Origin of the sequence: Cytophaga aurantiaca DSM 3654 (assembly GCF_000379725.1) — a bacterium.
In the GTDB taxonomy this organism is placed as follows: Bacteria; Bacteroidota; Bacteroidia; order Cytophagales; family Cytophagaceae; genus Cytophaga; species Cytophaga aurantiaca.
In genome coordinates this window covers 57672-111222 of sequence record NZ_KB903626.1, presented here as the reverse complement: position 1 = coordinate 111222, position 53551 = coordinate 57672, and the positions used below count along the sequence as shown (strand labels likewise).

Annotated in this window: 48 protein-coding genes (1 of these 48 running past the window's edge); 19 read left to right on the top strand and 29 right to left on the bottom strand. The window is 37.2% G+C overall.

All coding sequences use genetic code 11. The annotated features are described in order from the left end of the window. The first annotated feature begins 66 nt into the window (after window positions 1-66). The gene (locus A3EE_RS0105875) at window positions 67-828 is read left to right on the top strand and encodes a T9SS type B sorting domain-containing protein (protein WP_026209618.1); all 762 of its coding nucleotides are present in this window, start codon (window positions 67-69) and stop codon (window positions 826-828) included. A 270-nt stretch (window positions 829-1098) separates the two neighbouring features. Here A3EE_RS0105875 and A3EE_RS0105870 read toward each other — a convergent pair whose 3' ends face one another. From A3EE_RS0105870 to A3EE_RS0105855, 4 genes are all read right to left on the bottom strand, one after another. Next, window positions 1099-1941 (bottom strand): substrate-binding domain-containing protein, encoded by an 843-nt coding sequence (locus A3EE_RS0105870; RefSeq protein ID WP_018342509.1) that lies wholly within the window; start codon window positions 1939-1941, stop codon window positions 1099-1101. 12 nt (window positions 1942-1953) lie between these two features. Next, the gene (locus A3EE_RS0105865) at window positions 1954-4605 is read right to left on the bottom strand and encodes an MGH1-like glycoside hydrolase domain-containing protein (RefSeq protein ID WP_157446900.1); all 2652 of its coding nucleotides are present in this window, start codon (window positions 4603-4605) and stop codon (window positions 1954-1956) included. 78 nt (window positions 4606-4683) lie between these two features. Continuing rightward, window positions 4684-5553, bottom strand: a complete 870-nt coding sequence (locus A3EE_RS0105860) for an outer membrane beta-barrel protein (RefSeq protein WP_018342507.1) — start codon at window positions 5551-5553, stop codon at window positions 4684-4686. 75 nt (window positions 5554-5628) lie between these two features. Next, window positions 5629-6141: an FKBP-type peptidyl-prolyl cis-trans isomerase gene (locus A3EE_RS0105855; RefSeq protein WP_018342506.1), complete on the bottom strand. Its 513-nt coding sequence runs from the start codon at window positions 6139-6141 to the stop codon at window positions 5629-5631. Between the two features lie 467 nt (window positions 6142-6608). On the opposite strand from A3EE_RS0105855, the gene A3EE_RS0105850 reads away from it, so the two are divergent. Both A3EE_RS0105850 and A3EE_RS0105845 read left to right on the top strand, forming a co-directional pair. Continuing rightward, entirely contained in the window at window positions 6609-9536 is a 2928-nt protein-coding gene (locus A3EE_RS0105850) for an FAD-binding and (Fe-S)-binding domain-containing protein (protein ID WP_018342505.1), read from the top strand. Window positions 9537-9586: 50 nt separating this feature from the next. Then, the gene (locus A3EE_RS0105845; RefSeq protein ID WP_018342504.1) at window positions 9587-9856 is read left to right on the top strand and encodes a hypothetical protein; all 270 of its coding nucleotides are present in this window, start codon (window positions 9587-9589) and stop codon (window positions 9854-9856) included. 52 nt (window positions 9857-9908) lie between these two features. Here the strand turns inward: A3EE_RS0105845 and A3EE_RS0105840 are convergent, their stop codons facing one another. The 3 genes from A3EE_RS0105840 to A3EE_RS0105830 are packed head-to-tail and all read right to left on the bottom strand — an operon-like array spanning window position 9909 to window position 13462. Further along, window positions 9909-11243 (bottom strand): tetratricopeptide repeat protein, encoded by a 1335-nt coding sequence (locus A3EE_RS0105840; RefSeq protein WP_018342503.1) that lies wholly within the window; start codon window positions 11241-11243, stop codon window positions 9909-9911. A 57-nt stretch (window positions 11244-11300) separates the two neighbouring features. Further along, window positions 11301-11510 carry a hypothetical protein gene (locus tag A3EE_RS0105835; protein WP_018342502.1) on the bottom strand — a complete coding sequence of 70 codons (210 nt, stop codon included), beginning with the start codon at window positions 11508-11510 and terminating at the stop codon, window positions 11301-11303. Continuing rightward, complete coding sequence (locus tag A3EE_RS0105830) at window positions 11510-13462, bottom strand: KUP/HAK/KT family potassium transporter (RefSeq protein ID WP_018342501.1); 1953 nt, start codon at window positions 13460-13462, stop codon at window positions 11510-11512. The genes A3EE_RS0105835 and A3EE_RS0105830 overlap by 1 nt, the downstream gene beginning before the upstream one ends. A 175-nt stretch (window positions 13463-13637) precedes the next feature. Here A3EE_RS0105830 and A3EE_RS0105825 point away from each other — a divergent pair, with 175 nt between their 5' ends. Then, the gene (locus A3EE_RS0105825) at window positions 13638-14993 is read left to right on the top strand and encodes an MBL fold metallo-hydrolase RNA specificity domain-containing protein (protein ID WP_018342500.1); all 1356 of its coding nucleotides are present in this window, start codon (window positions 13638-13640) and stop codon (window positions 14991-14993) included. Between the two features lies 1 nt (window position 14994). On the opposite strand, the gene A3EE_RS0105820 is transcribed toward A3EE_RS0105825, so the two are convergent. Beyond that, window positions 14995-15240: a hypothetical protein gene (locus A3EE_RS0105820; RefSeq protein WP_018342499.1), complete on the bottom strand. Its 246-nt coding sequence runs from the start codon at window positions 15238-15240 to the stop codon at window positions 14995-14997. 137 nt (window positions 15241-15377) lie between these two features. Here A3EE_RS0105820 and A3EE_RS0105815 point away from each other — a divergent pair, with 137 nt between their 5' ends. The 5 genes from A3EE_RS0105815 to A3EE_RS0105795 are packed head-to-tail and all read left to right on the top strand — an operon-like array spanning window position 15378 to window position 23268. Next, window positions 15378-16580, top strand: coding sequence for a chromate transporter (locus A3EE_RS0105815; protein WP_018342498.1), 1203 nt, complete (start codon window positions 15378-15380; stop codon window positions 16578-16580). Between the two features lie 56 nt (window positions 16581-16636). Further along, a complete protein-coding gene (locus A3EE_RS0105810) occupies window positions 16637-19426 on the top strand; it encodes a class I adenylate-forming enzyme family protein (RefSeq protein WP_018342497.1) in 2790 nt (929 codons plus the stop codon). Continuing rightward, entirely contained in the window at window positions 19416-21263 is a 1848-nt protein-coding gene (locus A3EE_RS0105805) for an AMP-binding protein (protein WP_018342496.1), read from the top strand. Before A3EE_RS0105810 ends, A3EE_RS0105805 begins: the two co-directional genes overlap by 11 nt. Then, complete coding sequence (locus A3EE_RS0105800; protein WP_018342495.1) at window positions 21253-22137, top strand: hypothetical protein; 885 nt, start codon at window positions 21253-21255, stop codon at window positions 22135-22137. Before A3EE_RS0105805 ends, A3EE_RS0105800 begins: the two co-directional genes overlap by 11 nt. Then, window positions 22138-23268, top strand: coding sequence for an MBOAT family O-acyltransferase (locus A3EE_RS0105795; RefSeq protein ID WP_018342494.1), 1131 nt, complete (start codon window positions 22138-22140; stop codon window positions 23266-23268). It begins immediately after the preceding gene. Window positions 23269-23846: 578 nt separating this feature from the next. Here A3EE_RS0105795 and A3EE_RS0105780 read toward each other — a convergent pair. The 4 genes from A3EE_RS0105780 to A3EE_RS0105765 all read right to left on the bottom strand — a co-directional run bounded on the left by A3EE_RS0105780 (window position 23847) and on the right by A3EE_RS0105765 (window position 29316). Next, window positions 23847-24215 carry a hypothetical protein gene (locus A3EE_RS0105780; protein ID WP_157446899.1) on the bottom strand — a complete coding sequence of 123 codons (369 nt, stop codon included), beginning with the start codon at window positions 24213-24215 and terminating at the stop codon, window positions 23847-23849. A 271-nt stretch (window positions 24216-24486) separates the two neighbouring features. Further along, window positions 24487-27528, bottom strand: coding sequence for a translation initiation factor IF-2 (infB, locus tag A3EE_RS0105775; RefSeq protein ID WP_018342491.1), 3042 nt, complete (start codon window positions 27526-27528; stop codon window positions 24487-24489). A gap of 29 nt (window positions 27529-27557) precedes the next feature. Further along, window positions 27558-28814: a transcription termination factor NusA gene (gene nusA / locus A3EE_RS0105770; RefSeq protein ID WP_018342490.1), complete on the bottom strand. Its 1257-nt coding sequence runs from the start codon at window positions 28812-28814 to the stop codon at window positions 27558-27560. Window position 28815: 1 nt separating this feature from the next. Beyond that, entirely contained in the window at window positions 28816-29316 is a 501-nt protein-coding gene (locus tag A3EE_RS0105765) for a ribosome maturation factor RimP (protein WP_018342489.1), read from the bottom strand. Between the two features lie 199 nt (window positions 29317-29515). On the opposite strand from A3EE_RS0105765, the gene A3EE_RS0105760 reads away from it, so the two are divergent. From A3EE_RS0105760 to A3EE_RS0105750, 3 genes are read left to right on the top strand one after another with little or no spacing between them, the layout of a single operon-like run. After that, complete coding sequence (locus tag A3EE_RS0105760; RefSeq protein ID WP_018342488.1) at window positions 29516-30580, top strand: endonuclease/exonuclease/phosphatase family protein; 1065 nt, start codon at window positions 29516-29518, stop codon at window positions 30578-30580. Window positions 30581-30592: 12 nt separating this feature from the next. Continuing rightward, on the top strand, window positions 30593-32086 hold the full coding sequence (cysS, locus tag A3EE_RS0105755; RefSeq protein ID WP_018342487.1) for a cysteine--tRNA ligase: 1494 nt from the start codon (window positions 30593-30595) through the stop codon (window positions 32084-32086). Further along, window positions 32076-33086 (top strand): M28 family peptidase, encoded by a 1011-nt coding sequence (locus A3EE_RS0105750; RefSeq protein WP_018342486.1) that lies wholly within the window; start codon window positions 32076-32078, stop codon window positions 33084-33086. Before cysS ends, A3EE_RS0105750 begins: the two co-directional genes overlap by 11 nt. On the opposite strand, the gene A3EE_RS0105745 is transcribed toward A3EE_RS0105750, so the two are convergent. The 12 genes from A3EE_RS0105745 to A3EE_RS0105690 all read right to left on the bottom strand — a co-directional run bounded on the left by A3EE_RS0105745 (window position 33081) and on the right by A3EE_RS0105690 (window position 43807). Then, a complete protein-coding gene (locus A3EE_RS0105745; RefSeq protein WP_018342485.1) occupies window positions 33081-33962 on the bottom strand; it encodes a S66 peptidase family protein in 882 nt (293 codons plus the stop codon). The genes A3EE_RS0105750 and A3EE_RS0105745 overlap by 6 nt on opposite strands. A 43-nt stretch (window positions 33963-34005) precedes the next feature. Then, window positions 34006-34656: an OmpH/Skp family outer membrane protein gene (locus A3EE_RS0105740; protein WP_018342484.1), complete on the bottom strand. Its 651-nt coding sequence runs from the start codon at window positions 34654-34656 to the stop codon at window positions 34006-34008. 45 nt (window positions 34657-34701) lie between these two features. Next, window positions 34702-35241, bottom strand: a complete 540-nt coding sequence (locus A3EE_RS0105735) for an OmpH/Skp family outer membrane protein (RefSeq protein ID WP_018342483.1) — start codon at window positions 35239-35241, stop codon at window positions 34702-34704. Between the two features lie 4 nt (window positions 35242-35245). Then, a complete protein-coding gene (gene bamA, locus A3EE_RS0105730) occupies window positions 35246-37804 on the bottom strand; it encodes an outer membrane protein assembly factor BamA (protein WP_018342482.1) in 2559 nt (852 codons plus the stop codon). Beyond that, a complete protein-coding gene (locus tag A3EE_RS0105725; protein WP_018342481.1) occupies window positions 37805-38560 on the bottom strand; it encodes an undecaprenyl pyrophosphate synthase in 756 nt (251 codons plus the stop codon). A gap of 53 nt (window positions 38561-38613) precedes the next feature. Continuing rightward, window positions 38614-39309 (bottom strand): type IX secretion system protein PorG, encoded by a 696-nt coding sequence (gene porG, locus A3EE_RS0105720; protein ID WP_018342480.1) that lies wholly within the window; start codon window positions 39307-39309, stop codon window positions 38614-38616. Between the two features lies 1 nt (window position 39310). Further along, window positions 39311-40303 carry a DUF6089 family protein gene (locus A3EE_RS0105715; RefSeq protein WP_026209616.1) on the bottom strand — a complete coding sequence of 331 codons (993 nt, stop codon included), beginning with the start codon at window positions 40301-40303 and terminating at the stop codon, window positions 39311-39313. Window positions 40304-40390: 87 nt separating this feature from the next. Beyond that, on the bottom strand, window positions 40391-41269 hold the full coding sequence (locus A3EE_RS0105710; protein WP_018342478.1) for an NAD kinase: 879 nt from the start codon (window positions 41267-41269) through the stop codon (window positions 40391-40393). A 12-nt stretch (window positions 41270-41281) separates the two neighbouring features. Next, window positions 41282-41947 carry a CBS domain-containing protein gene (locus A3EE_RS0105705; RefSeq protein ID WP_018342477.1) on the bottom strand — a complete coding sequence of 222 codons (666 nt, stop codon included), beginning with the start codon at window positions 41945-41947 and terminating at the stop codon, window positions 41282-41284. After that, window positions 41937-42710, bottom strand: a complete 774-nt coding sequence (locus tag A3EE_RS0105700) for an alpha/beta fold hydrolase (protein WP_018342476.1) — start codon at window positions 42708-42710, stop codon at window positions 41937-41939. Before A3EE_RS0105700 ends, A3EE_RS0105705 begins: the two co-directional genes overlap by 11 nt. Window positions 42711-42817: 107 nt before the next feature. Then, the gene (locus A3EE_RS0105695; RefSeq protein ID WP_018342475.1) at window positions 42818-43336 is read right to left on the bottom strand and encodes a CvpA family protein; all 519 of its coding nucleotides are present in this window, start codon (window positions 43334-43336) and stop codon (window positions 42818-42820) included. Between the two features lie 12 nt (window positions 43337-43348). Beyond that, window positions 43349-43807: a GatB/YqeY domain-containing protein gene (locus A3EE_RS0105690; protein ID WP_018342474.1), complete on the bottom strand. Its 459-nt coding sequence runs from the start codon at window positions 43805-43807 to the stop codon at window positions 43349-43351. 65 nt (window positions 43808-43872) lie between these two features. On the opposite strand from A3EE_RS0105690, the gene A3EE_RS0105685 reads away from it, so the two are divergent. From A3EE_RS0105685 to metK, 4 genes are all read left to right on the top strand, one after another. Then, complete coding sequence (locus A3EE_RS0105685; RefSeq protein WP_018342473.1) at window positions 43873-44586, top strand: pyridoxine 5'-phosphate synthase; 714 nt, start codon at window positions 43873-43875, stop codon at window positions 44584-44586. A 9-nt stretch (window positions 44587-44595) separates the two neighbouring features. After that, complete coding sequence (locus A3EE_RS0105680) at window positions 44596-45360, top strand: alpha/beta fold hydrolase (protein WP_018342472.1); 765 nt, start codon at window positions 44596-44598, stop codon at window positions 45358-45360. Between the two features lie 39 nt (window positions 45361-45399). Beyond that, window positions 45400-46128 carry an SAM-dependent methyltransferase gene (locus tag A3EE_RS0105675; RefSeq protein WP_018342471.1) on the top strand — a complete coding sequence of 243 codons (729 nt, stop codon included), beginning with the start codon at window positions 45400-45402 and terminating at the stop codon, window positions 46126-46128. Between the two features lie 81 nt (window positions 46129-46209). Beyond that, complete coding sequence (gene metK / locus A3EE_RS0105670; RefSeq protein ID WP_018342470.1) at window positions 46210-47469, top strand: methionine adenosyltransferase; 1260 nt, start codon at window positions 46210-46212, stop codon at window positions 47467-47469. A 70-nt stretch (window positions 47470-47539) separates the two neighbouring features. On the opposite strand, the gene hpf is transcribed toward metK, so the two are convergent. From hpf to A3EE_RS0105645, 5 genes are all read right to left on the bottom strand, one after another. Beyond that, entirely contained in the window at window positions 47540-47839 is a 300-nt protein-coding gene (gene hpf, locus A3EE_RS0105665; protein WP_018342469.1) for a ribosome hibernation-promoting factor, HPF/YfiA family, read from the bottom strand. A gap of 26 nt (window positions 47840-47865) precedes the next feature. Next, a complete protein-coding gene (locus A3EE_RS0105660; RefSeq protein WP_018342468.1) occupies window positions 47866-48771 on the bottom strand; it encodes a tyrosine-type recombinase/integrase in 906 nt (301 codons plus the stop codon). 64 nt (window positions 48772-48835) lie between these two features. Beyond that, window positions 48836-49033 carry a 30S ribosomal protein S21 gene (gene rpsU, locus A3EE_RS0105655; RefSeq protein WP_011586740.1) on the bottom strand — a complete coding sequence of 66 codons (198 nt, stop codon included), beginning with the start codon at window positions 49031-49033 and terminating at the stop codon, window positions 48836-48838. Between the two features lie 76 nt (window positions 49034-49109). Further along, window positions 49110-50249: an acyl-CoA dehydrogenase family protein gene (locus A3EE_RS0105650; RefSeq protein WP_018342467.1), complete on the bottom strand. Its 1140-nt coding sequence runs from the start codon at window positions 50247-50249 to the stop codon at window positions 49110-49112. A 36-nt stretch (window positions 50250-50285) separates the two neighbouring features. Next, window positions 50286-50504, bottom strand: coding sequence for a response regulator (locus A3EE_RS0105645; RefSeq protein WP_018342466.1), 219 nt, complete (start codon window positions 50502-50504; stop codon window positions 50286-50288). A gap of 128 nt (window positions 50505-50632) precedes the next feature. Between A3EE_RS0105645 and A3EE_RS0105640 the strand changes: the two genes are divergently transcribed. The 3 genes from A3EE_RS0105640 to A3EE_RS0105625 form a co-directional block, all read left to right on the top strand. Further along, on the top strand, window positions 50633-51955 hold the full coding sequence (locus A3EE_RS0105640; RefSeq protein ID WP_026209615.1) for a UDP-glucose dehydrogenase family protein: 1323 nt from the start codon (window positions 50633-50635) through the stop codon (window positions 51953-51955). A 151-nt stretch (window positions 51956-52106) separates the two neighbouring features. Further along, window positions 52107-53087, top strand: coding sequence for a UDP-glucuronic acid decarboxylase family protein (locus tag A3EE_RS0105630; protein ID WP_018342463.1), 981 nt, complete (start codon window positions 52107-52109; stop codon window positions 53085-53087). 8 nt (window positions 53088-53095) lie between these two features. After that, a protein-coding gene (locus A3EE_RS0105625) for a nucleotide sugar dehydrogenase (protein ID WP_018342462.1) crosses the window boundary here: on the top strand, window positions 53096-53551 show its 5' end (the start). 843 nt of this gene lie beyond the right edge of the window; the window shows 456 of its 1299 coding nt (coding positions 1-456); its start codon is at window positions 53096-53098; its stop codon lies off the right edge, out of view.

Below are 53551 nucleotides of genomic sequence, written 5' to 3'. Positions count from 1 at the left end.
GTAGAGTTAACATCTACTTCAGGATGTCTATCGGGCCCGAATCCATTCAAATCGACAGAGATCGTAATGGATATCAAACCGATCCCAGCTCCTGTGATTCAGGAAACAGATCAGACGGTATGTTCNCCTGCAAGTGTAACNTTCCATGGAACAGTTGGAACAGGAACAAACCTTCAGTGGAAACGCGACGGAGTTGATATAGCAGGAGCAACAAATGCGAACTATACAGCAACAGAGGCAGGAAACTATACGCTTTATGAAGACAACTTAACCTGTAACTCCACTTCAGCGGCAGTGAATCTGACAATCGTTCAGACCCCGATCGCACATGCAGGAGCAGATATCTTCATCAAAGAGGGTGAGACAAGCAACCTGAACGGAAGCGGCGGATCAACGTATAGCTGGTCACCGGCAACGTATTTGAGCGATGCAACGGTAAGCAATCCGAACTTCACGGCAACGCAGACGATCACATATATCTTAACGGTAAGCAATACAAGCGGGGCAACAACATGTTCAACAACAGACGATGTTACGGTGTATGTAGTTAAACCGATCGAAGTACCGAATGTGATCACCGTAAACGGCGATGGCAACAACGATGACTGGGAGATCAAGAACATTGAAGGTTATCCGAATGTGACCGTAGAGATTTACAACCGTTGGGGTAATTTGGTATGGAAATCATCAGGCTATGTTAAGAACTGGGATGGAACGAATTATAGAAATGGTGAAGTACTGGCAGACGGTACATACTTCTACATCATTGATCTGAAAAGTGAAGTGTATCCTGAGCCGCTTACAGGCTGGATACAGATCATAAAATAAAATGAATGAGTTATAAATAAAAAGACTCCAACGAGCTATCGTTGGAGTCTTTTTATTTTAATCCCGTAGGGATGAAATGTCTGTAGAAAATTATATACAAAAATCTAACACGCACGGAGCTCCGTAAAGGAGCGACGGATTATATAGAATTAAAATATGCCATCCCTACGGGATTTGGGCGAATATATTTCTAATTAATTTCTATCTACAGATATTATGTCCCTAACGGGACTAAACATCTATAGATATTTTTTTACAGGAATTTAAATACTATTTGCAAACAGATTCATACGATGGTTTCGTATCTAAGATGCCGGCTTCAACCAAGGCAGTTGCTGTATAATCAAAATCGTTTTTAGAAAGCGACTCCTTGTTTCCCCATTGGATACGGGCATACCAATCACGTGCATCTTCAATTTTAATATCGTACACTGCAGCAATCGTCTGTGCAGGGTCCGGCAGTTGCTGAATAAATGCTACGGCTTTTTGTAAAGCACGATACATGCCTTCAACATTTTTAATGCGATTCAATGCAGCAGTACTTATAGTAATCACAACAGAAGGCCAGGGCGTAGGGCATTCACCTATTCTCCTTAACTCTCCGTTATACACGTAAGGTGCTGTCATATTTTTTTCCCATAAAAAATAATCAGATTCATTTTTTTGCAGAGAAACTCTTGCACCATCCAGATTCTGGATCAGTTCCCATGAAGCATCTGTTAGATCTAAACTACGTTGCATGCGATCAACAAGTGCCATAAGATGTGAACCTGAACCCATTCTGCTGACAGCATATTTTATAGGGCCTGGTTTATCGGGGTTCGTATGATGAGATGCAGCACCTGTATGAATGCCCCAGATAAGCGGAGATGCAACATACACACGATCTATAATTGCAGGATTACCTTTTGCAATATCTGCAATGGCTCCTTCGGTAAGAAGCGTTGCAATATCAATGATGTCTGCACGTAAGTCCTGACACATAGCACCAGTGCCGCCTTTATAATCCAACCATTCCAACTCAATTCCTTCTGCAGCAAAATATCCTTGCTCGATTGCAACGTGCCATGGGTAATTAAAATGTTCCGGTACGCCGCCGCATCTTATTTTCATTCTATTGTATAATTAATTTTCCTGATCGTAATAACCGAACTTAAATATCATATCGGCTATTAAGCCCGTCCAGCCTGTTTGGTGAGATGCACCTAATCCTGAACCATTGTCTCCATGAAAATATTCGAAGAACAATATTTCTTCATTGAAGGCAGGATCATTCTGCATTCTCGGATAATCATTATAAATAGGCCTTTTGCCTCCTTCATTTTTTCTAAACAGTTTCATCAATCGAATACCAAGCTGTGCAGCAACATCACGAATGGTTAAAAACTTACCGCTATGTGAAGGGTATTCAATTTTAAAATCATCACCGTAATACAAATGATATTTCAATAAGGATTCAATGATCAGATAATTTACCGGAAACCAGATGGGGCCGCGCCAGTTGGAGTTCCCTCCAAACAAAGACGTAGTCGAGGTTCCAGGCTCATACTCGATTTGATATATCTGATGATCCAGCTGATATTTATACGGATGATCTTTATGAATTTTTGATAAAGCACGAATGCCGTATTCAGAAAGAAATTCTGTTTCATCCAGCATACGCACCAACAATTGTTTCATCCGGAAACCTCTTAACAAAGAAAGCAATCTTCTTTTACCAACACCCGGTTCGTCTAAACGGGAAACGTTGCTTGTTAAGTCTACACGATCTTTAATAAAATAATCAACCTGTTTTTTAAATATTGGCAAATCTTCATAACTCTCTGCAATGATTGTTTCTACTGCAAACAGCGGAATCAAACCAACCATAGAATTGATTTTCAAACGCTGTACTTTTCCGTTAGGTAAGTGCAGCAGATCGTAAAAGAATTTCTCATTGTCGTCCCACAATGAATTATCATTCTCGCCAATATTGTTCAGTGCAGCAGCAATGTAATAGAAGTGTTCAAAGAACTTGCATGCCATACTTTGATAGTTTGGATTATGCAATGAAAGTTCCAGTGATATTTTCAGCATGTTCAAAGAGAACATAGCCATCCAGGCAGTTCCATCTGCCTGTTCCATGAATCCACCTGTTGGCAAGGGTTTGCTGCGATCAAAAATTCCGATGTTATCCAAACCAAGGAAACCGCCTTCGAAGATATTGCTTCCGTTTTTATCTTTTTGATTTACCCACCAGGTAAAATTTAGTAAGAGTTTATGATACGATTGTTCGAGAAAATCAAAGTCACCTTTGTCACATCGGATCTTTCTGTCAATTTGAAATATACGTAACGTTGCCCAGGCATGCACAGGTGGATTCACATCGCTGAAACTCCATTCATATGCAGGGATCTGTCCGCTTGGATGAAGATGTTTTTCATCGAGCAGTAAAAGCAATTGTTCTTTTGCAAACGAAGGGTCGATACGAGCAATTGGTATGCAATGAAAAGCAAGATCCCAGGCTGCAAACCATGGATACTCCCATTTGTCGGGCATCGAGATAATTTCCGAACAGTGCATGTGCCTCCACGTCGCGTTTCTGCCATGCTTGCGATGCACATCGAAATCAATGAAAGGAGGATTTACTTCATCTCCATCCAGCCATTTCGAAACATCAAAATTATAATATTGTTTTGCCCACATCATGCCTGCGTAGGCTTGACGTTGAATATTCTTCAGATCATCTTCACGAATATGTGATTGCAAGTCTTCGTAAAAAATATCTGCTTCGGATTTTCGCTGCGCAAAGATGTTGTCAAAATTTTCAAAAGGATTGTCTACTTTTTCTTTACTTAATCGAAGACGAAGAATGTAATTATTGTTTGCTGCAACTTGTATTCTATATGCACCTGCGGCTTTAGTACCGGTCTTCGCGTCGTTGACAGCAGTTTTTTCGTTATTTACGATGTAATCATTTATTCCATCCTTAAAAAAAGTTTTGCCATTATTCACACCAAATACACGTTTGGTATTTGTTTCATTTTCACAAAACAATAATTCGGGATGTTGATCTAAATAAAAATGGTAGGTTCCGAAATCGGAATGCGCGAGTCTGATTTCGTTGTCTGTAATGGAGTACAGAGAAGGCTTCTTGGCATCGTGTTCCCAATCCCAGGTATTACGGAACCACACGGTAGGTAAAACAACAAGCTCTTTCTCTTCATGGTATTTATTTACCACTTCAATTTTTATAAGAATATCTTCTTCGTTGTTTTTTGCATATTCGATATAAATATCAAAAAATTTATTGTTGTCGAATACGCCACTATGAATTAAATCAAATTCGTCTTCTGAACGTGAACGGTTTTTATTTTCGGTTACAAGCTCATTGTAAGGAAACTCATCGTGCGGATAACGATACAGCATTCTCATGTAGGAGTGTGTAGGCGTACTATCCTGATAATAATAGTATTCTTTTACATCTTCTCCGTGATTGCCTTCATTACCTGTTAATCCAAAAAAACGTTCTTTTATGATCGGGTCATTGTAATTCCAGAAGGCCAGTGCAAAACAAATGTGTTGCTGATCGTCGCTGATACCGCCGATGCCATCTTCACTCCAGCGATAGGCTCTGCTGCGGGCCATATCGTGTGGAAAGTATTCCCAGGCCGAACCGTCTTTACTATAATCTTCTCTTACAGTGCCCCACTGGCGGTCACTCACATAGGGTCCCCATTTTTTCCATGAGCATATTTCTTTGGAATGTATAATGCGTTCTTTTTCAATATTCATCATGGGCAATAGTCAACAGATATGAATAAATGAGTACGGTTATAATCTATGGATAAACTCTGAAGATATTCAGAAGAAAAATTATTTGTTGATGGAATAGAGCAGATAGCGCACGGTTAGTGAGATCTGATGCATTCTGAAATGATCTAAATTTTTTCCGGAGGCATTTTCAAAACCGGCTTTACCATCTTTGGTATATACGCTATTGGTTAATGCATTCGCAGTATAGGTTGCATCTGTTGTATAGTACGGAGAAGAAGTAAGAGGAATCGCATACGTTAATTCAATGTCCAGATTGTGACGGTAACCTGTTAAAATGGAAGTGCCGATTCCAAGTAAAAAATGCATTTGGAAAGGCTTGTATCCGTCAATTTTTACGCCTTTGTATTCACGGTCCTGCTTGTTGCTTGCAGCCATTCCATTCTGATTGTAATAGGTAGTGATGGAGTCTTCTTCAGAATACATGCGCATATTGGTGTTGTATGCAAAACGTAAACCTGCAGTTGCAAAATAATTTTTATCGGGAATAATGTAGTATTTAGCAACGATGGGCAGAATCAGCTGCGTGCTTTTAAATTTTGCAGTGGATAATACTTTGTGCGTGATATAGTCTGTAGATGTTTGTTGTTGGTTCGAAATATAAATATTGTTATACGTTGAACGGAACAGGTTGAAACCTGGTGTAGCAACCAAGCACAGCTGATGGGTTAAACGGTATTGAGCAACTGCCTGAAATCCGATCTGAGCTGCAGCCTGTACTTTGAAATCTAAATTTGTAATGGAACTGTTTAGATCATCGATTGCTTGTCCACCTTGTTTAAGCTGAGAAGAACGCAAATAACCAATGCTCATAGTTGACGCCAAACCAAAGCTTATCTGAGCGTTACTGATAAGAATGCTGCTGATTAAAACAGCAAGCACCAGAAAATATTTTTTAAAGATTGTTGCCATAGACGTAAAGTATATATACGGGAGAACCCCTTAAAAAGTTAGAGCCTGTATTTAATACAGGCTCTAAATTAAATCTTAATGGTGGTGGTGACCGCCTTCACCGTGAACGTGGCCGTGGCTGATTTCTTCTGCCGTTGCTTCACGAACTTCAACAATGGTTCCTTTGAAATAAAGGTCTTTGCCAGCTAGAGGATGATTGAAATCCATGATGACAACATCGTCTCTCAACTCCAGGATTCGACCTTGAAGAAAATTATCTTCGTTGTCTCTCATTGGCAAAATATTACCAACTTTCAACATATCGTCCTGTAATTTTCCGTCAATTGTAAATGCTTCTTTTGGAATGTCTACCAATGCATTCGGGTCATTTGGACCGTAAGCATTTTCAGATGCAATAGAAAATTTGAATGAATCACCTTCTTTTAAGCCAAAAAGATTTTGCTCAAATTCAGGTAATAATCCACCTACACCAAATAAAAAGGTAGCAGGCTGATCTTTATCAACTTTTTCAATAATTTCTTCTTTGTTGCTGTCTTCGCTAAGTTCGTATGTAAGACGAACTACTTTGTTTTCAGAGATTGTTAACATAAACCGTGATTCTATTAATTATGAATTATTAAGACGTTTACTGTATCTCTACGTGCGCCTATATGTACGAGACAAAGATACGTCCTTTTTTTGAGAATGGAGCCTCCTGAATTGAAATACTTTTGACTAAAAAATTGATAATGAAGCCATCCGAAAAGCTTATTATTTAGAGTGTTTCTAAAAAATTATGTTAGACGCAGATTTTAGCGATTTTGATATAGGTTTGTCTCACGGATAGGAAAGTATTAACCGTTTATTTATCAGTATTTTAATTTCATTTTATGGAATCCTGTTCCATGAATTTTTAAATGAATTGAATGTAAATTTTAGGTTAGTTTATAGTCTACTTCATGCCTTTCATAAATGAGTTTCACTATGCCTGAATGAAATACAACATTTGCCTAACATAACACTTAAAAAAAAGCGATATTTACATTCTCATTATAGAATATATTCTATCGATTCCCATGCTTGCACATTTAGAAGAATTAAAGAAAAACATTGAAGGTGATTTATATTTCGACCTTACAATGAGAACACTTTATGCAACCGATGCGTCTGTCTACCGCGAGTTACCACTTGCTGTAGCACGACCAAAGCACAAACAAGATGTTCAGAAAATTATCGCTTTTGCAAACAAATATAAGATCGGAATTATTCCGCGTACTGCCGGAACCTCGCTGGCAGGGCAGGTAGTAGGTAAGGGTATTATTGTAGACGTATCGAAATACTTCACAGAAATATACGAGATCAATACCAAAGAAAAATGGGTGCGCTTGCAGCCTGGTATTGTATTGGATGAATTGAATAAAAAATTAGAACCGTTGAATTTATTCTTCGGTCCGGAAACATCTACATCCAACCGCTGTATGGTGGGTGGTATGGTGGGTAACAATTCATGCGGTTCGCATTCTGTTATTTATGGCACTACACGTGATCACGTATTGGAGATCAATGGTTTCTTAAGTGATGGAAGCGAAGTTACATTTAAATCATTGACTCTTGATGAGTATCAATCAAAGTTGAAACTGGATACGCTTGAAGGTAAAGTTTACCGTTACATCAACGAAACACTTACCAATGAAGATAACCAAAAAGAGATCCGTTCAGAATTTCCAAAACCTACGATAAACAGACGTAACACAGGTTACGCGATAGATGTATTGCTGGAAAGCGCACCGTTTACAGAAGGAAAAGAATCCTTCAACATGTGTAAACTGATCTCAGGTTCTGAAGGAACGTTGGTTTTCATCAACGATATTAAATTAAACTTAATTGATCTGCCGCCGAAAACAAAAGGAGTATTGGCTGTTCATTTAAATACGGTTGCAGAAGCTACGCGCGCCAATTTAATTGCATTGGCAAATAAACCCGGTGCAGTTGAATTGCTGGATGATATTGTATTACAGTGTACAAAAAGCAGTATTGAACAATCCAAGAACAGAGCCTTTATACAAGGGGATCCGGGAGCATTGTTGATTGTTGAATGGGCACGTGAAACAAAAGAAGAAATTGAAGCACTTGCTGCCAAAACTGAAAAAGAACTTCGTGCAGCAGGCTACGGATACCACTTCCCATTATTGTGGGATAACGATATCAATAAAATATGGTCGCTTCGTAAAGCGGGTTTAGGTTTATTAGGTAATATTCCCGGTGATATGAAAGGCGCTGCATGTATTGAAGATACTGCCGTTGACGTAAACGATCAACCGGAATTTATTGATGAGTTTCAAAAGATATTAGACAAGCACAATACCAAGTGTGTATTCTATGCACACATTGGCGATGGAGAATTGCACTTACGTCCAGTGATGAACCTGAAAGACGAGAAGGATCGTCAATTGATGTTTACCATTACCGATGAAGTTGCAGACCTTGTTAAAAAATACAGAGGTTCATTGAGTGGTGAACACGGCGATGGTCGTGTGCGCGCACCATTTGTGAAGAAGATGATCGGTGAAAAGAATTATGAAATGATCTGCGAACTGAAAAAAGTTTGGGATCCGAATGATATTCTTAATCCGAATAAAATTGTAAATGCTCCGCCGATGCTGGAGTCTCTGCGTTACGAATCAGGTCAGAATACGCCTGAAATTAAAACAACATTCAACTTTGAAAAATCGTTGGGTATTGTTCGTATGGCCGAGCAGTGTAATGGCGCCGGTGATTGCAGAAAGTCTTCCATCATTGGAGGCACGATGTGCCCGAGCTTCCAGGCAACACGTAACGAAAAAGATACAACACGTGCGCGTGCAAACATCTTACGCGAATTCTTAACCGTTTCAAAAAAAGAAAATAAATTCGATCATAAAGAAATTTATGAAGTAATGGATCTTTGTTTGTCTTGTAAAGGATGTAAGAGCGAATGTCCGTCTAACGTTGACGTTACAAAATTAAAAGCAGAATTCCTACAGCAGTATTACGATGCAAACGGTGTTCCGCTGCGTGCACGTATGATCGCAAATTATGCTAAAGCCAATGCACTGAATAAAAACTGGCCGTGGTTGGCAAATTTTGTGATGGGCAATATTGTAACAGGAAGTATTATAAAAGGTGTTTTGGGAATGACGCAAAAACGTCCGCTGCCTAAAATGTCTATGCAGACCTTACGTACGTGGGCGCGTAAACATCCCGATGAATTAAAACCTGCAAAAGGACATTACATCGGTAAGGTCTATTTGTTCTGCGATGAATATACAGATTACAACGAATCACACATTGGTGTTAAAGCAATTCATTTGCTCACACGTTTGGGATATGAAGTAGTAGTGCCTGCCCATTTGGAAAGTGCGCGTACCTATTTATCTAAAGGGATGGTTAGAGATGCGCAGAAGATCGTTCGTAAGAACATTGCGATGTTGAAAGACATTGTAACTTCTGAATCTCCGTTGATCGGTATTGAGCCTTCTGCTATTTTAAGTTTCAGAGATGAATATCCAAACTTAGTTCCTGCTGAAGAATTAGAAGCTGCTAATCACTTAGCAAAAAATTCATTTATGATCGATGAGTTTATTGCCAATCAATTTGATGCGGGCAAGATCAGCAAAGATCTGTTTACACGTGCAAACCGTAAAGTTAAACTGCATGGCCACTGTCACCAGAAAGCGTTGTCTTCTGTAAACTTCTCTCAAAAGATTTTAACGATACCGGAGAATTATAAAGTTGAGGTGATTCCTTCAGGCTGTTGCGGTATGGCAGGTTCATTTGGTTATGAGAAAGAACACTATGATCTGTCGATACAGGTAGGTGAGTTGGTATTGTTCCCTGCGGTACGTAAGGCCGATGAACAGACGATCATCGCTGCACCGGGTACGAGCTGTCGTCACCAGATCAAAGATGGTACAGGCAGAGAAGCGAAGCATACAGTTGAAGTTTTATTCGAAGCATTGGCATAGTATAAACTGCAGTATTTAATCAACTCTAAACCAATTTAATTTTTACAAACATGAAGAAAATCGTATTTGCATTGCTATTATTATTTCCTTTATTGAATGCGTGTCAGAAGGAAGAAAAGCTTGAAGAGAAGTTGGAAGGTCACTCCGGTGAGATGGAAGATGGATATGGCTTAAGTGAAAAAGAACTGGTGCAAATTTCTGACCTTAAAAAAGACATTATATTGGAAATTAAAAGAGGTGATTCACTAACGGTTGCAAGCTTAAGAAAAGAAATCGATTCATTGAAAGCAGAGATTCATATGTTGAAAGGTAAAAAATAATTTTACTTACACTAATATAAATGAGGGCTGCAGGAAAATCCTGTAGCCCTTTTTATTTCAGTGTTTCAAGATAATTGATATAGTTATTTAACGAACTGCAGAAACCATTTCTATCCGAACCCAAGGTTTTAAATTCAAGTTTGATCAGTTCTATTAATGTAGGTTTGATATCTTTTTTTTCAGTTACGGCACAATTTGTTTTTATCCAATAGATTTCCGCTGAGTTCGGAAAATCAATTAATGCCTGGGCAAGTTCAGGATCATTCAATTTATTTTTTTCAGCTTTACCTATAAAATAACTCATTGCAAACCGTTCGTCTTTATATTGTGTCCAGCCTAGCTTATCAATGCTTTCATCTACTTTTCCGGTAACTGCAGCTTGTAAATGTGCATAGATGTTTAAAAATTCTACATCGTTATTTTTAGCCGCAATTTTTAGTAATTCCTCTCCTCGCGTTGTGTAGAATTCATTTTCATTGAGAATTTGTGTAGTAAAACAAATTCGTAACAAGTCAGAGGTCATCCCTCCATGAGCAGGCAATGGAGCTGAAGAAAGAATCAGTTTATTATTTTTTAAGATTGATTCAATTGCTGATTTGGAATCAGTGGATTGTGGAAGTTTTTTTAGTTCAATATAGGCATGGATCGTTTTATAGATCGTGCTTGATTTGCTTACAGTATTCTGAAGAAGGAGTAAGTCTTCAGCTAAAAAGAATTCGTGCTTACGCGTATTCCACCAATCGAACTTCCAGTTTACATCGTTGTAGATTAAATCGTAAAAAAGCATGTGGTTGCCATTCTTAATTTCTTTTCTAAGATTATCTCTGCCTCTTATAAGGGTCGTGTCTACATGAACACTATATATCGCAAAGTCAATAGAAGTATGGTGTCTGGTGAAATTGCATTTTTTCCAGTTCGAAATACATGTATCATTCGCTCCAATGTTTATATAACATTCCGCTAGCCATAGATTTATTCTATAGTAATTTTCAGGTATGCTTACAGATGCAAGAGCATTCTCATACAAAGCAATTGCTTCGTTGTAGTTGCCTTTTCTATGTAACTCTATCGCATATTCCATTGCAAATTCTAAATTGGCTGGATTGGTATTGTAGGCTTCTTGGTGTAATGGAAAAGATTTTGAAGGATCAATGCTGAATAATGCACCGGCAATTAAATATTTTTCGTATTCATTACCTGCACTTTTTATTAGTACAGAAATACAATCATCTAAATTTGCTGTAGCTAAACAGTTGTTAAATGTTTCTAATGAAGGGGTAAGCCTTTTCGCTGCGGCTTCTATCTTGTCTTTATTGGAAGTAAGTGTTTGTGCGTTACAATGGATTGTAATAAAAAATATGCTGCAGAAAAAAACAATATATTTCATAAAGTACAAGAAGTGTTCTGATGGGGATATGGATAAAAGAGAAGGAAAATAACAATTTTATTTTCCTTCTCTCGCTTTCTTCAGCGAATCAATATTTTTCAATCCCAGTTTTTCGTTGTATTGAATCTTATATTTATTGACAAAGGTTGTATCTTTTTTACGCTGCCAAGGCGGTGTTGTACGCGACATAAAATCTACTGTGAACCAGATCATGATCCCAATAAAAACAAAAAATACAATGCCTAAAGCTCTCTTTTTTGTGATCATTAATATACACGTTTCAATTGGAAAGCTTCCATTGGGCTTATTACCATTGGCACTTTTTCAACTGTAATGGAACTAGTATCTAAGCCAAATGCACTGGATTCAGAAATAGAAATGTGCTTTAATAAGAAGTACCAGTCCATTGTGAACTGTTCTATCACATTTAGATCATTGTCATTGCTCAAATGTTTTTCTAAAACAACAAAACGGAAATCACCAATCACATTTCTTTTGTTTAGCGATATATATCGGGATGTAAAATCTACTTCTTTATTATTCACCATGTCTTCTACTACCTTACGGAAGAAAAGATTGATGCGATGTTCCACTCTGAAACCCAATTTAAAATCTACACGGATCACATCATCCTGTAACATGGTGCGCACTTTGTATTCAAGTGTGTACGGTTCATCCACTACATCTATGTGTAAGAACCAATAGATATCGGCACGCTTTGGTTGCTTCTGAAAAATAGAATACATGATTTTTGATTCTATTTTATTAGGGCTGTCTGCACCTGTTAAATATACAAGGTGTGTAGAGTATTTTTGTATGGAAGAGTCCTCGCTTAATTCTTTTAATAACGGAAGATAGTCATCAATATTTACATACTCTGTAAGTCTGCGTTTAATACGGTGCGACGTATACCAGATTGCCATGATGAACATAAGAATCCCACCGACAATCAATGTAAAATATCCTCCATTGAAGAATTTTTCCAGGTTGGCAATTAAGAAGGACGTTTCAATCACAAAGTAGATTGCAAAGAAAATACCTACCCAAACAAATGAAATGCGCTTTATGATGAGTAAATAATAACACAACAGCAAAGAGGTCATCATCATGGTTATGCTGATTGCTAAGCCATAAGCGGCTTCCATATTGGCTGAGTCTTTAAATACCAAAACAACAAAAATGCAGCCAAGCATCATCATGATATTGGTGCTTGGAATAAATAACTGTCCCTTTTTTATTGTTGGATATTTTATTCGAACCTTTGGCCATAAGTTTAAGCGTAAGGCTTCACTGATCAGTGTATACGATCCGCTAATCAATGCCTGGGATGCAATGATAGCAGCCATTGTGGCAATGACAATTCCGTACGGTACAAATTTTTCAGGCATGATTCCAAAAAACGGGTTAACACTAAGTCGGTAACCACTTTGTTTTAATAACCATGCACCTTGACCAAAATAATTTAATAACAATGCAATTTTTACAAAAATCCAGCTGATACGAATATTTGGTCTACCACAATGACCTAGGTCTGAATACAAGGCTTCAGCACCCGTTGTACAAAGAAATACTGCACCTAACAACCAAAAACCATGAGGATATTCAGTTAGCAAATGGTATGCCCATGCAGGGTTAATAGCTTGAAGTACATTTGTGTTATCTACTAATTCATTTAAGCCCAATGCGGCTAACATGAAAAACCAGATAAACATGATGGGGCCAAATAATTTACCTACAATGTTTGTTCCAAAGCGTTGTACTAAAAACAATCCCATAATTATTACAATTACAATGGGAATGGTATTTAATTTTTCGTCGTATATTTTTAATCCTTCAATTGCAGACGATACTGAAATGGGTGGCGTAATGATACCATCTGCTAAGAGCGCCGCTCCGCCTATCATAGCGGGCCAAACTAAATTTGGATTTCGTCTTCGTATTAAAGCAAACAATGAAAAAATACCGCCTTCACCTTTGTTATCTGCACGTAAAGTAATAACTACATATTTTATTGTAGTCTGTAACGTTAAGGTCCAGAATACACACGACAAACCTCCTAAAATCAATGCTTCAGAAATTGATTCTTTTCCAACAATTGCTTTCATCACATATAAAGGCGATGTTCCTATATCACCGTAGATAATACCTAATGAAATTAATAGACCTGCAGCGGTTAATTTTGCATGGCCGTGATTTTTAGAATCTGTAATGTTTGACATTGAGATAGATGATTCGAAATAATGACTCAAATTACTAATTCATTTGATACCGACAAACCTTTCTTCTGAGTTATCTCAGTTTGTTTTATAAATTAAGAACAAATCTAAGTACCTTAGTAGTGATTTTTGTTTGCAGTAAGCGAATTTGAAAGACTTAATAATTTAAAATAACTAAATGAAACTAACATTTTGGGGTGCAGCAAGGAAAGTGACAGGTAGTATGTATTTGTTGGAATCGCTTGGTTATAAAATATTAATTGATTGCGGATCTGATTTTTCAGACAGACATAAAGTGCTTACAGGAGGCCTGTTCCCGTTTGAAACTTCTGAAATTGATCTGGTTATTTTAACACATGCGCATGTAGATCATTCGGGCAACATCCCCGCATTAATAAGAAGCGGCTATCGGGGGCAAATTCTTTCAACGGCACCTACAGCAGAATTATCGGAATTACTTTTTGCCGATTCGGCACATATTCAACGGGCTGAAAAAAAAATAGCTAATTCTGCCCCAAGTGATTATTCCTATAAACCCGTTGATCGCTTTATATCCATTGCATTTAATAAAGACTTTGAGATCAATGAGAGCATCACCGTTCGTTTAATTCCTGTTGGTCACATATTGGGAGCAGCGAGCATTTTTCTTTCTGTTAAAGAAGAAGGAAAAGTCAAAACGATTTTATTTTCCGGAGATATAGGAAGAGATAATTATCCGCTCTTACCCGATCCGATTCCGTCACCGCAAGCGGATTATGTATTATGCGAAACTACCTATGGCAACCGCGAACACAAGGAAACCGAAAGTCCGGAAGACCTTATAAAACGTATTGTTACAGAAGCGTGTGTTACAAAGCCCGGTCGCTTGATCATACCTGCATTCAGTCTGGGAAGAACACAATCGTTGCTATATACATTGAATAAATTGGCGCTTAAAAAAGAGCTGCCGCCCATAAAAGTATTTACCGATTCGGCTCTGGCTGCAGAAGGCACACGTATTTATTCAAAATACCATTCTCTGATGAATGAAGAGGCTCAAGGTATTAAAGCACAAGACGAATCACTTTTTGATTTTGAAAATCTGGATCATGTGAAAACGTTTAAAGAAAGTAAAAACATCTCTAACTATTTGCAGCCATGCATCATTCTGTCTTCATCGGGTATGATTACAGGCGGAAGAATTCAGCATCATATACGCCAGAATCTGCAGAATCCCTTCTGTACTATTTTACTGGTAGGATATGCCGTTGAAGGTACAATCGGTTATGATTTGCTGGCAGGTAAAAAGACCATACAATTTAAGAAACGTTCTATCCCTGTTTCAGCCAATGTGATTTATACCGATATTTTCAGTGGCCATACAGATAAACATGGCTTACTAAAATTTATGAGCCATCAGGATAAAAAGAAACTCAAAAAAATATTTTTAATACATGGAGAGTATCAGAGCATGCAGGATTTTGCCGAAACATTGAATGAGGCAGGATATCAGAATGTTGAATTGCCCGATTATGGGCAATCTTATGAATTATAAATTAAACGATGCGATTCAGGGCATCGTTTAAGGATAGATTCATATTCTTAAAACGCGTCTTTACCTCTTCAACAAATGTTGGATCTTCAACAATTTTCTTTACCTCGTCATCGCCGGTAACATCCATTTCACTGATCTTATAGGTCTGTTCAAACATTCCTTTTTCAATTTTTAAAAGATATTTACCGTTCCAGGAAAAAACTGTAATTTTAAAATCTACGTTTGGGTATTCGGCTACTATGCGCATTATTCTTAAAGTTTCGACACCTAAATTACATAAATTTGCGTACTTATAAATCTGAAATGAATTAAGTTCTGATAATTCATGGAAAAAGCGTATTTTAGATATCAGATTTAAGTGAACCGTACCCACAAATTGAATAAATGAAGAACATTCGACATCTTATTTTTCTAAAAGATGTATTAGTCTTGTCGCTTACTTCATTTGGAGGGCCTCAGGCTCATTTAGCTATTTTCTTTAAAATACTGGTTCAAAAAAGAGCTTATTTAACCGAAGCGGAGTTGATGGAATTGTATTCCTTCTGTCAGATTTTACCGGGACCGGCATCAACGCAAACCATTACTGCAGTAGGGTTTAAAATTGGTGGTCCGCGTTTGGCTTTTCTTACCGTACTGGTGTGGCTTCTACCTGCAGCGATTGTAATGACAGCCGCTGCGATCATGGTTTCCTATTTTCACGCACAGAATTTAAATCTGGGTTTTGTAAAATATTTAGAACCAATAGCGATCGGCTTTGTATTCTATGCAGTTGTTAAAACAATTTCCATTATTCAGAAAACAAAAACGGCTATCATCATTCTGGTGCTTACAGCCGGCATCTGCTTTTACATCAGCTTTTTTGATAAGGCATCTCCCTGGATGTTTCCGATTATACTATTGATCTCCGGTTTTCTTACATCGTTTCGCTTTGGAAAACATGAGAAAGAAGAAAAGACACCATTCAATATTCGTTGGGCAAATCTGATCTTGCTGGGCGGAATCTTTGTTGGCGCAGCAGTAATCGGAACCATTACACAAGCCTTGCCGATACGTCTGTTTGAAAACTTCTTTCGTAACGGAAGCCTTATCTTTGGAGGCGGACAGGCATTGATCGGTTATTTCTATACGGAATTTGTTGAATTTAAAAATTATTTAACACACAGCGAATTTTTATTGGGTTATGCATTTTTGCAATCGTTACCTGGCCCTGTGTTTACCTTTGCATCCTATATAGGTGCCCTATCCATGCGTCAGTACGGGATTTGGGGCGAAATAGCAGGTGGCTTCATCGGTTCATTCGGAGTATTTCTTCCGGGCACGATCTTAATATTTTTTATTGCACCGATCTGGAAAAATATCAAACAATACAGAGTGGTTAAAGCTTCGTTTGAAGGCATTAATGCAGGCAACGCAGGTATTATCATTTCAACAGCATTGATGTTGGCATTGCCCATGCAGCAAGGTGAATTGCATACAGTTGCTCTCAACGATGGTATCGCTGTTGCTACTATGTGCGTATTGTTGTTTACACGGATACCACATCCATTCATTATCATTGCTGGGTTGTTGGCGGGTTGGCTGATTTGATGGTATTCATAAATACAATTTTGATATTAAGTAAGCTATAGTATTATTTGTACATAATGATTAAAATAAACCACTCTTATTTATCAAAACATTTTATCGATGATGTTCCTTCTTTTGAAAACATTGTTTTTTTTGATAAAAGAAAAAAAGTACTCACCGATACCCATGAAAATTTTTATGAGGAGATCCGTGAAAAAACAAAAACATATAAATCATATATCGAACAAAAATGCCGCAGGCCTTTTGTAGATATCTACGCAAGCTTTCAGCCATTCAATGAAGCTACCAAAGCTTTATTGCCTTTTTTAGAACTCGTAAAAACTAAAATTTCCTCGGAAGAAAAAATACTAATCCTGTGGGATCGCAGTGGCTGGATCACGTCACTCGTTTCCGGAATATTTCCTGAAAATGAAATTATAACCACCTGGGAAGGAAATAAAGATGTGCTTGGTCATGCAGGTTTTACCTACTGGTTTAAGAACAGAACAAAAAATACAATTGTTTTTTGTGATCATACATCTCCTTTTCCGATCGAAGATGCAAGTGTATCACTCATTATAGGTTTAGATCTTCTGCACCGTTTTGATCAGACACTTTTATTAAAAGAAGTGTTGCGTATGAGTAAAAAGGATGGAGCAATTATTTTTCCTCATGTGCATCTTAGTAATTCAGAACCGGTTCCTTACTTTGATCGCGGCGGACATCAATTGCATGGCGAAGTATATCAAAAAACATTTGATCAGATTGCAAAGCATGGAACGCATAACGGATATATTTTTTCTGAACCCGATCTGTTTCAGTTTAATGATCTGCTAAGAAAAGAACATTCTAGGCCTTTGGTATCGGATTACAATACCAAAGATTACAATGCACTAGCCGCGTTACTTCCAAAATCGTGGAGTACAGAAGTACTAAAGCCTTATAAAAATCGGGATGAAATTATTGCTTCCTGCCGGATACTTATCAATCCATTGCTGCGTGTTGAACAGGACAACGTGATCTTAGATTACAATGCACTTGATAAACAGGTAGGCTATTTATTAGAAAGGCATATTCCATATTTGCCGAAGATTGAGAAAGCAGATAAGTATGTGCTGAATGATGTTCAAATGAAATTGCTTTACTGGTCCAGTAAATCGTTGACCTTAAAGCAAATTTCAGAACGCATTTCTATAAGCATCAACGATCTTATTTCTGAAGCAGATGCACTTAAAGAGATTGGTCTCATAGAAATATTTCCCATTTCTGAAAAGGCGCATCAACAGCAGAATTTTATTGGCTCACAGAAATTGTTTGTTCCTTATTCTGACCAGACATTTGCAAGTCAATGGCAGCAAGCTGTTGACCGGTACAAAACATTTCCTGCTCTTTTAAATGAAGACGACGGAAGCGTAATAACATTTGCAGAATCGGATGAAATCGTTCAATCCATCATTCAAAAACTATCTGCATGCGGCTTAAATAAAGGCAATAGCATTGTGCTTGTTAGTCCGATTCATACGGAAGCGATTTTACTTGCATGGGCATGTTTATCAATCGGCGTAATCCTTGTTCCGGTTAATTATAAAGCAAGTAAAAAAGATATTGAATACATACTGTCCATTGCTAAACCTACTTTAATTTTTAAATCGACTCACGTTCCGCATGAAAATATAGACTCGAATCATTCAATACCTCTTATTACGTTTGATGAAACGGATGAAGCAGAAGGTAATGATCTGTTTTTTTCTGACTGGTTGGAAACAGAAGAACAGAATTACAATTCATCTTCTGTAACACATACATCAGATGCGGTATTGCTTTTTTCATCCGGATCAACCGGAGTGCCCAAAGGAATTGCATTGAGCCAGGGACATCTTATACGCAGTGCATGGTTAATGGCGCAAACATACGATTGGAATCAGGAAGATATTTTTCTTGCTATCGGAGGATTGGAGTCTATGAGCGGTTTTAGAAATGCATGCATTGTACCTGTAATAAGCGGTACTGCAATTTGTGTTCCTTCCTATAGTACGATACAAAACGCAGTTTCTATTGCAGCGTGCATTAGTAAAAATGAGGTATCTATACTCGTGGGAAATCCCGCTTTGTACAATCAGTTTAATACATTCCAATCACACATTCAGAATCAATTAGTAAGCCTTAAAAAAGTTTTGTGTACAGGAAGTAAATTGAGTGCAGGAGTGCGGGCAGAATTTTTGAGACATTACAACAAAGCCATTTACAATTATTATGGCTTAACAGAAACTACAGGTTTGTGTATTGCAGAACTTCTTGGAAATACTGCCGACAATAAAGATGCAATAGGTTTGCCGATTGATGCACTTATTCAGATCGTTGATACCGAAGGAAAACCTGCAGCATATGGAGAGCCGGGTGAACTCAGATTGTATAGTGAAAATATATTTCAGGGCTATTATCAACGTGAAGATCTTACAGCACTGTGTATGAGCGATGGATGGTTCTATACAGGAGACATTGCAACGATGGATGCAAGCGGTCAGGTACATTTGGTTGGAAGAGCGAAAGAACTAATCAAAACAAGTACCGATACATTGGTTTATTTAGAGCCGATTGCTGAATTGATTGAACAGCATCCAAGCATTGAATTTGCTGCTGTAGTAGGTTATGTAGAAGATGAAACAGAAAAGATGGCCGCATTTGTTGTAGCCAAAAATGATTCAGGCTCAGATAAAGAATTGATCACTGAACTTAGAGGATATATTGAAAAAGAAGCAGGCAAAGACAAATTGCCTTCGAGAATAATTTTTAAAAAAGAACTTCCATATACATCCAATGGGAAAATTATAAAACATTTATTAGTAGAAGAGATCTATGCAAATTGAAGAGCTATTGAATAAAAGCCTTAATGGAGATTTAACTAAAAAGGTTTTTTTAGAAATTATTGGCAAGCAGTATTCTTACGGAACATTTTTTACAGATGTTGTTAAGATTAATAATCTATTTCATTCAAAGGGACTGGTTGAAGGGGATAAAATGTTCATTTCATTAAAAGATGAATACGATATTACGCTGTTCTTCATGGCAGGCCTTGTAAGCGGAGTTACGGTAATATCTGTAGATCCGGAGATAAATGCATTTCGCGCACAAAAAATAGTTGAACAGGCTGCGCCTGAAATGTGTGTACTGGAAGAGTATCTCTTTGAAAAATGGAACATAAATAAGGAACAGCAATTTTGTTTAAGTAAAAAGGAAACACAAAAGAAAGGTTCGTTATTTAAAAAGCTGCTGAAAAATTCTGCATCAACTGATCCGACTGAAGATGGGGATTCGTATCCGGCTATTATGGATTCGTTATCTGCATCAATGATGACGTACAAACAACCTGCACCCGAAACCATCGCCTATATATTATTTACTTCGGGAACAACTTCAGATCCGAAAGGTGTGATGATCTCTCAAAAAAATCTTTGGGAGCATATCAATACCTTGACTAAGGTCTATGGAATGAATCATCAAAGCCGCATCTTAAATAATTTATCTCTGTATCATGCAGATGGTATTATACAGGGACCTGTGCTTGCAGCATGTTGTAATGCTACATTGGTAAGACCGTTAAAGAAATTTGAGATTGGCTTAACTGGAGAGTTTTTAACAGGCATATATAAATACCGCATCAGTCACTTAGTTGTTGTTCCGGCAATCATAAGCATACTGTATAAATTTTCTGAAAATTACGAAGACAGTTTTGAGAGTCCGGATTTTAAATTTGTTATTTCTGTTTCTGCGCATATTGAAGAATATCTCTGGACAAATTTCGAGAAGACATTTAAAACTGAAATTGTAAATGTATACGGTTTAACAGAAACCGTTGCTGGTTCTTTATTTTCTGGTCCGGATAAAACAATTAAAAAAATCGGTACGGTAGGTAAGCCGGTAGATTGTCTGATAAAAATAGTTGATCAGCATAATCAGGAAGTTCCTCAAGGAGAAGAAGGAGAATTAATGATCAAAGGAGATCATGTGTTTAAAGGATATTATAAAAATGAATCTGCAACTCAATTGGTTCTGAATAATGATTGGCTCTCTTCCGGCGACCTTGCTATTATTGACTCCGAAGGATTTGTAAAAATTACCGGACGTAAAAAAAATATTGTAGTTGTCGGCGGATTTAATATTCATCCGGAAGAAATCTCTGAAGTAATAAATACGCATCCGGAGATTATGGAGAGTATTTGCATTGGAGTAAAAGACGAAGTGTTCGGAGAAAAAATCATTGCGTGCATTGTTGCAAAAGACAAAAGCAAAATGAATAAAAATATTTTGGCTGCATATTTATCGGAACATTTAGAACACAATAAAATGCCTGCAGATATTTTGATCTATGATGAATTGCCCAAAGGTCTTTCAGGAAAGGTTCAGATCAAAGAAATAGAACAATCGATTTATAATAATGATGCTGAATCTCCGGATGCAAAATTTGATTTGCAAAAAGAGATCTTCAGAATCGCTGCCATTTCATTTAAAGTTGAAGCAAGTAATCTTTCCATCAACGACAATTCAAATTCTATCAATGGCTGGGACTCCATGGCGCATCTGCATTTGGTAACAAAACTGGAAGAACGATTCAATACTAGATTCAGCGCGGCAGAGATCATGATCATGAACAATTTTAAGTCGATTGAAAGCATTTTAAAAAAGCATACACTGAATGTTGTCTAAGCAATATCCTCCGCTTAAATCGTGGTTTATTACGTTGTGTATTGTAGCGGTTTTATTTATTGGCTGTACCGTTTTAGCAAATAAATATTCAGCGCACATTGCATACACAAGACATACACTCGAAGCAGATTATTTACTAAAAAATACATTAAAGAATATTGACAGCTATCCGGAAAAAATTCAGGTAGTTGCTATCGGTTCTTCTCTGGTAGGACATGGTATCGCGTGTTCTTCTGAATACCAGAATCAGTATACCAATGTGTGTTTGAGTAAAGTATTTTTAAATTCGAATACAGAAATTTTAAATACGTTGAACAACGTTGGTGTATTTGATTCTCTGTTGATTCATTTACCGGATATCCTTTTAATTGAATCGGATCAGCTTGCTTATAAGGTAGAAGATGAACGTTCATTAAAAGATCATTTTTTTAAAGGAGCATATTTTTTATACAATCTAAAAACAACCATTTCCATGAATGCCGGAAACTATAGAATGCCGGACTATTGCGGAAAAATAATTTCAGGCGTATTGAGTGATACAAGCGGGTACCAATATATAAACCGGAAATCGGTAAGCTTTAATGACCGCAAATACATGCATTCAAAATTAGCGGAGTTAAGCAAACGTGGAGTAAAGATTTATCTGATCCACATTCCAAGGCCTGCTATTACGGAATCTGTTTTGCATTCAGGTATACAAGAGCAGGTGTTTTTAAAATTAATGAATTCTTATCAAAAAGAATTTCAAACAACGTACATACAGTTTCCGGAAAAATTGAACTTCACCTACTTTTATGATTTTGGACATCTGAATGATGTTGGCAGAAAAAAATATTCAGACTGGTTGTACGCGCAGATCATTAAAACAAAATAAATGGAATTACAGATCTACATACTCTTCTTTTGTATTCCGGTAATTTTATTTTCCTGGATCTTACCGGAACGCTGGCAACTGTATCCCAGCGTTTTTGCTGCAGGTATATTTTTATCTGTATTCGCACCGGAGTCGCTTTGTATATTGTTGCTTACAACTCTGGCAACATATTACACATTAAAATACAGCAACAACATAACAGCTGCTGTCATTAGCATTTGCATAATCATCTTTTCAATCTTTTTATATTTTAAACTCGGATATGGAAAATCCATTTTGATGGAACGTCTATTGCCTTTAGGAATTTCATACTATTCATTTCGTCAGATCCATTATGCTATTGAAATGTATAAAAGAAAAATTCCAGCGCACACATTTAAGGAATTTTTAATGTACCTGTTTTTTTTGCCATCTTTTTTAATTGGTCCCATTCACCGTTTCCCTGAATTTTTAAAAGACATCAAACGCAGACGTTGGGATGCAGCATTATTTTCAGAAGGTTTGGAACGGATCCTATATGGCTTTGCGAAAGTTATTATTTTAGGAAATTATTTGATGACAGATAGGGGAGAAGCATTGATCGCCTGGCTTGAATTTGAAAACTACAAATGGCTGGCTACCTATGCAGATACAATTTTATTTACAGTAAACGCATACGTGCAGTTTGCAGGCTTTTCGGATATAGCAATCGGATTGAGTTTATTGCTAGGCTTTCGGATCATGGAAAATTTTAATGCACCCTTTCTGGCAACAAACATTTCAGACTTCTGGCAACGCTGGCACATCTCTTTATCAACCTGGTGCAGAGATTATGTATATTATCCGTTTTATTCCATTACGCGTAATCCATATATAGGGGTATTATTTTCTATGGTATTACTGGGCTTGTGGCACAGCATCTCGTGGAACTACATGCTATGGGCACTGGCGCATGTGATTGCAATCAATGTATGGCATTACTACAATCATTCGTTCATTCAACAAAAAATTCATCTGTATATCATAAGTCCAAAATGGGTAGGAAGATTTATAACGTTCCATTTTGTGGTGTTCAGTTTCATATTGGTAAACGACAGCGATATGAATCATGTAATTCAGACCTATAAAAAAATCCTTTGTTTAGATGTATAGCTATTTGTTACAAAAGCTTGGTAAAACGTTTGCCAACATATTCATTGTGCTGTGGTATGTGCTATTGGTGGTCCTGATCTATTATTTTTCTCCCATCAATGATGGAAGATTTAATTATATGGGTTGGTAGTACAATAACGAACATGTATATGAAAAATAATTACAGTGCGCACGTCATTTTTTTCTATGAAAGTAAAAATTTTAAAAATATTTTATTTTGTAAAAGACAATACGAATTACTTTTTCTTTTTCACATCAAATTCGAATCCTAGATTCAATCCGATGTGGAAAGAGGGATAAAGACCAACACCTGTTTCTTTATGATAATCATAATAAACATTATTTACAGTACCATTGTAGGTCTGAAAAGTATATGATTTAACAAAAAGACCTATTCCTGCATTAGGCTCTATTATTGGTCTCAGAGTGCCATGCTTATTTAATTTATATGTTCTCCCGTATAATACTTTTAGTCCGATTAAATGTTGTTGTTCTGTTCGGGTTCCATCATAGCTGTAATCATAATTGTTCGTGATTCTGCCACCAGTTCCGGTAAATGAACATTCTTTTGTATCAAACTACCAAAGCCTGTAATAGGCATCCGGCATAAGAAAAGATTTATTTTTTTCTCCAAAATAAAATTTTTCAAAAAAATCTATTGTAAAAGAAGAATAAAGTTTATTTGCAAAGTTACATCTTTGATAAGGTGCCCAGGGGCCTGTATTAAATGGAACTTCTCCACTGTTCTGAGTGCTCGGCCTATATCCTATAGTTAAACCAATCGTTTTTTTAACAAATACTTTTTCACCGGTTAATGAAAAATACATAGATATATCCATTAAAACAGGAGTAGTAATTCTGTATGTTGATTTGGGTATTGTATCCTGAGCAAAAATAAATTTTGGATTACAACAAAACAGAATAAGAAGTACTATTATTTTTTTCATAAAATTATTTAATTACCTGAAGCCATCCTTTTTCAGGTGTACAGGTGCTGTATGTGAAACGGTAATAATATACACCGGCTTCAATATCATGTTCAGGCCAGTTTTAAAAGTGAAAATTAATCAGATTAAAATATTAAAAGACACGTTAAAAATAATAAAGAAATATCATATGCTGTAATCAATTGAGAAATTATTATTTATCACTAGCATAAAAAAAGAGAGCCATACTATGCAGCATGACTCTCTTTGTATTTTAAAAACGTGTTATATTTTATAACGTACGCTTCACTTCTTTTTCTTCAAACGCTTCGATCTGATCACCAACTAAGATATCGTTGTATCCTTTTAAGCTGATACCACATTCGTAGCTTGTTTTAACTTCAGACACATCGTCTTTGAAACGTTTCAATGCACTGATTGTACCTGTGTACATAACAATACCATCGCGGATCAAACGAACTCTGTGATTTCTCTTAACAAATCCTTCTGTTACATATGCACCGGCAACTGTACCAACCTTCGTAATTTTGAAGACATCACGTACATCAATTGTACCATGAATCACTTCTTCTAATTTCGGTTCAAGCATACCTTCCATCGCATCCTTAACTTCGTTGATTGCGTCGTAGATGATAGAGTACATACGGATCTCGATCTGTTCCTGCTCTGCCAATTTACGCGCACTTGTAGAAGGACGTACCTGGAAGGCAACAATGATCGCATCGGATGCTGATGCTAATAAGATATCCGATTCAGAGATCTGACCCACACCTTTGTGAAGGATACGGATCTGAATTTCTTCTGTAGATAATTTCAATAATGAATCAGACAAGGCTTCAACAGAACCATCCACATCGGCTTTAACAATGATGTTCAATTCTTTGAAGTTACCAATCGCAAGACGACGGCCAATCTCATCCAGGGTAATGTGTTTCTTGGTACGGATACTTTGCTCACGTAACAATTGCTCACGTCTTGAAGAAATCTCTCTCGCTTCACGTTCTGTCTCCATGATCTGGAACTTGTCACCCGCTTGTGGTGCACCGTTCAGACCCAATACCTGTAAAGGCATTGCCGGACCTGCTTCTTTTAATTTTTTACCTGTATGGTCTACCATTGCTTTTACACGACCGAAGTGTGCACCCGCTAAGATGATGTCACCAATACGTAAGGTACCTGATTCAACCAATACGTTTGTTACGTAACCTCTACCTTTATCAAGAGAAGCTTCAATAACAGCACCAACAGCGCGTTTATTTGGGTTTGCTTTTAATTCAAGCATCTCTGCTTCAAGCAATACTTTATCAAGTAATTCGCTGATACCGGTACCTGCTTTTGCAGAAATTGGTTGGCATTGGTATTTACCACCCCAGTCTTCAACTAAGATATTTTCTTTAGAAAGTTCTTCTTTGATCTTATCCGGATTGGCAGCTGGCTTATCAATTTTATTGATTGCAATAATGATCGGTACACCTGCTACTCGCGCGTGGTTGATCGCTTCTTTTGTTTGCGGCATCACCGAGTCATCGGCAGCTACAACAATAATAACAATATCTGTGATTTTCGCACCACGTGCACGCATCGCTGTAAAGGCTTCGTGACCGGGTGTATCAAGGAATGTAATCGGTTTACCTGAATCGGTAACAACATTGTATGCACCAATGTGCTGTGTGATACCACCAGCTTCACCTGCTACAACTTTTGATTTACGAATGTAATCGAGTAGAGAAGTTTTACCGTGATCGACGTGACCCATGATCGTAACAATCGGTGCACGTTCAATCAATGATTCCGGATCGTCTTGATCGTCTACTGTAATATCATCTTCTTCACCGGTAGTCTGGAAGTTTACATCGTATCCAAACTCATCTGCAATGATGGTGATTGCTTCTGCATCCAAACGTTGATTGATAGATACAAACATACCCATCATCATACATTTCGAAATTACTTCGTTCACACTAACATTCATCAATGATGCCAGGTCACTTGCAGAAATAAATTCTGTAACTTTTAAGGCTTTTGCATCTTCCTGCTCTGCCATTAAACGTTCTTCTTCGGCATCAGCCATCGCAGAACGCTTATCTTTACGATATTTAGCTCTGTTAACCGGTCCGGATTTTGAATTTCCACCACCAGACAATTTTGCCATGGTAGCTTTAATTTTTTCCTGAATTTGTTTTCCGGTTACTTCACCTTTTTCACTTGCTTTTGTTAACGTAGGTCTAGGCCCGTTGCTGTTAGGACGAGCAGGAGCACCTGGTCGATTTGGTCCACCAGCAGGTCTTGGTCCATTTGGATTGCTACCTTGAGGTCTTGGTCCGTTTGGTCCACCAGCAGGTCTAGGTCCGTTTGGATTACCGCCCGCAGGTCTAGGTCCATTTGGATTTGTTCCAACAGGTTTGCCTGGCGGTCCGTCATTAAGACGTTTACGCTTGCGCTTATTTTTATTTTTATCTACAACTTCATCTGAAGAAGCAACACGCGTTGGTTCTTTCTTTTTATCCGGAAGTTGAATTTTTCCTAATACAGTTAAACCTTGAAGTTTGTCGGCGTGTGCCTGTACAAGCTTAACAGGTATTTCAGCAACAGAAGGTTTATCTTCAACCGGTGAAGCCACTGCTTCTACAGGATCTGCAACTGGTGTTTTTGGTGCAGCAACTTCTGAAGGCGATTCTTTAGCTGCTTCTATTTTAGAATCAGCCTGCTTAGCAGGTTCAGTCTTAGGAGCCTTTGTTTTAGGAGCTTCTGTCTGAGCACCGGCTTTAGCAGCAGGTTTAGCTTTTTCAGCAGGTTTCTCTGACTTCGCTTTTTCAGCTGGCTTAGCAGTATTGGCTGGTTTCTTAGAATCTTTATCGGCTGTAGATAAATCAATTTTACCCAATACTTTAAGACCCTGCAACGTAGTTTTAGAATCATCCTGAGCAGATACTTTCGACTCCACCTTCGGAGTTTCTTCAGCAACAGGTACTGCTACTGGTGTCTCTTGAGCAGGAACTTCCACAGGATTGCTGTTAACAATTCTGATTTCGTCCTCTTCTTCGTGCTCAGGAGCAATATTTACTTGACCGGCATCGATAACAACATCGCCCATGTGCTTCTTGCCAATGTTAAGGCTTTCAGCTTCTTTTTTTACTTGTGCAGACGATGCATATTCTTTTGAAAGAATACCATACATGTCCATAGTAATCTTGGCATTGGGGTTGTTCTCAATCTCATAGCCCTTAGCAGAAAGGTGATCTATGATTGTCGATGTACCGACATTCAGATTCCTCGCCACTTGGCTAAGCCGCATCATTTTTTCTTCAGCCATTTATAAATTATTTATTCAACTATTATTTTTTATTCAAATTCCTGTCTCAGAATTTGAAGCACATCTTCTACAGTTTCTTCTTCTAATTCTGTACGACGTACAAGGTCATCTTTACTTAAAGCCAATACACTCTTAGCAGTATCCAAACCAATGCGTTTTAATTCTTCTAAGATCCAGTCTTCAATTTCATCAACAAATTCTGTTAAGTCAACATCTTCGTTGTCTTCATTGCCTGTTAATTCTCTGAATACATCTATTTCCAAGCCTACCAATTTGCTGGCAAGTTTAATGTTCTGTCCGCCTTTACCGATAGCAAGGGATACCTGATCCGGTTTTAAGAAAACAGAGGCACGGCCTTTGTCTGCTTCAACTTTAAGACTGCTGATTTTAGCAGGGCTCAAAGCACGAGCTATAAATAAGTCGATGTTATCTGTAAAGTTGATTACGTCAATATTTTCGTTTTCCAATTCACGAACAATGCTGTGAATACGAGAACCTTTCATACCAACACAAGCACCAACCGGATCAATACGATCATCATACGATTCAACAGCTACTTTAGCACGCTCACCCGGCTCACGAACAATGTTACGGATCGAGATCAAGCCATCATACACTTCAGGAACTTCAAGTTCGAACAAACGTTCTAAGAACTTAGGAGAAGTTCTTGAAAGAATAATTTTTGGATTTCCATTATGCATTTCAACGCGGTGTACAATAGCACGTACGTTGTCACCTTTACGGAAACGGTCTTTCGGGATCTGCTCAAATTTTGGCAATGCTAATTCATTACCATCTGCATCGATCAATAAAATTTCTTTGCTTAGTACTTGATATACTTCGCCATTGATAATTTCACCAACAAGATCTTTATATTTTTGGAAAAGGTTGTCTTTTTCAAGATCCTTAACTTTTTGAATCAACGTCTGACGCGCAGTCTGAACCATTCTTCTGCCGAAGTCCTCTAACTTAACTTCTGTAGCTACTTCTTCACCTTCCTCAAAATCTTTTTCAATCAAATGAGCATCTGTTAAAGAAATATGTTTGTTTGGATCGTAATCAAAACTGTCTTCAGCAAAGTCATCTGAAACAATTTCTCTCATCCACCAGATTTCAAGGTCACCCTTATCGACGTTGATAATAACGTTGAAGTTGTCATCTGTTCCGTATTTTTTACGGATCATGGTACGAAACACATCTTCCACGATTTTCATCATGGTTGGGCGGTCTATGCTCTTGAATTTTGCAAACTCTGCAAACGATTCTATTAAAGTTGAAGTATCCATTTTATTTAAACGATACAATTAGGTTACACTTTTTTATTTCCTCGAAACGAAGTTTTCTTGGCTCGGGAGCCAATTCAACAGTCGCCTCTTTTTTACTCTTTTTTACTTTTGCTGGGATTGGCTCAACAACAACTCCGTCTTCAGATACACTTGTTAATACGGCTTCAAACTGGCTGCCATCATTCAAAAGAAAGTTCAGCTTATTCCCAATTCTTCTTTTGTATTGTCTGGTTACTTGAAGCGGTCTGTCCATGCCAGGAGACGAAACCTCTAGTACATAAGGTGCATCGCCAAATAGATTATTTTCTTCAATTAAATTTCCTAATGCTCTGCTGAATTCTCCGCATTCGTCAATCAGAATGCCTGAGTCTTTATCAAGGATCACAAGGATTTTTTTTCTTGAGTTCGTTCCTCCAAACACAATATCAACAAGAAAAATCTCTGCTCTTTCCTGTAATAAATCCGATACGTATGTTTTAATTTCTAACTCCTGCTTACTCATAATGATTTGATACAGAAACAAAAGAGGGGACACAGTCCCCTCTTTTCAGTATTCAATTCGTTCTACAATACAATATTAAACATTTTGTAGATGGATTCCAAAAATCCGTTAAAAATATCTGGAGAATAGGGTTGAATATTTTAATTGTCATATCAATTCAAGCCATGCAATCCCTATATTTGCTATCCAATAAACTTGAATGACTGAAGAAAGAACATATAAAGGCGCTATTCTATTGACAGTAATGTCTATAGGACTATATTTTATGCCGGACATTTCCCCGCGGACATTTTGGTATAGCAGCTTCATCGGTTTATTTATTCCAGCCGGATTGGTTGTATTGGTGATCATGCTGGTTTATTGGGCTGTAAAACGAAACCGACTTTTTATACTTCCAATTGTCTTATTATTAATTAATTGGAAATTTATTCAACGCTCTGTTTCTGTTTCCTCAACGTCAGATAAACCCAAGGAATTTTCTGTTTTGTCGTATAACATCCGGTTGTTTAATGTGTATCCGCAGTTTGCGGACAAAACCTTTTCGACCACACGAAAAATTATTGATTTTGTAAAAAAATCTGAAGCGGATGTAGTGTGTTTGCAGGAGTTTTACAACGATCCCAAAGATACCTTGTTCAATACGCTACATAGAATTAAAAAGAAATATCCGTATTATTATTTCAGCACTACATTTAAAAATCATACCGGCGGCACTTTTGGAATGGTCATCTTCAGTAAGTTTCCGATATTGTCAAAAGGTAAAGTGGTTTTTCACGAAGGTTCAAACAATCAAACCATTTATGCAGATATTGATTTTCCTGCCGGTAAAGCGCGTGTGTACAATATGCACTTGCAATCCATGAGTATTGATGATAAAGAGATTGCAGAAAGTCATTTTGATAATAAATCGAAAACAAAAGTAATGCAGGCCTTTCTTAAATATAAAAACGGAACCATTAATCGGAGCATTCAGGTTGATAAACTCGTTGGTCATATAAAAGAATCGCCCTACAAAGCTGTAGTGTGTGGTGATCTGAATGATCCGCCATATAGTTATACATATGAAAAATTAGCAGATGTATTAACGAATGCATTTGAAAGAAAAGGCAATGGTTTTGGATTTACCTTTAATGGCAAGATCCCGTTTCTTCGCATCGATCATCAGTTTTGCGATTCAAATTTGATCGTAACGGATTTTGAAACAAAATCTTCTGTATCTTTTACAGATCATTTTCCAATTATAGCTTCATATAGGTTTAAATAATAATTACCTGAAATGGCAATAGAAAAATTAGTTGTATACAATACACTGACAAGAAAAAAAGAAGTATTTGAACCAATACATGCTCCCTTTGTAGGCATGTATGTGTGCGGACCTACCGTATACGGAGAAGGGCATCTTGGTCATGCACGCAGCGCAATTACATTTGATATTGTTTTCAGATACTTACAGCATTTAAAATATCAGGTGCGTTACGTTCGGAATATTACAGACGTAGGGCATTTAGAGCATGATGCAGATGATGGGGAAGATAAGATTGCTAAAAAAGCGAAACTGGATAAAGTTGAACCCATGGAAATTGTTCAGCGCTATACAGAATATTACCACGATGCATTACGCAAATTAAATGTACTGCCTCCAAGTATTGAGCCTACTGCATCGGGCCACATTCCGGAGCAGATCAGAATGGTAGAAGAAATTTTATCAAGCGGCTATGCGTATGAAAATGAAGGCTCGGTTTATTTTAACGTTGAAAAATTTACAGGAGATAAACATAAATACGGTCATTTATCAGGACGTATTTTAGAAGATCTGGTAAGCGGTACACGCAACCTGGACGGGCAGCAATCTAAAAAGAGTTCGCTTGATTTTGCTTTATGGAAACTTGCTTCGCCGGAGCACATTATGAAGTGGGATTCCCCATGGGGTAAAGGTTTCCCGGGCTGGCATTTAGAGTGTTCAGCAATGAGTACAAAATACCTTGGCGAAACATTTGATATACATGGCGGCGGTATGGATCTAATGTTCCCGCATCATGAATGTGAAATTGCACAATCGGTTGCTGCAAATAAAAAAGAACCGGCTAAGTATTGGCTGCACAACAATATGATTACCATCAACGGACAGAAGATGGGTAAATCATTGGGTAATTTTATTACGTTGAATGAATTGTTTGCAGGCAAGCATAGTTTGTTGGAGCAAGCTTATTCTCCGATGACGGTGCGCTTCTTTATTTTACAGGCACAATACAGAAGCACATTGGATTTTTCGAACGATGGTTTGAAAGCAGCATATAAGGCTTACAGAAAAATAATGAACGGTCTAAAAATGCTGAATAGCCTTGAATATACCGAAGTTGTTGCCGAGCAGGATGCTGCTTTAAATACTGAGATTGAAAAAATAATTTCGGACTGCTACAAAGGTATGTCAGATGATTTCAATACTGCAATTGCAATTGCTTCGTTATTCAATCTGATAAAAAAGATCAATGTGTTTTATCTGAAGCAAAAGTCCACATCGGTGCTTTCAAAAGAAACATTTGAATCTATGAAAGCAAATTATACTGCATTGGTATATGATGTGCTTGGTCTTGTAGATGAAGTGGCTATTGATCCGGAAGGTTTGATAAAAGGTTTATTGGAACTGTATAAAGAAGCAAAAGAAAATAAACAATACGATAAAGTTGATCAGATACGCATGTATTTTAAACAACAAGGATTGGCTATTAAAGATATGAAACATGGTATTGACTGGGCTTATGAAGAATAACAAAAATATTTTTTTAGGAGCTGTACTGAGTGCAGGTATAGTATTGTTGGGTTGTGATTCTGGCAAGAAACCTGCTGAAAAACCTGTAGAGGCAAAGCCATTGCCGGCTATTGCAACACCGGATTTCAATGCAGATTCGTCCTATGAATATGTTGCAGCTCAGGTGGCTTTTGGTCCAAGAGTGCCGAACACAAAATCACATGTTGACTGTGGTGAATTCTTAGCACGCTTTTTCATGAAGCATGGTGGTTTTATTTATCGCCAGGAGTTTACATCAAAAGCATTTGACGGAACAGATTTGAAATTAAAAAATTTAGTTGTTACGTTTAATCATAAAGCAACTAAACGTATACTGTTGGCTGCACACTGGGATACACGGCCGTTTGCAGATCAGGATAAAGCAAATCCGAAAAAGCCTTTTGATGGAGCAAATGACGGAGCAAGCGGAGTAGGGATTTTAATGGAGCTCGCACGTGTAATTAATGCAGCAGAAAAAAAGCCGGACGTTGGTTTCGATATTATTTTATTTGACGGTGAAGATTATGGCCAGCCGATGTTTTATCCGGGCGAATACCAGAATGATAGTTGGTGTTTAGGTTCACAATACTGGGCTACGCACAAACATAAAGCAAACTATTCAGCATATTATGGCATCCTGTTAGACATGGTTGGTGCTAAAGATGCCACGTTTGCTAAAGAAGGAGTATCTATGCAAAGTGCACCCTCTGTAGTGCAGAATGTGTGGTCAGCGGCAGCGCGATTGGGTTATGCTAAGCATTTTATTTCCGTACAAAGCGAGCCGATCACAGATGATCATACATACATTAATAAATTGGCTATGATACCAATGATCGACATCATTGAATATGAAATGAGTGATGGCAATTACTTTGGTTCGTATTGGCACACGCACAACGACAACATGGATGTCATTGATAAAAATACGCTAAAGGCAGTTGGACAAACGCTAATAGAAGTATTGTATAGAGAGCAATTATAAATATTTTAACTGTACTTCGTTTTTATCAACGATCAATTCACTTTTCATGCCTAGTATCAATGGCATGTTTGGTGTTTCGTGGCCTGAAGGAAACTGAAAACAAACCGGGAATGAATATTCTTTGACTAAATCAGAAATGATTTCAATGTAGGATTTCCCGAATTCTTTTTCCTCTTCAATATTGGTCATGTGACCAACAATCAGTCCTTTTATTTTTTTCAGCTTACCTGCACGCTTTAGTTGTACAAGCATACGGTCTATGCGGTATGCAGCTTCGTTGATCTCTTCAATGAATAATATTTTATTGTCTGTAATGATCTCCGACTTGGTACCGAGACTGCAGCAAATAAGTGTCAGATTTCCGCCGGTAATTGGTCCGCGGGCCTTTCCGGTTCGGTTGTTCTTATCCGAGAAAAGGGAATAGTCAGGCAGATCATTCTTTAGTATAGAAGCAACCAGATCAACAGCAACTTTTTGAGTCGGATCTGAAGCCTGTGCCACCATTGGTCCGTGGATACTTGGAATATTATTGTTTGATAAGTGAATGTGTAACGCGGTGATATCACTGAAACCAATTAACCATTTTGGGCTTTTAAAAAATTTGGTCCAGCGGATCTGATCTATAATACGTGAAGTTCCATAACCGCCACGTGCTATCCACACAGCAGCTGATTTTGTATCATCTAACGCAGCTTGTAAATCACTTAATCGATCTGCATCCGTACCTGCAAGGTAGCCATCTTTATTATATACGTTGGCACCTTCTATAAACGAAAGATCCAAGGAACGGAGATATTCGATTCCTTTTTTAGCGGCGTCTTTATTTACAGCACCTGCGGGTGCAACAACATGAATGGTTGTAGGAGATTGCTTCATGTATTAAATATAAAAAAAGGCTTCCGATTTGGAAGCCTTTAATTTATTTTTTAACCGGTGCGGTTGTTTTAACCGGCGGTGTCGTTGTTGTTGTGGTAGTTGTCGGTGTAGTTGTGGTCGTAGCACCAGTAGTAGTGCCAGGTGCAGGAAGTATTACACCTAGATCCTTTAACACCAACAAAGAGATATCATTTGCTTCTTTATATTTAGAATATAAAACAACTCTTTCACCACTATATAGGCTTACAGAAAGGATGTACGTAAAGTTGTTTGCAGCTGCAACTTTCTCAATAGATGCCTGAACTTTTGAATTAATCGGTTCAAGCAAACTTAAATATTTGCTTTCTAAATCTTCTTGTGCAGATCTTTCAAATTCCTGTATAGATTGTTGCAACGCCATCAATTCTTTTTCTTTATCAGCTCTAACTGAAGGCAACAACACATTTGCTTCTACGCCTCTCTGATATTCGTCTAATTTACGTTGGTATTCAGCTCCTTTACTATCTAATTGAGCTTTCAATTGTTGTTCATAAACCTTAATGTCAGCATTTAGCTTTTTCATTTCAGGTAAATTTTCCAGGATGTACTCAACATCTACCGTACCCGTTTTTTGAGGCTCATTTTGTGCTTGCGCTTGAAGTGCTATGAATGTAGAAAAAAGTCCTACTAGAAATGTGAATATAATGCGTTTCATAAGAGTCATTTAAATGTAATAATTGTTATTAGTATTATATAAATTTTATTTGTTTGTTGGTACTTGGTCGTTTTTATCTCCCAGGCCGAGGGCTTCTAGAACATAATCGGTATAATCGTGAATCGGGTCTGTATATAACATTACCAGCTCACCTGATTTATCAAAGATAATAGCTAATTTTTTCTCTTTGGCTACTTTTTCAATTGCTTTGTATAATTTGTCTTGAGCAGGTTTAACAAGCTCTTGTCTTTTTAAATATAATAAGCCTTTGAATCCGAAATAGTTTTTTTGCAATTCACGTAATTTAGTCTCTCTTGCAGCTATTGTATCCATTCGCTCCTTGCGCATATCTTCTGTAAGCAAGACTTCTTCTGCCTGATATTCCTGTCTTAGCTTATCAATTTTAACCTGATCAGCCTCGATTTCCTTTTGCCATTTTAAAGAGAACTCATTCAATTCAGTTTGAGCTTTCTTGTATTCAGGCATTTGTTTAATAATGTATTCTGAATCAATATAACCAAACTTTTGACCCCAGGCGAACGTGGAGGCTAAACTCAATAATAATGCCAAACATACATTTTTCATATAGTTAACGGATTTGTTGACCAATTGTAAACGTAACGTGTGCCTTGTGATTCGGATTTGGATAGCCAGGAACTTCGTCAAACGGTACACCCCAGTCTATACCAATTAAACCAAATGCAGGCATAAATATTCTTGCACCAACACCTGCAGAACGGTAAACATTAAATGGATTTACATCGTGTATATCTGCCCATGTATTACCTGCTTCGAAGAAGGTAAGTACAAATATAGAAAATGAAGGACTATTTGAAATCGGGTAACGTATCTCTGCTACAAATTTATCAAATGCCACACCACCTGAAGGAGTAGGTTTGATCGAGTTGTTTGCATAACCTCTTAAACCAATGATATCAGAACCAAGAAGGAAGTTATAACCTGAAAGACCATCACCACCCATGATGTAACGTTCAAATGGTCCCACGCCTACACCAGGTTGATATGCAGCAATTACACCACCATGGAAACGGGCATTGAATACAATTTTATGTTTGGATTTTTGTCTGTGCTGCCAAACAGTTGTAAACCATGATATGTCCAGACCGTATTTTTGGTACTCAAGCCATTTGTATCGTTGGCTAGGCAACATATCCGGATCTTGGTAATCCAATTTGTTGAAGTATGAATAAGGCGGAGTGAACGTCATACTCATTGCAATGTTAGCACCTGAAGAAGGAAACTGGAAGTTATCAATACTATTTCGTGATAATGTTAAATTATACGAGAAGTTATTTGAATACCCTGTAGTGTAACCAATCACAGCTGTTGAAGAACTGCTTTGATAATTGTGAAGCGTGTATCTTAACAATGAGAACGTATGATTCAATGTAAAGAAGTCATCCGGCCATTTTAATCGTTTACCTACACCAACTGTAATACCGCTTACCTGCAGTGATCCGGATTTAATACTTTTTCCGTAGCCGTTTGAAATCAACTGACTTTGTACAGAGTGTTGTAAGCTCACAGATAAGGATGTTGGTTTTTTACCACCCAACCAAGGTTCCGTGAATGAAATAGAATACGTTTGGTACGTTCTACCATTCGCTTGAATTCTGAATGCAAGTCGCTGGCCATCTCCCGAAGGAAGCGGGCTCCAGGTTTTTGGATGTTTTATATTTCTGAGGGAGAAATTATTGAACACCAAACCAACGGTTCCAACGAAACCATAGTATCCACCCCAACCACCGGACAACTCTACCTGATCATTTGGTTTTTCTGTAACCGAATAGCCAATGTCTACCTTTCCGGTTGCCGGATTAGGAACAGGATTCATTCCTAAACTTTCGTTATCAAAATAATTTAACGCAGCTAATTCTCTTTGCGTACGAATCAAATCTGCACGACTGAATTTGTCGCCAGGGTATGTTCTTACTTCACGTAAAATTACGTGATCGTGTGTTTTGGTGTTTCCTTCAACTTCAATGTGATTCACGATGGCTTGTTCACCTTCATAAATACGCATTTCAATATCAATTGAATCGCCTTCAATCAGAATTTCAACCGGATCAATACTGAAGAAAAGATACCCGTTATCTAAATAAAGCGAACTGATGTCAGGTCCCGCCGGATTGAAGCTTAATTTTTGCTGCAACTGATCGTTGTTATATACATCACCCTTTTTAATGCCGAGTATCTCTCTTAATTGTTGCGTAGAGTAAATGTAGTTACCCTTCCACGTAATATTTCTGAAATAGTATTTATTGCCTTCTTCTATTTGAATATAAACATCTACATCATAATCTTTATGGCGGGAAATGCTATCTTCTACGATGCGCATATCCCGATACCCTCTTGAATTATAAAACTCCACTAACGCAGCTTTATCAGCTGTGTAGGTTTTATTGATCATCTTAGTACCAGTCCACAGATTTAATGCACTTTTACCTTTTGTTTTCTTCATCTTTTTTTGAAGAAATGCAGATTCAAAAGAAGTATTGCCGCTTAAGTATACTTTGTTAATTCGTACTTTTTCCTTTTTGTCGATATTAACACTTAAAATGATGTTGTTGTCAAGAATGGTATCCTTGATCTGAGTAATATCAATTGCTGCATACAGATATCCTTTTTCAAGATAGTATTCAACAATTTTATTTTTTGTGTTTTTGATTAACGCTTCGTTTACAATACGTCCTCTGGCCAAATCAATTTTATCTTCCAGGTCTTCCCGTTCAGATTTTGTGGCGCCCTCAAAAATGAATTTTGTTAAACGGGGACGTTCTTTGATTACAAACTCTAAATAGATATTCTTTACTTCAATTTTTTTAACTACAACTTCTACATCACCGATCAAGCCTTGCTCCCAAAGCTTCTTAATAGCATTTGATATTTCATCTCCGGGAATTGTGATTTTGTCACCAACTTTTAAGCCGGTTAATGCGATGATTGCTTCAGGATCCAAGAACTGAACGCCTGAAACAGTAATACCACCAATATAGAATTCCTGAGGGTTTTCATAATTGATTTCAACATTTGTTCTTTTTGCACCACCACCATAGCGCCACTGTTGACTATAGGATGTAAACGTAATTACGTGAACTAAAAAAATGATATATAGTATCTTTCTCATTTAAGCTTTTGCACCATTCAATTGTTCACTTATTTTTCCAAAACGACGCTCTCTTTTTTGAAAATCTATAAGTGCGGTATATAAATCATTTTTTCTGAAATCAGGCCATAGTACATCAGTAATATGAATTTCAGTATAGGCAATTTGCCATAGTAGAAAATTGCTTACTCTGAATTCGCCACTGGTACGAATCAACAATTCCGGATCAGGTAAAGTAGAATCAGATAAGTAATTTCTGAATGTGGTATCATTAATTGAGTCTACAGCTAGTGTATTCGCGGATACAGCTAATGCAATCTTTTTCACTGCTTCAATTATTTCCCATCTGCCGCTATAGCTCAATGCTAACGTCAATACAAGCCCGCTATTGTGTTTTGTAAGTTCAATTGTTTCTGCTAATTCTTTTTGACAAGATTTAGGTAATGAAGCAAGATCACCAATTGCATTTAAACGAACGTTGTTTTTAGTAAGCGTAGGTGCTTCACTTTTAATTGTAGAAACTAAAAGTTCCATTAATGCATTTACTTCTTCTTTTGGTCGACTCCAATTTTCAGTAGAAAAAGCATATAATGTCAAGTATTTAATACCCAATTCAGCACAAGTTTCTGTCGTTTCTCTCACAGAAGTTATGGCACTTTTATGGCCGAAAATACGATTAAGCAATCCTTGTTTTTTTGCCCAACGACCATTACCATCCATGATAATGGCGATATGCTCGGGCAATTTTGAGGGGTCAATATTTGATTGGTATTCCATGAATTTTATCGAAGGGTAAATGTACTAATAAAAATGCCCTTTTTAAAATTGTATTATCTTGGGCATACTACTTTCCAGAAAACATACCCCACAGAAACACCGGAATAATAATACCAGTCCTTGTCGTGTGTATTGGTTATGGATTTAGCCGACCCTTTTTGATTGTATATTCCGTCAATAGAGTCAGTAAAAGTTTTATTGGCAATAAATTGGAATGAAAATATCCAATGGGCATTTGTTCTGTATTTAAAGCCTCCCCCCAAGGGTATTACGGGTTGCGCCAGTGTATTGACCTTATAATCAGGGTCTGAAATAGTACTTTTGTAGTTCAATAGGCCAAATCCTACAGTTATGTAGGGAGAGAAATGTTCGCCATTGCTTTTTTCTGTATAGGCGAAATCTAAAAAATTATATTCCACCATTACATTTACATCGTTATATAGGGTAGAGAAGCTGGCCTTTCTGTAGTCGGCTATTGGACTGTTGTATTTGCTATCCGAAGCAGTTAATACACCAAGGCTTGTTGCAAATTTCAAACATACAGCCGGGCTGAAATTAAGACGGAAATACAGCTGTCCTGCCGGTCTGAAGTTTCTTACATCCACCAGTTTTACAATGTCGCCTGAATAATTTGAACCTCCTAAACCGAATCCAAGCTCATGTTTTTGAGCTGAAGCCTGAAATGAGCTGTAAATAAAAAAGATAGAGAGAAAAAATCCCCCTATCTTTTGAAAGAACGTAAGAATCATTTTATCTGAATTTTGGGCAAACTACTTTGCCTGGGAATATGTATGTTAAGTGAAAACCTGCAACGGTATACACGTCTCTTTTGCCTTTTAAATCACCTCTTTGACCGCCTGGCTGGCCATATGTAGTAACACCTGTCCATCCATCCTGTTGGTTTTGAGGTTTACCAGCATAATATGTTTCGGGATTAGATCCAAATGTATTGTCAGCGCTTGCAGCAAGTTCAGGATTGGATGAATATGCTGCGTATGATCTGTCAGACATTATTCTGGCTTCATCACCATATGCATCCGTTAATTTTTGTTTGTCGTAGTATACACCTGCAACATCATCTAAATAATCTGTAAGTGTAAATCTCCAGCCTATGTCAAATGCCAAATCCCATTGTTTAGAAAGCTTATATCTGAAGCCAACGCCAATTGGAATGGCTAATTGGTTTCTCGAGTAATTTTTCGGTCCTCCGGGTAATCCTTGACCCTCTGTATGCAAACTTTTTAAATCAATCCAATCTCCTTGAGGATTTTTTGCTTCAGGGCTATGGTGAAAATAAGCCAGACCAATAAACATATATGGTGTGTAATCAGGCCTTTTGGTATACCTTCTTGAGTTTTCAAAAAGATCTATAACTAAGTCAAATTTTGCTTCATAAATTTGATTTCGGAACGATAAATTTCTGAATGCTCTATATTTATCTTCATTGTCAAGAGAACTATTCGCATCATCCCCCTTAATTCTTCCATAGGAAATGGTTCCTCTAAGTGAAATTCTAGGCTTAATTCTATACAATCCTGTAACTCCAATATTATATCTGGTATATCTTGTACCTGGGCTTAGGAAACTTGGTCCTGGATCTAAATCACCCACATAGTTCATTACATTTAAGCAGCCACCTATGCTGTAATAGCGATATTTTTTAAAGCTTTTTTGGGCGTTGCTATTGAATGTGCAAAGACTTAGTAAAAAAATAACGAAGAATAACGATTTAAATTGCTTCATAAACTAAATAATATTACCACGGGTTGTAATTTTATATGCCAGCTTGTCAAAAGTTGTTCAATATAAGACTATTATTTCAAAATTAAATCAATTTCTCGCGTCCAAGCCCCAATTTAGTTTGCTCCGGAGTGTTTTATAATAATTGTAGTTTTTTAATTCAACGAGTTGAATCTGAAAATCTTCCTTTTTAACGGACAATTTAATGGTTGAGGATACAATTTCCGATCTGGAATCTAACGAAATCAGAAAATTTTGGTTTCTGCCTTCAATTTCAAACGAAATAAGTGAATTGTCCGGAACAATCATTGGCCGTACATTAAGATTGTGAGGACTGATAGGCGTAATGATGAAATTCTCTGTTTTAGGATGTACCAATGGTCCACCGCAGCTTAGAGAATATCCTGTGGAGCCCGTAGGTGTTGATACTAATAAGCCGTCTGCCCAGTATGAGTTTAGAAATTCTCCATCAATGTATGTATGAACAGTGATCATAGAAGAAGAATCACGTTTTGTTAACGCAAATTCATTCAATGCATAATTTAATCCGCCGAATAATTTTTCTTCTGTTACCAGTTTAATCAGTGTTCTGCTTGAAATGGAATAACTTCCTGAAATGAGTTCATCAATTGCGCTTTCCAATTCTTCTCTTGGTGTAGTTGCTAAAAAACCAAGACGGCCGGTATTGATACCTACAAGCGGAATATTTTTGTTTCCTACAAATGTAGCGGCTTCCAATAATGTTCCATCCCCACCAATGCTCAACATCAACTTTGCCTGATGAAGATCTGCGTTGGTTTTAAAAACAGTATAAGAAGTTGGCAGAATAATTTTGCATTCCAGCAGATAGTCAACGAAAGATTCGTTAATGATCAATTGAATCTCTCTTTTTTGAAGATGATTCAATAAATGCTGAACATAAGAAATATTGTCTTTTTTAAACGGTCGACCGTGAAGGGCAAAAATCATACAAGTCAGAGTTTAAATGTTAAGGTATTTAAACAACATGTCTAAGCGATCCTTGTCATAATTTTCAACGTCTGATTCCTGAAACTGAGCTATGATTTTATAATCATAGCGTTCAAGTGTTGCTATAACCCGCGTCAAATCTACACGATTAAGCTTTAGCGTTACTCGTATGTATGAATCTTTTTTGGAATCATCTGTTACGAATACACTTAAAATCTTTGTGTCGTTTGCTTCAATTAATCTGGATATCTGAGCAAGTGAATAATCGATTTCTTTCATTGCCAATACAATGATCCCGCCTGGTCCCTGGCTTGCAAACATCTTTGCAATTGCAACGGAAGTTTCATTAACAGAGATAACACCAAGGTATTCATTCGCTTCACCAACAACGGGCATAAGCTCCAATTGATTTTTGCTGGCAAGATTGATAACATCGTAATAATGTGAATTGGATTTAACCGTCACATCTTTATAACTCAATGGATATTCAGAGATAGGTAAATTGGGGTTGTTCTTTTCTAAAATGGATTCTTCATCAATGATACCTTTGAACATGCGCTCATCCACAACCGCCAGTTGTGTTAAATGAAATACCTCCATCCAGTTTAAAGCCGTCTGACTGCTGTCATTCGGTTTTAATGGCGGTATCATTTGATTGATGAATTCTTCAGCCAGCATGTGTGGTAGCGTGTTTGTTTATAAAACGTTCAAATATAGAATTGAATTTTTCCGGATGCTCCATCATTGGAGCGTGACCGCATTTATCAATATAATATAATTCAGACTTTTTAATTAGTAAATTAAATTCATGTGCTACTAAAGCAGGAGTAATGGTATCATTTAAACCCCAGATCAATAACGTTGGTTTATTTATTTTATGCAAATCACTTGCAATATTATGTCGTTGTGCAGATTTGGCAATAGCTATAATGCGGATACATTTTGGTATGTCACTGCATATATCGTATACTTCGTCCACTAATTCTTTTGTAGCTGTTTCAGGGTAAAAGAATGTGTACTCAACACGTTCTTTTACATATTTATAATTACCGCGTTTAGGAAATGAGCCGCCCATGGCATTTTCAAATAAACCTGAACTTCCGGTTAATGTGATACTTTTTATTTTTGATTGATTTTTTAGCGCATATAAAAGACCAACATGTCCACCTAATGAATTTCCTATTAAGTTTAAATTTGTAAGTTTTTTATATTCAACAAATTTTTCAACAAAAGTTACTAAGCCCTCTAAACCAGCAGATTTTATGGGCATTTCATATATAGGAAGCATTGGTATTATTACTCTGTATTGCTTACTAAAATACGTAACCAATTTTTCCCAATTACTCAATGCACCAAACAATCCATGCAGAAGAAGTAGAACTTCCCCTTCGCCTTCTTCAACAAATTTGAAGTCGCCTTCTTTTTTAATTATCAACTCCATAAAATCAACAAATACGCATTGTACAAGTACTAACGTGCAATCTAAAACAAAGTTCTCAATAATCCATATTCATTCATTAATCAGCAGAGTAATTAATGTGATGAATATCAGCTAATAAGTTTTTCCACTTTGATCATTATATCTTCAAAAGGAATTATTTTACCTAATAATTTTATAACACTGGGTGAATACTCTGTTAGCCATACATATACAAAGGATTCATCTGTATATTCAGCAGGTATTTTCAACCCTGATTTTTCAAGCAGCCATAGTACACAGCCCAATCCAAAAGCAGCTTTTAGAATACCAACCAATGCTCCGGCATATTGATCAATACTCCCCAATAAAGATTGATGAAGAACTGAAGTAAGAAATCTACCTAATAAAATAATTAATATTAATACTCCAATGAATATAATCAGGAAACTTATAACGGGTAAAAGACTATTGTTCAGGTCGTACCAAGCTTTAAGTTTGGTGACTCCAAGTTGGCATAAATTAAATGCAGTAACGATAGCAATGATAAATGCTATAAAGGTTATGACCTGAATTAATAAACCTGTTTGATAGCCTTTATAGCCGCCGTAACCTAAGATCAGAATTAATATAATGTCAATTATTTCCAATTGAATTTCTGATTATAAGGTTGATAATATTTTTTTAACTGCTTCTGAAACAGCCTTGCCATCTGCTTTGCCAGCTAATTCTTTAGAAGCTACGCCCATCACTTTACCCATATCCGCTGGTCCTTTGGCACCTACCGTAGAAACAATATTTTTAACAATAGCTTCAATCTCATCTGTTGAAAGTTGTTTCGGAAGATAACGTTCAATAACTGCAATTTCTTGCAATTCTTTTTCTTCTAAATCTTTTCTGTCTTGCTGAGCAAAAATGTCAGCAGATTCTTTGCGTTGTTTGTGGGCTTTTGTAAGAATTTTTGATTCCTGATCGGCTGTTAAATCGCCACCTAAAGCACCTTTTTCTGTTTCTGCAAGCAATATCATAGACTTAATTGCTCTTAATGCTCTTAAATCATCTGCATTCTTTGCCAACATTGCTTTTTTTATATCTGTTTCGATTGTTGCTTTTAAACTCATATGTCTTTTGTATTTTTGTGTGTTAGTAAGACAAAAATATAAATAGAAGGACATACTACAAGCACATGACTCGATTAAGTGTAAATATTAATAAAATAGCTACTTTGCGTAATGCGAGAGGTGGTAATAATCCGGATGTAATCAAAGTAGCATTGGATTGTGAACGCTTTGGTGCTGAAGGAATCACCATTCATCCCAGACCGGATGAACGCCATATCCGGTATCAGGATGCGTATGAATTAAAGAAAGTATTAACAACCGAGTTTAATATCGAAGGAAATCCGGAAGGCTCATTCATAAAACTGGTTGAAGATGTGAAGCCTCATCAGGTAACATTGGTGCCGGATGCAGTAGATGCCATTACTTCCAATGCAGGCTGGGATACCATCAAACATCAGGCATTTCTTAAAGAAACAATCAGCAACTTCAAACGACTTGGCATACGCGTTTCGGTGTTTGTGGATCCGCATCCGAAATTTATAGAAGCTGCTGCAACTGCCGGCGCAGACCGTGTAGAGCTCTATACGGAGCCGTATGCATCAAAATTTCATTCCAATAAAACGGAGGCCGTTAAAGATTATATTCAGGCAGCTAAATGTGCAAAGGAATTGGGTTTGGGGATCAATGCAGGACATGATCTGGACCTGTTTAATTTGAATTATTTAAAAACAGAAATTCCTTTTTTAGATGAAGTGTCTATTGGTCATGCATTGGTGTGCGACGCCTTGTATTACGGATTGGAAAATACCATACAATTATATCTACGCCAATTAAAATAAATTATAAGTATGCAATTATTTTACAGAGAGAGTGGAGAGGGGAGACCAATTGTAATACTACATGGTTTATTTGGTTCGTCTGATAATTGGATGAGTGTAACGAAAGAACTTGCGTTGCATTACAAAGCATTTGTATTGGATGCACGCAACCACGGTCAATCACCACATGATTCAAGTCATACGTACAAAGACATGGCGGCCGATCTGAAAGAATTTATTGATACGCACAAACTAGTTCATCCGATATTGATCGGACATTCCATGGGTGGTAAAACCATTATGCGTTTTGCAGCCGAATATCCGGGAATTGCAGAAAAGCTTGTTGTAGTAGATATTTCACCGCGGTTTTATGGTCGCCATCATCAGGATATTTTAGCCGGGTTTAATGCCATAAATCTTGAAACGCTGCAAACAAGAAATGAAGCGGATGCTATAATGAGTCAATATGTTGGAGATGTAGGAGTACGTATGTTCTTATTGAAAAGCCTGTATCGTAATAGTGAGGGTAAGTTTCAGTGGCGCATCAACCTTCCGTTAATCAATGAGCAGATAGACAATATTGGTGAGGCGTTGCCTGAAGCAGCAAAGATCGATACACCAACCTTATTTATTCGTGGAAGCGAAAGTGGATACATTGAAGATAAAGATGCAGCTCTTATAGAGCAACATTTTTCAGATTATAAAATAGAAACGGTTGAAGGCGCAAGTCATTTTGTGCATGCAGAAAAGCCGAAAGAAGTGATTGCTTTGATCGAAACATTTATTGAACAGTAGCCCTTTCTTTTTCAAATTCTTCCGGAAAATTCCATACGTATGTCTGCATCAAAAAACAAAATAAAAAAAGTATTTCTAATTCCGAATGAATTGGCTGAAGGTACTGCAGACCGCTATATACCTGATGTTGTTAAGGAAACGTTATTGAGCTTACGCATTATTTTTTGTGAAGATGCACGCACGACAAGACGGTTCATTGGTAAATTATTGAAAGGGAAAGTAATTGTTGAAGAATATGTTTTGTTTGAATTAACGAAGAATACAACTGAGCAGCAATTGGTAGAACAGATCAATCAGATTGAATTTCCTTCAGAAGTTGGTATTATAAGTGATGCCGGTTGTCCGGGTATTGCAGACCCTGGATCCTTGCTGGTTTCGTGGGCACATAAACAAAATATTAAAGTTGTTCCGCTGCCTGGGCCATCATCCATTTTATTGTCTGTGATGGCTTCGGGTTTAAACGGACAATCATTCGCTTTCAATGGATATCTGCCGATTGATAAAACAGAACGCAGAAAGCGGATAAAGGAGCTGGAGCGAATCAGCAAAGTAGCCGGACAAACACAATTGTTTATAGAGACTCCTTACAGGAATGATAAGATGCTCGATGATCTGATTGACACATGCGAGAAAAATACGCTCTTGACCGTCTCTGTTGACTTGACAGGTAACACTGAGCAAATCATTACAAAGCCTGTATCACAGTGGAAGAAAGGTGAACTTGTGCTTGGCAAAAGACCTGCCATGTTTGGCTTTTTAGTGGTGTAAAAAAATATTTCTATAATAGAAACTTTTACCGTATTTTTGATTAATTGTAGTAATATTAAAACATAACAACACAATTCATATATGCCTTATTTATTTACGTCAGAATCAGTTTCTGAAGGTCACCCGGATAAAGTAGCTGATCAAATTTCGGATGCACTTATTGATCATTTTTTAGCATTTGATCCAAATGCAAAAGTAGCTTGCGAAACATTAGTAACGACTGGTCAGGTTGTATTGGCAGGTGAAGTAAAATCAAAGGCATATTTAGATGTACAGGAAATTGCTCGTGAAGTAATCCGTAAGATTGGATATACAAAATCTGAGTACATGTTTGAAGCAAACTCTTGTGGTATCTTCTCTGCTATTCATGAGCAGTCTGCAGATATCAACCAAGGTGTTGACCGTAAGAAAAAAGAAGAACAAGGCGCAGGTGATCAAGGTATGATGTTTGGTTATGCAACCAATGAAACCAACGATTACATGCCATTGGCATTGGATCTTGCACATAAGATCTTAATTGAACTTGCAGCATTACGTCGTGAAGGCAAACAAATTAAATACCTTCGTCCGGATGCTAAGTCTCAGGTAACACTTGAGTACGATGATAATAACCGTCCGGTGCGTATCGATGCAATCGTTCTTTCTACGCAGCACGATGATTTCGATACAGAAGAAAAAATGCATAAGAAAATTGAAAAAGATATTATTTCAATTCTTATCCCGCGCATCGTTTCTAAATATCCGAAGTATAAAAAATTCTTTGACGGAAAAACAAAGATCAAATATCACATCAACCCTACAGGTAAATTTGTAATCGGTGGTCCGCACGGAGATACAGGTTTAACAGGTAGAAAAATTATTGTTGATACATACGGTGGTAAAGGTGCTCACGGTGGTGGTGCATTCTCTGGTAAAGATCCATCTAAAGTTGACCGCTCTGCAGCGTACGCTACAAGACACATTGCTAAAAACTTAGTTGCTGCAGGTTTGTGCGACGAGATTTTGGTACAGGTTTCTTATGCAATTGGTGTTGCAAAACCAATGGGTATTTATGTAAATACATACGGTACTGCAAAAATCAAAAAGAACGACGGTGAGATTGCTAAGATCGTTGAGAAATTATTTGATATGCGTCCTTACGCAATCGAACAACGTTTGCAATTACGTAACCCGATCTATAGCGAAACTGCTGCATACGGCCACATGGGACGTAAGCCTGAGATCGTAACAAAATCATTCAAAAGCAATGATGGCAAGATCATCAAGAAGAAGGTAGAATTATTTACATGGGAAAAATTAGACTATGTAGATAAAGTAAGAAAAGCATTTGGTATCAAGTAATATCAAAAAAATAGATTCAATAAAAAATCCTCCCGTCTCGATATCTATCGGGACGGGAGGATTTTTTATTTTAATGAGCTACTGATTTTTCTTTCAGTTTCGACAATTGATTTTTTAATATATCATACGAAGCATCAATCGCCTCTTCAAAGGTGCTGCGCTGCTCCTTAACAACGATGGAGTTGCCAGGTATGTTCAGTTTTATGTTTACTACTTTATTCCCTTTAGCATCATTGGTATCCAGCTTCAGGAATACTTCTCCATCAATAATTGAATCATTGAAAGTCTCAAGCTTGTCTAATTTCTTTTGAAGGAAATCTAGGAGTTTCACATCTGCTGTGAAATGGATGGATTGTACTTGCAGTTTCATAGGTTCTAAAATTTAAATTGTAAATACTACGATTTGGGGTGGGCCTGGTCAAATATTGCTTTTAATTTATCGATGCTGTTGTGCGTATATACTTGCGTAGCAGCAAGACTTGTATGACCTAACAAATCTTTGATCGCATTTAGATCGGCACCCTTATTTAAAAGATGTGTTGCAAATGTATGACGTAACACGTGCGGACTTCTTTTATCTACGGTTGTGATCAGATCTAAATATTTTTTTACCAACCTATAAATGAACATCGGATACGTTTGCTCCCCAGTATCAGTAACGACAAAAAAATCATTATTGTTACTGAAAGATTCAGATTTCTTTTTGTTCGTATATTCTTTAGATAAGGCGATGAATGTATCGTGAATCGGAATGATGCGTTCTTTATTTCCTTTCCCCAATACTTTAATTGTTTTTTGATAAAGATTCAGGTCAGATGTTTTTAATCCAATCAGCTCAGAGAGTCGAATTCCAGTGCCATACAGCAATTCAAGAACAAGTTTATCGCGAAGACCCTCAAAAGAATTTTCAAATTTTATGTCATTACCAAGTAGATCTTTTATTTCATCTAACAAGTTGATCATGTTGTCTTCTTCAACAAAAACAGGAAGAGACTTTTTAACTTTCAGTGCACGGATTTTAAGCGTAGGATCTTTTGTAATGCATTCTTTCTTTTGAAGGAAATGATAAAAAGATCGTAGACATGCAATCTTGCGATTGATTGTTTTGGGTTGCATTTCCTGATCAACCAATGTTACAATCCAACTCCGAAGCATCGGGTAGGTTGCAAATTCAGGTGTAGAAAATTCGTATGAGGTAAGAAGGTATTCGGAAAGATTCGAAAGGTCGTTTCTATAGGAAACAGTGGTATGTTTGGAATACCTCTTTTCGACAGATAAATATGTTAAAAATTCATTTACCATATTGTTTCACAGGAATTAGTACTCCTGTAAAACAATATAGATAAAATATTTTAAATAAACGAAACTAGTCGTTTGAAGCAGCTTCCTGTAATTTAAGACGGTAAGAAGCACGAATTACTTCTTTTCTTAAACGTACTGATTTTTTCTCGTAGTAAGAACGTGCACGAAGTGCCTTTAAAACACCTGTTTTTTCAAATTTCTTTTTGAAACGCTTTAAAGCTTTATCTATCGGCTCGTTTTCTTTGATGTTGATTACGATCATAACAATTCTTTTATTTAATAAGGACTGCAAATTTACGCATTCATTATTAAATAAACAAAGCAGAATGTGAATAATTTTATTTTTGCAATGACTTGGCAATCACAATTTTCTGTATTTCAGAGGTGCCTTCCCCGATTGTACAGAGTTTTGCGTCGCGATAAAACTTCTCAACCGGGTAATCTTTTGTATATCCATACCCTCCAAAAACCTGAACCGCTTCATTTGCAACACGGACACATACTTCTGAAGCATATAATTTAGCCATGGCGGCTTCGCGCGTCATAGGCATCCCTTTCATTTTCATGTCTGCTGCTTTATACGTTAACAATCGTGCAGCTTCGATTTCTGTAGCCATGTCCACTAACTTGAACGATATACCCTGAAAATTACCTATTGGCTGATTAAACTGTTGTCTTTCTTTTGAGTATTGAAGGGCTGCTTCATAGGCTCCCTGTGCAATTCCCAAACTCAATGCTGCAATAGAGATTCTTCCGCCATCCAATACTTTCATAGCTTGTTTGAAACCGTCTCCAACATTCCCTAAAAGCTGGCTTTTATGAACGCGTACGTTATCCAATAACAGCTCACAGGTTTCGGATGCACGCATACCAAGTTTATTTTCTTTGCGGCCATGTGTAAGCCCTTCCGTACCTTTTTCAATTATAAATGCGGAGGAGAATTTTTTATCTTCACTGTCTGCGTGGCGCGCCAATACAACAACTACATTCGAGGATTTAGCGTGTGTAATAAAATTCTTGCTGCCGTTTAAGATCCAGTAGTCACCGTCTTGTTTAGCGACTGTTTTCATGTTACCCGAATCAGATCCGGTGTTGGCTTCTGTAAGCGCCCAGGCTCCAATCCACTTTCCTGTTGCCAACAGAGGTAAATATTTAGCTTTTTGTTCTTCATTCCCAAAAGCCAGAATATGCCCCGTGCATAATGAATTATGTGCAGCCATAGATAAACCTATGGAACCGCATACTTTGGAAATTTCTTCTAAGGCGGTGATATACTCGAAATAGCCCATTCCGGCTCCGCCATATTGCTCGGGAACTAGCACGCCCAACAAACCAAATTCACCCATTTTGTGAAACAGATCTACCGGAAATTCCTGCGCTTCATCCCAGGTCATGATATTTGGACGAATGTATTTTTCAGCCACATCTTTTGCCATCTTGGCAATTAATAGTTGATTTTCAGTTGGTTCAAAATTCATGATCGATCCATTTAAAAGATGTAAAAGCAATTCCGGCTAATAGGCCATATCCCATTCATGACAATGCGTTATTTTATTTGCAAAATAATCATGAATTATAATATCGGGGTTAAATGTCAATAAATCAAATACACTGTTGTCTTTAGAAAAGAAATGCAGTGCGTAATTTTTTGAGCGAAGTTCATTCGCTATCGTTTTGCGGTTATTTATATCGTCTTCGAGAACGAAAACTTTAAAAAGTTTACTGTCTGTCATAATACATCACGGTTAATGGTGTTTCAATTCAATACGTGAAAATGATATATATAGTTATTTTTGCTACCTCAGAAGGGAAATATCAGTCTATATTTTTATATCTTGCCATTAAATCTCTTTTTAAAACAATGAAAATAGTAATAGTTGGAACTGGATACGTTGGCCTTGTAACAGGAACGTGTTTTGCAGAAGTTGGTATCGATGTAGTATGTGTTGATATTGATAAAACTAAAATCGAAAATCTGAACAAAGGCATATTACCAATATATGAACCAGGTTTGGAAGAAATGGTTGAACGTAACTCTAAAAAGGGGCGTTTAAAATTCTCAACAAATCTTGCCGAAAGTATTATTGGCGCAGAGGTAGCATTCATTGCTGTTGGTACTCCTCCGGGTGAAGATGGCAGTGCAGATCTGAAATATGTATTAGCTGTAGCTTCTGACATTGGTAAATCCATGCAACAGGCAATCGTTGTTGTTACGAAGAGTACGGTGCCGGTTGGTACATCATTGAAAGTGAAGAAAGCATTGGCAGATGAATTAGCTAAAAGAAATTCTTCTTTACCTGTATATGTATCTTCAAATCCTGAGTTTTTGAAAGAAGGCGCTGCGATTGATGACTTCATGAAGCCCGATCGTATTGTTGTTGGTGTTGATGCTCCTGAAGCTGAAGAAACAATGCGCAAATTATACAAACCGTTTTTGTTGAACGGTCATCCAATATTTTTCATGGATATCCCTTCTGCAGAAATGACCAAGTATGCAGCAAACTCGATGCTTGCAACGAAGATCAGTTTTATGAACGATATTGCAAACCTATGTGAGATCGTAGGTGCTGATGTTAATTTGGTTCGCAAAGGAATTGGGTCGGATGCGCGTATCGGAAATAAATTTATATATCCGGGTGTTGGTTATGGCGGTTCTTGTTTTCCAAAAGATGTGAAAGCATTGATTAAAACGGCAAAACAACATGGTTACGACATGCGCGTATTAAGTGCTGTTGAAGATGTGAACGATGACCAAAAATATGTGTTGGTTAAAAAAGTAAACAAGTACTTTAACAACGATTTAAAAGGCAAAAAGTTTGGTGTTTGGGGCTTATCCTTTAAACCGAAAACAGATGATATGCGTGAAGCACCTTCATTGGTTATCATCCCTGAACTATTAAAAGCAGGAGCTACAGTTGTTGCCTATGATCCTGTTGCGATGCATGAAGCATCACACACACTTAAAGATACGATAACGTATGCGCAAGATCCGTTAGAAGCATTAGAAGGTGTTGATGGATTATTGATTGTTACTGAATGGTCAGAGTTCCGTTCACCGGATTTTGATGTAGTTAAAAGTAAAATGAAAGGTAAAGTAATTTTTGATGGACGAAATATATTTGATCCGAAAGAAATGAAAACACTTGGATTCGATTACTATTGTATCGGACTAAAGAATGATTAACATTGAATGTTAAGTTTAATACAGCAGGTTAAATTCCAAATAACAAAAAACAAATCCCAAACAGAGGAAAATAGATTTAAACCGGAAAGTAATATCAGTCGTTTTAAATTTGTTTTTTTAAAATTTGGAATTTGTCATAAAGACAACAAAAATGGCTAAGAAGAGAGTATTAATCACTGGCGCAGCTGGTTTTTTAGGATCGCATTTATGTGATCGTTTTATTAAAGAAGGATATCATGTAATCGGGATGGACAACCTGATTACAGGCAATCTTAAAAATATTGAACATCTGTTTCCGTTAGAAAATTTCGAATTTTACAATCATGATGTTTCGAAATTTGTTCACGTTGCAGGTGATCTGGATTACATACTTCATTTTGCATCGCCGGCAAGTCCGATTGATTATTTAAAAATTCCGATCCAGACATTGAAAGTAGGTTCTTTAGGAACACATAATTTATTAGGTCTGGCTCGTGCTAAAAAAGCACGTATGCTGATTGCTTCTACTTCTGAAGTATACGGCGATCCATTGGTGCATCCACAAACGGAAGATTACTGGGGCAATGTAAACCCGATTGGTCCACGTGGTGTATACGATGAAGCAAAACGTTTTCAGGAAGCAATCACAATGGCGTATCATACATACCATGAAGTGGAAACACGTATCGTTCGTATCTTCAATACCTATGGTCCACGTATGCGTTTAAATGATGGCCGTGTATTGCCTGCATTCATTGGTCAGGCATTAAGAGGTGAAGATCTTACTTCTTTTGGTGACGGTACTCAAACGCGTTCGTTCTGTTATGTGAGCGATTTGGTTGAAGGTATTTATCGGTTGTTGATGAGTGATTATGCATACCCTGTAAACATTGGGAATCCGGTAGAGATCACAATCAATGATTTCGCTCAGGAGATTATTAAACTTACAGGTTCAAATGTAAAAATTACATTTAAGCCATTGCCAACAGATGATCCGAAGCAACGTAAGCCGGACATTACAAAGGCGAAAGAAATTTTAGGTTGGGAACCAAAAGTATCCAGAGAAGAAGGTTTGAAAATCACGTATGAATATTTCAAATCGCTTCCTAAAGAAGACTGGGATGTGTTGCCTAAAGAATTTAAAAAGAATTAAATTTTGTAATGAACGCGTTCAGTAAGCAGTTTGTAGAAAAGAAACAATCATTAGCAGTTATAGGCTTAGGATATGTTGGCTTGCCTATTGCATTAGCGTTTGCAAAAAAAATAAAAGTTATCGGTTTCGATATTAATTCAAGCAGAATTGAATTAATGAAAAAAGATGTCGATCCGAGCGGCGAGTTAAATGCAACCGATTTTCAAAACAGTGAGATTGTTTTTACAAATGATCTCACTGTTCTAAAAGAAGCATCTTTTTATATTGTTACTGTCCCAACACCCATTGATACATTCAATCATCCGGATCTAACGCCATTGATCTCTGCAACGAAGACAATCGGTAAGGTTTTAAAAAAAGGAGACTATGTAGTATATGAATCTACGGTTTATCCGGGTTGTACAGAAGAAGAATGTGTACCTTTGTTGGAGGAGCTTTCAGGCTTAACGTTCGGGAAAGATTTT

What these genes read in the sequence shown, in the direction of transcription:
- A3EE_RS0105865 (WP_157446900.1), bottom strand. Translation starts at nt 4,605, where the DNA reads ATGATGAATATTGAAAAAGAACGCATTATACATTCCAAAGAAATATGC.
- A3EE_RS0105845 (WP_018342504.1), top strand. Translation starts at nt 9,587, where the DNA reads ATGAAGAAAATCGTATTTGCATTGCTATTATTATTTCCTTTATTGAAT.
- A3EE_RS0105840 (WP_018342503.1), bottom strand. Translation starts at nt 11,243, where the DNA reads ATGAAATATATTGTTTTTTTCTGCAGCATATTTTTTATTACAATCCAT.
- A3EE_RS0105650 (WP_018342467.1), bottom strand. Translation starts at nt 50,249, where the DNA reads ATGAATTTTGAACCAACTGAAAATCAACTATTAATTGCCAAGATGGCA.
- A3EE_RS0105810 (WP_018342497.1), top strand. Translation starts at nt 16,637, where the DNA reads ATGATTAAAATAAACCACTCTTATTTATCAAAACATTTTATCGATGAT.
- A3EE_RS0105780 (WP_157446899.1), bottom strand. Translation starts at nt 24,215, where the DNA reads ATGAAAAAAATAATAGTACTTCTTATTCTGTTTTGTTGTAATCCAAAA.
- porG (WP_018342480.1), bottom strand. Translation starts at nt 39,309, where the DNA reads ATGATTCTTACGTTCTTTCAAAAGATAGGGGGATTTTTTCTCTCTATC.
- A3EE_RS0105715 (WP_026209616.1), bottom strand. Translation starts at nt 40,303, where the DNA reads ATGAAGCAATTTAAATCGTTATTCTTCGTTATTTTTTTACTAAGTCTT.
- A3EE_RS0105860 (WP_018342507.1), bottom strand. Translation starts at nt 5,553, where the DNA reads ATGGCAACAATCTTTAAAAAATATTTTCTGGTGCTTGCTGTTTTAATC.
- A3EE_RS0105760 (WP_018342488.1), top strand. Translation starts at nt 29,516, where the DNA reads ATGACTGAAGAAAGAACATATAAAGGCGCTATTCTATTGACAGTAATG.
- A3EE_RS0105640 (WP_026209615.1), top strand. Translation starts at nt 50,633, where the DNA reads ATGAAAATAGTAATAGTTGGAACTGGATACGTTGGCCTTGTAACAGGA.
- infB (WP_018342491.1), bottom strand. Translation starts at nt 27,528, where the DNA reads ATGGCTGAAGAAAAAATGATGCGGCTTAGCCAAGTGGCGAGGAATCTG.
- A3EE_RS0105855 (WP_018342506.1), bottom strand. Translation starts at nt 6,141, where the DNA reads ATGTTAACAATCTCTGAAAACAAAGTAGTTCGTCTTACATACGAACTT.
- hpf (WP_018342469.1), bottom strand. Translation starts at nt 47,839, where the DNA reads ATGAAACTGCAAGTACAATCCATCCATTTCACAGCAGATGTGAAACTC.
- A3EE_RS0105735 (WP_018342483.1), bottom strand. Translation starts at nt 35,241, where the DNA reads ATGAAAAATGTATGTTTGGCATTATTATTGAGTTTAGCCTCCACGTTC.
- A3EE_RS0105685 (WP_018342473.1), top strand. Translation starts at nt 43,873, where the DNA reads ATGACTCGATTAAGTGTAAATATTAATAAAATAGCTACTTTGCGTAAT.
- A3EE_RS0105740 (WP_018342484.1), bottom strand. Translation starts at nt 34,656, where the DNA reads ATGAAACGCATTATATTCACATTTCTAGTAGGACTTTTTTCTACATTC.
- A3EE_RS0105750 (WP_018342486.1), top strand. Translation starts at nt 32,076, where the DNA reads ATGAAGAATAACAAAAATATTTTTTTAGGAGCTGTACTGAGTGCAGGT.
- A3EE_RS0105660 (WP_018342468.1), bottom strand. Translation starts at nt 48,771, where the DNA reads ATGGTAAATGAATTTTTAACATATTTATCTGTCGAAAAGAGGTATTCC.
- A3EE_RS0105765 (WP_018342489.1), bottom strand. Translation starts at nt 29,316, where the DNA reads ATGAGTAAGCAGGAGTTAGAAATTAAAACATACGTATCGGATTTATTA.
- A3EE_RS0105850 (WP_018342505.1), top strand. Translation starts at nt 6,609, where the DNA reads ATGCTTGCACATTTAGAAGAATTAAAGAAAAACATTGAAGGTGATTTA.
- A3EE_RS0105825 (WP_018342500.1), top strand. Translation starts at nt 13,638, where the DNA reads ATGAAACTAACATTTTGGGGTGCAGCAAGGAAAGTGACAGGTAGTATG.
- A3EE_RS0105800 (WP_018342495.1), top strand. Translation starts at nt 21,253, where the DNA reads ATGTTGTCTAAGCAATATCCTCCGCTTAAATCGTGGTTTATTACGTTG.
- A3EE_RS0105820 (WP_018342499.1), bottom strand. Translation starts at nt 15,240, where the DNA reads ATGCGCATAGTAGCCGAATACCCAAACGTAGATTTTAAAATTACAGTT.
- bamA (WP_018342482.1), bottom strand. Translation starts at nt 37,804, where the DNA reads ATGAGAAAGATACTATATATCATTTTTTTAGTTCACGTAATTACGTTT.
- rpsU (WP_011586740.1), bottom strand. Translation starts at nt 49,033, where the DNA reads ATGATCGTAATCAACATCAAAGAAAACGAGCCGATAGATAAAGCTTTA.
- A3EE_RS0105645 (WP_018342466.1), bottom strand. Translation starts at nt 50,504, where the DNA reads ATGACAGACAGTAAACTTTTTAAAGTTTTCGTTCTCGAAGACGATATA.
- A3EE_RS0105680 (WP_018342472.1), top strand. Translation starts at nt 44,596, where the DNA reads ATGCAATTATTTTACAGAGAGAGTGGAGAGGGGAGACCAATTGTAATA.
- A3EE_RS0105725 (WP_018342481.1), bottom strand. Translation starts at nt 38,560, where the DNA reads ATGGAATACCAATCAAATATTGACCCCTCAAAATTGCCCGAGCATATC.
- A3EE_RS0105795 (WP_018342494.1), top strand. Translation starts at nt 22,138, where the DNA reads ATGGAATTACAGATCTACATACTCTTCTTTTGTATTCCGGTAATTTTA.
- nusA (WP_018342490.1), bottom strand. Translation starts at nt 28,814, where the DNA reads ATGGATACTTCAACTTTAATAGAATCGTTTGCAGAGTTTGCAAAATTC.
- A3EE_RS0105710 (WP_018342478.1), bottom strand. Translation starts at nt 41,269, where the DNA reads ATGATTTTTGCCCTTCACGGTCGACCGTTTAAAAAAGACAATATTTCT.
- A3EE_RS0105805 (WP_018342496.1), top strand. Translation starts at nt 19,416, where the DNA reads ATGCAAATTGAAGAGCTATTGAATAAAAGCCTTAATGGAGATTTAACT.
- A3EE_RS0105870 (WP_018342509.1), bottom strand. Translation starts at nt 1,941, where the DNA reads ATGAAAATAAGATGCGGCGGCGTACCGGAACATTTTAATTACCCATGG.
- A3EE_RS0105830 (WP_018342501.1), bottom strand. Translation starts at nt 13,462, where the DNA reads ATGTCAAACATTACAGATTCTAAAAATCACGGCCATGCAAAATTAACC.
- A3EE_RS0105835 (WP_018342502.1), bottom strand. Translation starts at nt 11,510, where the DNA reads ATGATCACAAAAAAGAGAGCTTTAGGCATTGTATTTTTTGTTTTTATT.
- A3EE_RS0105700 (WP_018342476.1), bottom strand. Translation starts at nt 42,710, where the DNA reads ATGGAGTTGATAATTAAAAAAGAAGGCGACTTCAAATTTGTTGAAGAA.
- cysS (WP_018342487.1), top strand. Translation starts at nt 30,593, where the DNA reads ATGGCAATAGAAAAATTAGTTGTATACAATACACTGACAAGAAAAAAA.
- A3EE_RS0105815 (WP_018342498.1), top strand. Translation starts at nt 15,378, where the DNA reads ATGAAGAACATTCGACATCTTATTTTTCTAAAAGATGTATTAGTCTTG.
- metK (WP_018342470.1), top strand. Translation starts at nt 46,210, where the DNA reads ATGCCTTATTTATTTACGTCAGAATCAGTTTCTGAAGGTCACCCGGAT.
- A3EE_RS0105705 (WP_018342477.1), bottom strand. Translation starts at nt 41,947, where the DNA reads ATGCTGGCTGAAGAATTCATCAATCAAATGATACCGCCATTAAAACCG.
- A3EE_RS0105745 (WP_018342485.1), bottom strand. Translation starts at nt 33,962, where the DNA reads ATGAAGCAATCTCCTACAACCATTCATGTTGTTGCACCCGCAGGTGCT.
- A3EE_RS0105690 (WP_018342474.1), bottom strand. Translation starts at nt 43,807, where the DNA reads ATGAGTTTAAAAGCAACAATCGAAACAGATATAAAAAAAGCAATGTTG.
- A3EE_RS0105630 (WP_018342463.1), top strand. Translation starts at nt 52,107, where the DNA reads ATGGCTAAGAAGAGAGTATTAATCACTGGCGCAGCTGGTTTTTTAGGA.
- A3EE_RS0105675 (WP_018342471.1), top strand. Translation starts at nt 45,400, where the DNA reads ATGTCTGCATCAAAAAACAAAATAAAAAAAGTATTTCTAATTCCGAAT.